Annotated in this window: 47 protein-coding genes, 1 tRNA gene and 3 pseudogenes (1 of these 51 only partly in view); 29 read left to right on the top strand and 22 right to left on the bottom strand. The window is 68.8% G+C overall.

The genetic code is table 11. The features are described 5' to 3' along the window. Positions 1-161 precede the first annotated feature (161 nt). Genes ACFYPC_RS12050 through ACFYPC_RS12060 form a run of 3 tightly spaced genes read left to right on the top strand, consistent with a single transcriptional unit; the run spans position 162 to position 3,542 of the window. On the top strand, positions 162-1,706 hold the full coding sequence (locus ACFYPC_RS12050) for a circularly permuted type 2 ATP-grasp protein (protein ID WP_388674033.1): 1,545 nt from the start codon (positions 162-164) through the stop codon (positions 1,704-1,706). A 37-nt stretch (positions 1,707-1,743) separates the two neighbouring features. Continuing rightward, positions 1,744-2,676 (top strand): alpha-E domain-containing protein, encoded by a 933-nt coding sequence (locus tag ACFYPC_RS12055; protein ID WP_388674035.1) that lies wholly within the window; start codon positions 1,744-1,746, stop codon positions 2,674-2,676. Positions 2,677-2,678: 2 nt separating this feature from the next. After that, positions 2,679-3,542, top strand: a complete 864-nt coding sequence (locus tag ACFYPC_RS12060) for a transglutaminase N-terminal domain-containing protein (RefSeq protein WP_388674037.1) — start codon at positions 2,679-2,681, stop codon at positions 3,540-3,542. A 2-nt stretch (positions 3,543-3,544) separates the two neighbouring features. Here the strand turns inward: ACFYPC_RS12060 and ACFYPC_RS12065 are convergent, their stop codons facing one another. Further along, a complete protein-coding gene (locus ACFYPC_RS12065; protein ID WP_388674039.1) occupies positions 3,545-4,216 on the bottom strand; it encodes a M15 family metallopeptidase in 672 nt (223 codons plus the stop codon). A 94-nt stretch (positions 4,217-4,310) separates the two neighbouring features. Continuing rightward, complete coding sequence (locus ACFYPC_RS12070; RefSeq protein WP_388674041.1) at positions 4,311-5,045, bottom strand: translation initiation factor IF-2; 735 nt, start codon at positions 5,043-5,045, stop codon at positions 4,311-4,313. Between the two features lie 61 nt (positions 5,046-5,106). On the opposite strand from ACFYPC_RS12070, the gene ACFYPC_RS12075 reads away from it, so the two are divergent. After that, on the top strand, positions 5,107-5,328 hold the full coding sequence (locus ACFYPC_RS12075) for a hypothetical protein (RefSeq protein WP_388674043.1): 222 nt from the start codon (positions 5,107-5,109) through the stop codon (positions 5,326-5,328). Between the two features lie 76 nt (positions 5,329-5,404). On the opposite strand, the gene ACFYPC_RS12080 is transcribed toward ACFYPC_RS12075, so the two are convergent. From ACFYPC_RS12080 to ACFYPC_RS12090, 3 genes are all read right to left on the bottom strand, one after another. After that, positions 5,405-6,532 carry a sugar ABC transporter substrate-binding protein gene (locus ACFYPC_RS12080; protein WP_388674045.1) on the bottom strand — a complete coding sequence of 376 codons (1,128 nt, stop codon included), beginning with the start codon at positions 6,530-6,532 and terminating at the stop codon, positions 5,405-5,407. Positions 6,533-6,813: 281 nt separating this feature from the next. Beyond that, positions 6,814-7,488 carry a Uma2 family endonuclease gene (locus tag ACFYPC_RS12085; RefSeq protein ID WP_388674047.1) on the bottom strand — a complete coding sequence of 225 codons (675 nt, stop codon included), beginning with the start codon at positions 7,486-7,488 and terminating at the stop codon, positions 6,814-6,816. 132 nt (positions 7,489-7,620) lie between these two features. Beyond that, on the bottom strand, positions 7,621-8,052 hold the full coding sequence (locus tag ACFYPC_RS12090; RefSeq protein WP_388674049.1) for an ATP-binding protein: 432 nt from the start codon (positions 8,050-8,052) through the stop codon (positions 7,621-7,623). A gap of 270 nt (positions 8,053-8,322) precedes the next feature. Here ACFYPC_RS12090 and ACFYPC_RS12095 point away from each other — a divergent pair, with 270 nt between their 5' ends. The 4 genes from ACFYPC_RS12095 (at position 8,323) to ACFYPC_RS12110 (ending at position 13,365) form a co-directional block, all read left to right on the top strand. After that, positions 8,323-9,210 (top strand): helix-turn-helix domain-containing protein, encoded by an 888-nt coding sequence (locus ACFYPC_RS12095; protein WP_388674051.1) that lies wholly within the window; start codon positions 8,323-8,325, stop codon positions 9,208-9,210. A 10-nt stretch (positions 9,211-9,220) separates the two neighbouring features. Next, positions 9,221-9,421, top strand: a complete 201-nt coding sequence (locus tag ACFYPC_RS12100; RefSeq protein WP_388674053.1) for a DUF397 domain-containing protein — start codon at positions 9,221-9,223, stop codon at positions 9,419-9,421. Between the two features lie 162 nt (positions 9,422-9,583). Further along, positions 9,584-11,635: a fibronectin type III domain-containing protein gene (locus tag ACFYPC_RS12105; RefSeq protein ID WP_388674055.1), complete on the top strand. Its 2,052-nt coding sequence runs from the start codon at positions 9,584-9,586 to the stop codon at positions 11,633-11,635. Positions 11,636-11,640: 5 nt separating this feature from the next. Further along, positions 11,641-13,365, top strand: a complete 1,725-nt coding sequence (locus ACFYPC_RS12110) for a fibronectin type III domain-containing protein (RefSeq protein WP_388674057.1) — start codon at positions 11,641-11,643, stop codon at positions 13,363-13,365. Positions 13,366-13,486: 121 nt separating this feature from the next. Here the strand turns inward: ACFYPC_RS12110 and ACFYPC_RS12115 are convergent, their stop codons facing one another. The 5 genes from ACFYPC_RS12115 to ACFYPC_RS12135 all read right to left on the bottom strand — a co-directional run bounded on the left by ACFYPC_RS12115 (position 13,487) and on the right by ACFYPC_RS12135 (position 18,896). Continuing rightward, on the bottom strand, positions 13,487-13,939 hold the full coding sequence (locus ACFYPC_RS12115; RefSeq protein WP_388674059.1) for a heat shock protein transcriptional repressor HspR: 453 nt from the start codon (positions 13,937-13,939) through the stop codon (positions 13,487-13,489). 7 nt (positions 13,940-13,946) lie between these two features. Beyond that, positions 13,947-15,131, bottom strand: a complete 1,185-nt coding sequence (gene dnaJ / locus ACFYPC_RS12120; protein ID WP_388674061.1) for a molecular chaperone DnaJ — start codon at positions 15,129-15,131, stop codon at positions 13,947-13,949. Positions 15,132-15,164: 33 nt separating this feature from the next. Beyond that, entirely contained in the window at positions 15,165-15,833 is a 669-nt protein-coding gene (gene grpE, locus ACFYPC_RS12125; RefSeq protein ID WP_385730166.1) for a nucleotide exchange factor GrpE, read from the bottom strand. After that, complete coding sequence (gene dnaK, locus ACFYPC_RS12130) at positions 15,830-17,677, bottom strand: molecular chaperone DnaK (RefSeq protein ID WP_388674063.1); 1,848 nt, start codon at positions 17,675-17,677, stop codon at positions 15,830-15,832. Before dnaK ends, grpE begins: the two co-directional genes overlap by 4 nt. 106 nt (positions 17,678-17,783) lie before the next feature. Beyond that, complete coding sequence (locus ACFYPC_RS12135; protein ID WP_388674065.1) at positions 17,784-18,896, bottom strand: MraY family glycosyltransferase; 1,113 nt, start codon at positions 18,894-18,896, stop codon at positions 17,784-17,786. Positions 18,897-19,305: 409 nt separating this feature from the next. On the opposite strand from ACFYPC_RS12135, the gene ACFYPC_RS12140 reads away from it, so the two are divergent. Further along, positions 19,306-21,573, top strand: a complete 2,268-nt coding sequence (locus tag ACFYPC_RS12140; RefSeq protein WP_388674067.1) for a (Fe-S)-binding protein — start codon at positions 19,306-19,308, stop codon at positions 21,571-21,573. Between the two features lie 184 nt (positions 21,574-21,757). On the opposite strand, the gene ACFYPC_RS12145 is transcribed toward ACFYPC_RS12140, so the two are convergent. Further along, entirely contained in the window at positions 21,758-22,345 is a 588-nt protein-coding gene (locus tag ACFYPC_RS12145) for an SMI1/KNR4 family protein (protein WP_388674069.1), read from the bottom strand. Positions 22,346-22,388: 43 nt separating this feature from the next. Continuing rightward, a pseudogene (locus tag ACFYPC_RS12150) lies at positions 22,389-22,553 on the bottom strand (ISL3 family transposase); the annotation flags it as partial. Positions 22,554-22,890: 337 nt separating this feature from the next. Here ACFYPC_RS12150 and ACFYPC_RS12155 point away from each other — a divergent pair. The 3 genes from ACFYPC_RS12155 to ACFYPC_RS12165 all read left to right on the top strand — a co-directional run bounded on the left by ACFYPC_RS12155 (position 22,891) and on the right by ACFYPC_RS12165 (position 26,498). Then, complete coding sequence (locus tag ACFYPC_RS12155; protein WP_388674071.1) at positions 22,891-24,216, top strand: FG-GAP repeat domain-containing protein; 1,326 nt, start codon at positions 22,891-22,893, stop codon at positions 24,214-24,216. A 125-nt stretch (positions 24,217-24,341) separates the two neighbouring features. Next, positions 24,342-25,367: a Yip1 family protein gene (locus tag ACFYPC_RS12160; RefSeq protein ID WP_388674073.1), complete on the top strand. Its 1,026-nt coding sequence runs from the start codon at positions 24,342-24,344 to the stop codon at positions 25,365-25,367. A gap of 507 nt (positions 25,368-25,874) precedes the next feature. Then, on the top strand, positions 25,875-26,498 hold the full coding sequence (locus ACFYPC_RS12165) for a hypothetical protein (protein WP_388674075.1): 624 nt from the start codon (positions 25,875-25,877) through the stop codon (positions 26,496-26,498). Positions 26,499-26,963: 465 nt separating this feature from the next. Here the strand turns inward: ACFYPC_RS12165 and ACFYPC_RS12170 are convergent, their stop codons facing one another. Beyond that, the gene (locus ACFYPC_RS12170) at positions 26,964-27,473 is read right to left on the bottom strand and encodes a phosphoribosyltransferase (protein WP_388674329.1); all 510 of its coding nucleotides are present in this window, start codon (positions 27,471-27,473) and stop codon (positions 26,964-26,966) included. An 11-nt stretch (positions 27,474-27,484) separates the two neighbouring features. Next, positions 27,485-28,060 (bottom strand): dCTP deaminase, encoded by a 576-nt coding sequence (gene dcd / locus ACFYPC_RS12175; protein ID WP_365272465.1) that lies wholly within the window; start codon positions 28,058-28,060, stop codon positions 27,485-27,487. Positions 28,061-28,556: 496 nt separating this feature from the next. Between dcd and ACFYPC_RS12180 the strand changes: the two genes are divergently transcribed. Then, a tRNA-Gly gene (locus ACFYPC_RS12180) sits at positions 28,557-28,630 on the top strand. Between the two features lie 89 nt (positions 28,631-28,719). On the opposite strand, the gene ACFYPC_RS12185 is transcribed toward ACFYPC_RS12180, so the two are convergent. The 3 genes from ACFYPC_RS12185 to ACFYPC_RS12195 form a co-directional block, all read right to left on the bottom strand. Continuing rightward, positions 28,720-29,826 carry an HTTM domain-containing protein gene (locus ACFYPC_RS12185; RefSeq protein ID WP_388674077.1) on the bottom strand — a complete coding sequence of 369 codons (1,107 nt, stop codon included), beginning with the start codon at positions 29,824-29,826 and terminating at the stop codon, positions 28,720-28,722. Beyond that, entirely contained in the window at positions 29,816-30,415 is a 600-nt protein-coding gene (locus ACFYPC_RS12190) for a DUF5819 family protein (RefSeq protein WP_388674079.1), read from the bottom strand. The genes ACFYPC_RS12185 and ACFYPC_RS12190 overlap by 11 nt, the downstream gene beginning before the upstream one ends. Positions 30,416-30,681: 266 nt before the next feature. Continuing rightward, positions 30,682-31,941 (bottom strand): ice-binding family protein, encoded by a 1,260-nt coding sequence (locus ACFYPC_RS12195; RefSeq protein ID WP_388674081.1) that lies wholly within the window; start codon positions 31,939-31,941, stop codon positions 30,682-30,684. Positions 31,942-33,228: 1,287 nt separating this feature from the next. Between ACFYPC_RS12195 and ACFYPC_RS12200 the strand changes: the two genes are divergently transcribed. The 13 genes and pseudogenes from ACFYPC_RS12200 (at position 33,229) to ACFYPC_RS12260 (ending at position 47,196) form a co-directional block, all read left to right on the top strand. Continuing rightward, positions 33,229-33,462: a hypothetical protein gene (locus ACFYPC_RS12200; RefSeq protein ID WP_388674083.1), complete on the top strand. Its 234-nt coding sequence runs from the start codon at positions 33,229-33,231 to the stop codon at positions 33,460-33,462. Beyond that, positions 33,462-33,854 carry a type II toxin-antitoxin system VapC family toxin gene (locus ACFYPC_RS12205; RefSeq protein WP_388674085.1) on the top strand — a complete coding sequence of 131 codons (393 nt, stop codon included), beginning with the start codon at positions 33,462-33,464 and terminating at the stop codon, positions 33,852-33,854. Before ACFYPC_RS12200 ends, ACFYPC_RS12205 begins: the two co-directional genes overlap by 1 nt. 707 nt (positions 33,855-34,561) lie before the next feature. Further along, the gene (locus ACFYPC_RS12210) at positions 34,562-36,397 is read left to right on the top strand and encodes a glycoside hydrolase family 15 protein (protein WP_388674087.1); all 1,836 of its coding nucleotides are present in this window, start codon (positions 34,562-34,564) and stop codon (positions 36,395-36,397) included. Positions 36,398-36,428: 31 nt separating this feature from the next. Beyond that, positions 36,429-37,805, top strand: coding sequence for an MFS transporter (locus ACFYPC_RS12215; RefSeq protein WP_388674331.1), 1,377 nt, complete (start codon positions 36,429-36,431; stop codon positions 37,803-37,805). A gap of 111 nt (positions 37,806-37,916) precedes the next feature. Beyond that, positions 37,917-38,328 (top strand): annotated as a pseudogene (locus tag ACFYPC_RS12220) (hypothetical protein). 84 nt (positions 38,329-38,412) lie between these two features. Next, positions 38,413-39,849: a DUF2252 domain-containing protein gene (locus ACFYPC_RS12225; RefSeq protein ID WP_388674089.1), complete on the top strand. Its 1,437-nt coding sequence runs from the start codon at positions 38,413-38,415 to the stop codon at positions 39,847-39,849. Positions 39,850-39,916: 67 nt separating this feature from the next. After that, positions 39,917-42,604, top strand: coding sequence for a LuxR C-terminal-related transcriptional regulator (locus tag ACFYPC_RS12230; RefSeq protein WP_388674091.1), 2,688 nt, complete (start codon positions 39,917-39,919; stop codon positions 42,602-42,604). Positions 42,605-43,261: 657 nt separating this feature from the next. Continuing rightward, positions 43,262-43,789 (top strand): hypothetical protein, encoded by a 528-nt coding sequence (locus ACFYPC_RS12235; protein WP_388674093.1) that lies wholly within the window; start codon positions 43,262-43,264, stop codon positions 43,787-43,789. 137 nt (positions 43,790-43,926) lie between these two features. Continuing rightward, positions 43,927-44,124: a hypothetical protein gene (locus tag ACFYPC_RS12240; protein WP_388674333.1), complete on the top strand. Its 198-nt coding sequence runs from the start codon at positions 43,927-43,929 to the stop codon at positions 44,122-44,124. A 248-nt stretch (positions 44,125-44,372) separates the two neighbouring features. Next, complete coding sequence (locus ACFYPC_RS12245) at positions 44,373-45,035, top strand: HdeD family acid-resistance protein (protein WP_388674095.1); 663 nt, start codon at positions 44,373-44,375, stop codon at positions 45,033-45,035. Between the two features lie 245 nt (positions 45,036-45,280). Continuing rightward, the gene (locus tag ACFYPC_RS12250; RefSeq protein ID WP_388674097.1) at positions 45,281-46,096 is read left to right on the top strand and encodes a YhjD/YihY/BrkB family envelope integrity protein; all 816 of its coding nucleotides are present in this window, start codon (positions 45,281-45,283) and stop codon (positions 46,094-46,096) included. Positions 46,097-46,239: 143 nt separating this feature from the next. Then, on the top strand, positions 46,240-46,677 hold the full coding sequence (locus ACFYPC_RS12255; RefSeq protein ID WP_388674099.1) for an SHOCT domain-containing protein: 438 nt from the start codon (positions 46,240-46,242) through the stop codon (positions 46,675-46,677). Positions 46,678-46,707: 30 nt separating this feature from the next. After that, complete coding sequence (locus ACFYPC_RS12260; protein WP_388674101.1) at positions 46,708-47,196, top strand: hypothetical protein; 489 nt, start codon at positions 46,708-46,710, stop codon at positions 47,194-47,196. A 79-nt stretch (positions 47,197-47,275) separates the two neighbouring features. Here the strand turns inward: ACFYPC_RS12260 and ACFYPC_RS12265 are convergent, their stop codons facing one another. The 3 genes from ACFYPC_RS12265 to ACFYPC_RS12275 all read right to left on the bottom strand — a co-directional run bounded on the left by ACFYPC_RS12265 (position 47,276) and on the right by ACFYPC_RS12275 (position 50,471). Then, entirely contained in the window at positions 47,276-48,613 is a 1,338-nt protein-coding gene (locus ACFYPC_RS12265) for a hypothetical protein (protein ID WP_388674103.1), read from the bottom strand. Between the two features lie 656 nt (positions 48,614-49,269). Continuing rightward, positions 49,270-49,644 (bottom strand): winged helix-turn-helix domain-containing protein, encoded by a 375-nt coding sequence (locus tag ACFYPC_RS12270; RefSeq protein ID WP_388674105.1) that lies wholly within the window; start codon positions 49,642-49,644, stop codon positions 49,270-49,272. Next, positions 49,641-50,471 carry a hypothetical protein gene (locus ACFYPC_RS12275; RefSeq protein ID WP_388674107.1) on the bottom strand — a complete coding sequence of 277 codons (831 nt, stop codon included), beginning with the start codon at positions 50,469-50,471 and terminating at the stop codon, positions 49,641-49,643. The genes ACFYPC_RS12270 and ACFYPC_RS12275 overlap by 4 nt, the downstream gene beginning before the upstream one ends. A 596-nt stretch (positions 50,472-51,067) precedes the next feature. Between ACFYPC_RS12275 and ACFYPC_RS12280 the strand changes: the two are divergent. After that, positions 51,068-51,958 (top strand): annotated as a pseudogene (locus ACFYPC_RS12280) (cation:proton antiporter); the annotation flags it as partial. A 166-nt stretch (positions 51,959-52,124) separates the two neighbouring features. Continuing rightward, the gene (locus tag ACFYPC_RS12285; protein ID WP_388674109.1) at positions 52,125-53,423 is read left to right on the top strand and encodes an SLC13 family permease; all 1,299 of its coding nucleotides are present in this window, start codon (positions 52,125-52,127) and stop codon (positions 53,421-53,423) included. Positions 53,424-53,543: 120 nt separating this feature from the next. Here the strand turns inward: ACFYPC_RS12285 and ACFYPC_RS12290 are convergent, their stop codons facing one another. Next, positions 53,544-54,125, bottom strand: coding sequence for a hypothetical protein (locus tag ACFYPC_RS12290; protein WP_388674110.1), 582 nt, complete (start codon positions 54,123-54,125; stop codon positions 53,544-53,546). Between the two features lie 152 nt (positions 54,126-54,277). Between ACFYPC_RS12290 and ACFYPC_RS12295 the strand changes: the two genes are divergently transcribed. Beyond that, positions 54,278-54,754 carry a CBS domain-containing protein gene (locus ACFYPC_RS12295; RefSeq protein ID WP_388674112.1) on the top strand — a complete coding sequence of 159 codons (477 nt, stop codon included), beginning with the start codon at positions 54,278-54,280 and terminating at the stop codon, positions 54,752-54,754. A 91-nt stretch (positions 54,755-54,845) separates the two neighbouring features. On the opposite strand, the gene ACFYPC_RS12300 is transcribed toward ACFYPC_RS12295, so the two are convergent. After that, positions 54,846-57,671: the 3' portion of a DNA repair ATPase gene (locus ACFYPC_RS12300; protein WP_388674114.1), read on the bottom strand. It continues 2,109 nt past the right edge of the window; 2,826 of the gene's 4,935 nt are visible here — the last part of the coding sequence; its start codon lies off the right edge, out of view; the stop codon is at positions 54,846-54,848.

A 57,671-nucleotide genomic window follows, 5' to 3' on the forward strand; every position in this document is an offset into this window, starting at 1 on the left:
CCCGACGTCCCCGACGCCCCCGACACCTCTGGTGTCCCTGGCCGGATTCCCACCATTCGGCCGGGGGCGGGCGCCCGTCCCGAAGCCGAACGGCACACCACGTGAACTGCCGGAAATAACCGAGTGATCAGCGTGTTACGTACCGCACTTAACGTCAGTCCATGGCGGACATATTTGACGCGTACGCGTTGGCCGATGCATGGGACGAGATGTTCGAGCGGCCTGGTGAGGTCAGGACCGCCTATGAGCCGGTGCTGGCCGCGTTGCAGCCCATCGAGCCGGTTGAACTGCGGTTCAGAGCCGACCAGATGGCGCGGGCGTTCACCGACCGGGGTGTCACCTACGCCTTCGCGGGCGAGGAGCGGCCCTGGCCGCTCGACCTGGTGCCGCGCATCCTCGACGCGCTCGAATGGGACCTCATCCAGCGCGGAGTGACCCAGCGGGTCAGGGCTCTCGAGGCCTATCTCAGCGACGCCTACGGGCCCTGCAACGCCTTCGAGGACGGGGTCGTACCCTGGCGGCTCCTGCTCAATTCACCGCATTTCCACCGAGCCGCGCACGGGATCGAGCCACCGGGCGGGGTACGGATCCACGTCGCCGGGATCGACCTCGTGCGGGACGAGGCGGGAGAGTTCCGGGTACTCGAAGACAACGTTCGCGTACCGTCCGGCGTCTCGTACGTCATCGAGAACCGGCGCGCGATGACCAGGATCTTCCCCTCCCTCTTCGCCGAGCAGCATGTGGTGCCGGTGGACGGCTACGCGCAGAAGCTGCTGGCCGCGCTGCGGGCGGCGGCTCCGGACGGGGTGGCCGACCCCCGGGTCGTCGTCCTCACCCCCGGGCCCAGCAATGCCGCCTACTTCGAACACGCCCTGCTGGCACGCCTGATGGGCGTACAGCTGGTCGAGGGGCACGACCTCGTCTGCCGCAACAACCGTGTGTGGATGCGGACCACGCGGGGCGAGATGCCCGTCCATGTCGTATACCGGCGGCTCGACGACGACTTCCTCGATCCGCTGCAGTTCCGGCCCGACTCGGTGATCGGCTGCCCGGGGATCATGAACGCCGCGCAGGCGGGCACGGTGACCCTCGCGAACGCCGTCGGCAACGGCATCGCCGACGACAAGCTGCTCTACACGTACGTCCCCGACCTGATCCGTTACTACCTCTCCGAAGAACCGATTCTCCCCAACGTCGAGTCCTTCCGGCCCGACGAGCCGGGCCAGCTGGAAGCCGTCCTCGACCAGATCGACCAGCTGGTCATCAAGCCCGTGGACGGCGCCGGCGGCATGGGCATCGTCATCGGGCCGAAGGCCGACCGGGAGACCCTGGAGCGTACGCGCGCGGCCGTCGCCGCCGATCCGCGCGGCTGGATCGCCCAGCGGCCGGTCGCCCTGTCCACCTCTCCCACCCTGGCGGGTGACCGGATGGCACCGCGCCACATCGACCTGCGTCCGTTCGCCGTCAACGACGGCAGCGATGTGTGGGTGCTGCCCGGCGGGCTCACCCGGGTCGCGCTCCAGGAGGGCAACCTCATCGTCAACTCCAGCCAGGGCGGCGGCTCCAAAGACACCTGGGTACTGGCCGAAGGGCCCGCCGACCGGCCCGCACCTGAGATCAACAGCTCCGTGCCGGACGTCGTCCCCCGCCAGCTCGGCCCCGACGGCGACCGCATCGCCGTACAGGAAGGGGCGCAGCAGCAGTGACCGCTTCGCTGGTTCCCGAGGCACAGGAGGTACGACCGTGAACGACGTGATCCTCTCCCGGATAGCCGAAGCCCTGATCTGGACCGGACGGTACGTGGAGCGGGCGGACGCCACCGGCCGCATCCTCGACGCCTATCTGCACCGGCTCCTGGAGGACCCCTGGCGCGACGAGGACGTCGCCTGCCGGTCGCTGTACGCCATCCTCGGCGTCGACGCGGGCGACGAACGCGTCGACATGCAGCAGGTGTTGGACCAGCTCGCCTTCGACGCCCGTTCGACGTGCGCCATCGAGGGCGCGATCGGCGCCGCCCGGCTGAACGCTCGCAGTGCCCGCGAGGCGGTCTCCTCCGAGATGTGGGAGTGCCTCAACTCCACCTGGCACGCGCTCGCCGACCAACGGCTGGCCTCGCGGCGCACGGGCCCGTACGCCTATCTGGAGCTCGTACGCCGCCGGGCCGCCCTCTTCTTCGGGCTGGCCGACTCGACGATGAGCCGGGACGACAGCTGGCGGTTCGTGGTCCTCGGCCGGAGCCTGGAGCGGGTCGACATGACCGTACGGCTGCTGTCCGTACGGGTGTTGGACGCCGCCCATGCTCCCGACTGGCCGACACTGCTCAGTGCGAGCGGCGCCGACGAGGCGTATGCCCGTGTCTACGGCGGGTTCGGCGACACCCCGCGGGTGGCTGAATTCCTCCTCATGGACCGGGACTTCCCGCGCTCGGCGCTGCACGCGCTCACCACGGCGGAGGAGTGCCTGGCGGCGCTGGGACGGCCCCGGCAGGACCCGGCGCGCCGACCGATAGGACGTATGCGGACCAGACTGGAATACCTGGACCTGTCCGCGCTTGAGGAGCAACTCCCGCTGCTGCTGAAGGACTTGCAGCAGGCCTGCATGGCGTCCGCCGAAGCGGTGGCGGAGAAGTTCTTCCCGAACCAGGGGCCCGTCGAGTGGGCTCAGGAAGGAGCGTGACCATGACCGGGAACACGCAGGCGCCGACCCGTCGGCTCCGGATCCGGCACATCACCCATGTCTCGTACGCGCAGGCCGTGGTCTCCTCGCACAACGAGGTCCGGATGACACCGCTGACGCTCCCCGGCCAGACCACCCTGGACGCGCGGGTGACGGTGAACCCCGCCACCGCCACCTGGTCGTACTGGGACTACTGGGGAACCCAGGTCACCGGCTTCGACCTCACGGAACCCCACGCGAACCTGACCATCACGGCGTCGAGCCTGGTGGAGACGGCACCGCCGGACCCGCAGGCAACCGCGCCCACCTGGGCGGAGATCGCCGAACTCACCACAAACTCCCGCCTGTTGGAGTACGCGGCACCGACCGGCCGTACGGTCGTCTCGCCCGAACTGGTGGAACGGGCGCGCGCCGTCGCCGCGGGCCTCGACCCGCACGAGACCGCCGTCGCCGTCTCGTCCCTGGTCACCGGGCAGGTCTCGTACATCCCCGGCGCCACGGGGGTGAACACCAGCGCCATGGAGGCCTGGGAACAGGGCGCGGGCGTCTGCCAGGACATCACCCACCTGACGACCGCTCTGCTGCGCGGCCTCGGACTGCCCACCCGCTATGTCTCCGGCTATCTCCACCCCGAGCGCGACGCCGAGTTGCACCGTCCCGTCGCGGGCCAGAGCCACGCCTGGATCGAGTACTGGGCGGGCGACTGGAACGGCTACGACCCCACCAACAGCACCCGCGCCGCCGAGTCCCACGTGGTGGTGGGCCGCGGACGCGACTACGACGACGTGACGCCGCACAAGGGGGTGTACCGGGGCGTCGCCGGAGGTCCGCCCGAAGTGACGGTGGAGTTCACACGGGTGGCCTGACCTCATCGGTGGAGGTCGGCACCCTGCTCCTGAGACCCGTAGATCGCGTGGGCGGCTCCGGTGACGAGCGCCCAGTAGCGGTCGCCGTAGGACCAGTGCCACCACTCCGTGGGGTAGTTGACCAGCCCGGCCGCGGTCAGCGCGTCGCCGAGCAGCCGGCGGTTGGCGCGTGCCCGCGGGCCGATGCCGCTCGCGTCCGTGTAGCAGGCGCCGTCGCTCTCCTCCGGGTTCGCGTTCACCGGCGTTCCCATGTCGAGCTCATGTCCGTCGGCGTCGACGAGGGTGAGGTCCACGGCGGCGCCCGCGCTGTGCGGGGCGATCTCCGGAGGGGACACGTACCGGCTGGCCGCGTTCCGGAGGCGCTCGGCATCCCAGCCGGGGTTGCCGGCCCTCAGCTCGTCGGCGTACTGCTGGAAGTACTCCCGCTGCAGGGCCGGCGGCCGGTAACCCTCGACGAACAACAGCCGTACACCGTCCGGGAGGAGTGCCCCGGCCGCCACGAGCCGCGCCAGGACTCCCTCCCGCAGCTGCGCGAAGGCCCCCGATTCATCCCACCTGCGGGCGTCGACGGTCAACGCCCCTCCCCCCGACCGCACGTCGAACAGCGGCTCCCCACAGTCCACAACAGGTATCGCGGCGATCTTCGGATCTGACATCAACACGATCTCGGTCATGAACTGATCATGCCGCAGGACGGTCGTGGCAATGGGCGGCATCGCGGAGGCGCGGGGAGGATGCGGGCGGTTTTCCGCCAGAGCCAGGCCCCGTTCAGTGCGGTGCCGGTTGCGGGTCCAGGGCGAAGCCGACGGTGCAGCCGCCCTCTCCGGGCATCCGCTGTATCCGGGGCGGCACCCACACCTCGGTGGCGCCGGGGCCCACGCGGGCAAGGAGGCAGTCCTGCGGGTCGAAGTGGTTGCCCTGCACCGTCAGGAGGACGCCGACCCGGCCGCCGTCCGCCTTCACCTCGGTACGGATCGCCGGATCGAGGTCCAGGTCGGCGAGCGTACGGCGCACCTCGGCCTCGTCCACCCGGCCGCCCTCCGGCACCCGGGGAAGTTTCGCGTCGAGCTCCTCGTACGGCAGCCGGGGCGGTTCGGGTGGCGGGGCGAAGGTCAGCGGGCGGCCGTCCGGGCAGTCCACGTCACGGGGAACCTCGCGCCACTCCGACTCGGGCGACACCCGCACCGCGAAACAGCGCCGCACGGCGACCTCGTCGGGGTCGAGCCATTCGTTGTACGCCGAGCCGTACGTGCGGACGACCAGGTCGATGCCGTCTCCGTCGTGTGTCGAGGTGCCCGTCACCCGCAGTACCTCCACCCCGTCGATACCGGAGGCAGAGCGCCCGACCTCTTCCGCCGTGCGCGGACGCTGGCTGTAGAGCCGCTCGCCCACTTTCCTGGCCGCCTCCCGTGCGGCGTCCGTCGCCTCGTCCTCGGAGGACTGCACCACCCCGCATCCGGCGGTGAACAGCAACAGCGGGGCGAGCAGCAGTAGTCGGCGCATGCATCCACACTTCCGGCGCCGCGCGCGGCGGACAATCGCTCGCGTACTCAGACCGACGTAGGTGATCGTACTCAGCGGGTGCGGCGACCCGAGCAGACCTGGGCGTACCCGTGAGGTTCCGGAGGCGGGCGTACACCTCGGTCTCGATCCTCATCCGGGGTCGGCGAGGCCGCAGACCATCATCGTGGTGACGGGCCGCGGCCCGCAGGCCGAGCACCTCTTCGTCGCCGCCGCCCCGACGGAACGGCCCGCCTACGCGAAAGCGACGAGCCCCGTACGGTGATCGTCACCGGCCCGGAGGGGCTCGCCGCTCTGCTGGGTCACATCAAGAGACCAGGGGGACCGAGAGGACCCGCGGGCTACTTGAGGTCGATCGCCTCGCACGCGGACTTGTAGTCGGCCGTGCAGATGTCCTTGACCTTGTAGATGCCGTCCGAGATGACCGTGTCCTCGATGTTGTCCTTGGTGAGGGCGACCACCGGGACGAGCGCGGCCAGGATGTTCTTGTCCGTGGGGCTGTCGACCTTGTCGCTGGCCAGGGCGTCGAACTCGATCGTGCGGCCCTGGACCCTCGCCACGGCCATCTCGGCGGCGACGCTGGCCTCCTGGGGGTAGGACTTGTAGACGCTCATGAACTGGTCGCCCTTGACGATGCGCTGCACCGCGGTGAGCTCCGCGTCCTGCCCGGTGACCGGCGGAACGGTGCTGACGCCCATGGTCTTCATGACGTCGATGACCGCGCCCGCGATGCCGTCGTTGGCGGCGTACACGCCGGCGATGTTGTCGATGCCGACGGCGGCGACGGCCTTCTCCATGTTCTTCCCGGCCTCGACCGGGTCCCAGTCCTTGGTGTCGTACGTCTTGACGATGTCCACCTTGTTCTGGAGTTCGAGCATGGCGCCCGCCTTGAACTGCGCCGCGTTCGGGTCGGTCAACGAACCGTTCATCATGATGATCTTCTTGCTGGCGGACTTGCTCTCCAGCTCGCCGACAAGAGCCTTGCCCTGCACTTCGCCGACGAGCTCGTTGTCGAAGGAGACATACGCGTCGATCGGTCCCTGGGCCAGCCTGTCGTACGCGATGACAGGGATACCCGCGTCCTTGGCCTTCTGCACGCCGGGGGCGATGGCCTTGGAGTCCACGGCGTCCAAGAGGAGCACGTCGACCTTGTCGTCCACCATCTTCTGGAGCTGGGTGGCCTGCTTGTTCGCGTCCGACCCGGCGTTGGCGTAGTCCACCGTGCCCTTGTTGTTGGTGAGCTTCGCCACCTCGGACTTGATGATGGGGTAGTCGAATTTCTCGTAACGCGTGTTCTCTGTCTCCGGGAGGAGCAGACCCACGGTGATGTCGTCGCCCTTCGTGGGGCTGGCCGAGGTGCCGCCGCCGCCGATCCCGTCCACGACCCCGCAGCCGACGAGGGAGGCGGCCATCGCGGACGAACTCACGGCTATGACGGCCCGACGCCGACGGGTGTTACGAGTGTTCACATCAGATGCCTTTCGGGCGAGGTTGCAGCATTGCGACCCAAGTGGCTGAAAGCCAACGCGGCGATGACCTCAGCGTCAAGGACTAACCACTTAACGAGATGGCAACAGCATGCTGTGTTCCCCAAGTGAACACGATGGGAAGAGGGCGCGCCTCCACTTCCAGGAATCCCCACTGATTCACACGCTTCACTCATTTCACAGGCTCCCCGGCCCGCGCGTACGACCCCTGCCCCCGGACCCGGTGTCTTGAAGTCGACCCCAGGGACCGATGGCCTCGCTCGCTACTTCCCCGGCCTCGCAGGCCCCGTGATCGCTTCCGTGATCGCGAAGCCCTTGGCGGGCCCCTCGGGGATGGTGACCTCGGTGCCGTACGACACTCGGTGCACGCCCACCCAGTCGGCCTTTTCAGGGCGGGGTTCGGTGAGGACGGTTACCGTGCCCCGGTCGTCGTAGTCGTCGATGATGACGTAGACGGGGATGCTCGCGCGGGCGTACTCCCGGCGCTTCTTCACACGGTCGCGGTCCTGGTTGCGCTTGCCGGGGGAGACGACCTCGACGACCAGACGGACGGCGGCGGCGGAGATCCCCAAGCCGTCGGCTGTGACGTACCGCTCGGTGTCCCTGGGGACGACGAAGAGGTCGGGAATCCAGGCGCTTCCCTTGTGGATGACGTTGAAGTCACTCCGCGCGGCGAAGTCACCGTCCTTCAGGAAAAGCACCAGGTCGTCCCGGAGCAGATTGATGATCTGGCCGTGCGAATAGCGGCCGGTGGGTGACACCTCGATGGCTCCCTCGATGATCTCAGCGCGGTAGCCCTCGGGGAGTTCCATGGCCTTCCATGCCTGCAACAGGACCTCGTCCAACTCGGGGACGGACGGGGTGGGCGACGGGGTGGGCTCGGACTCGGTCCTGGTCTCAGGCATGGTCTCGGGCCTCTCGTGCGCAAGAGCGGTCATGGTGCGGCACCTCCTCCTCAAGTGTGGGCTTGGCGTCGTTGAGGCACAAGCAACGCCGTCACGGTAGGCAGCCATATGGGCCCACCTGCGAAAACGTCCTCGGTTCACTCGAACTGGCGAAGCAGAAACGACTCAGCCCGCCAACCCAAGTTCGAACCACACCCCCTTCGCGTACCGCCCCGCGCGCTCACCCGCGACACCCCACAGGTCAGCCATCTCCTCCACCAGAGCGAGCCCACGCCCCCAGCATGCGACGACACCCGCCACGGGGTGTGCCACCACCGGTGGATCGGGGCTCTCGTCGAAGACGCTCACGTGGAGGCGGGCAGGGGTCAGGCGGATACGGACCATGGCGGTGCCCTTCGTGTGCAGGTGGACGTTCGTGACCAGTTCCGACGTGCACAGGGTGGCGGGCAGGACCAGGGGTTCTCGGTCGTGAATGAACAGGACGGCGCGTACGAAGTCCCGGCACACGCGGGGCGCGGTGGCGTCCGCCGGGGCGAACAGGCTGTACTCGTGCGTGAGTTGGGCAGGGCGGTGGGCGGCACGGCGGTCTAGGTCCATGGGGGGTCGGCTTCCGTCGTGGGGGTGGGTGGGGGTGGGGGTGGAGGTGAGCTGGGCCGTGCCCTGCGATGGCTCTGTCCGCGCGCTCCTGGAGGGAGGGACGGGTGCACTGTCGGCTTGCGGGCAGGGGGAGTTGGTTGATTCCGGTGAGTTATCGGCTCGACACCCACCGTAGGGCTATCGGTTTACATTGTTCAAGCTATTCACTCGGATCAGTGGACGAAGTCCCTAGATCCAGGGAGACTTTGGGCGACCAGCGAGGAGTGAATCGTGGGACTGCGCACCACCATCAGCGAACGCCAGCGGCGGCTCGGCTATGAGCTCAAACAACTGCGCGAACAGGCGGGGTTCAGCGCAGGTGAGGCCGCCGAGCGGATCGGCATGGGCAGGGCCCAGCTCAGCCAGATCGAGACGGCGAAAACGACCATCCTGACGGAGCGGCTCCATGAGCTGTGCCGCCTCTACGGATGCACGGATGAGACCTACATCGAGTCCCTGGTCGCCATGTCCGAGGCGACGGGCAAGGGATGGTGGACCGCCTACAAGAAGCCCATGGAACAAGGGCCCTTGAACATGGCGGAGCTGGAAGCGGATGCCGTTGAGCTGCGGATGCACCAGTCACTCTTCATTCCGGGCCTCTTCCAGACGGCCGACTACGCCCGGGCCATCTTCACCACCCCACAACTGGATTTCGAGAACGAGGACATCGAGGACACCCTGAGGTTCCGGTTGGAACGGCAACGGATCCTGACCCGCGAGGACCCCCCGTCCGTACGCGCCGTGATCCACGAGTCCGCGCTGCACATGCGGTTCGGCGGTACAGAAGTGGTACGCCAACAGCTCCTCCACCTGATCGAGTTGGCCCGCCTCCCCCAGGTGACCGTCCAGATCTATCCGTTCAGCTCCCAGGCACACGCCGCCATCAGCGGAAACTTTGTGCACGTAGTCCCCCGCGTGCCGCGGCTGGGCACTGCGGTACTCGAATACCCCACTGGCATCCGGTACTTGGGCGAGCCTGACGCTCTGCACCAGTACGGGATGCTCTTCGAGCGTCTCACCGAGTACGCCTTGCCGCCGATCGACGTATCGTTGGCCCCGGAAGCACACTCGGTGAAGGATTCGCTGGCCCTCATCCAGCACGTCCTCTATACCCTTTGAGGAGGCCCGGATGGCTGAACTGACCTGGCAGAAGTCGACGTTCAGCGGCGGCCCGCAAGGCGAGTGCCTCTACATAGCCACCGCCCCCGACGGAACCCTCCGCCTCCGCGAGAGCGACACCCCGGACATCGTCCTGGCCACCGCCCCGGAGGGACTCGCAGGGCTCCTGCATCACGTCAGGCTGACCGGCACCCCGAGCACAAACCCGTAGCTCCTCAGTGGCGCGGTGTCAGCGCTGTCCCTGAGGTGTCGGCGACCCCCGCGGCCTGACGGACAAGGACGCGCCAAGATCCGTACAACCAAGCCGCGTCCTCACAGGTCTTGATCGTCAACGGCTTTGCCTGCCGTTGACGATCAGGACTTGAAGGACGGAATGAACCCAGCCAGACGCGCGACCACGGCCGCAGCCACCGCCGTCGTGCTCGCCGCCGCGGGCGGAACGCTCACCGCCGCACCCGCCTCCGCCGCCACGACCTGCACTTCTCCGGTCTACAAGCGCCAGTTCTTCGCGAACACGACCTTCTCCGGTACCCCGAAGAAGACCAACTGCGACTCCGCCATCAGCGAGAACTGGGGCACCGCCGCCCCCACCTCCGGACTCCCCAAGGACAACTTCGGCGTCCGCTGGACCGTCACCCGCGACTTCGGCTCCGGCGGACCCTTCGCCCTCCCCGTCGCCGCACAGGACGGCATCCGCGTATACGTGGACGGCACCCGCAAGGTCGACATCTGGAAGAACGTCTCCACAACGGTCACAAAGACCGTCAACATCACGATCCCCAAGGGCAAACACACCCTCCGCATCGACTACGCCAACTGGACCGGCAAGGCCAACGTCAAGTTCGACTACACACCACGCACCTCAGCGAGCGTCGACAAGGTCAAGCCCCTCACCCCGACCGACGCCTGGTTCGACGAGTTCACGGATGCGGAGAACCGTCCCCTGGTGGAGCTCACCTGGTCCGCGAACAAGGAGATGGACCTCGCCGGGTACCGCGTCTACCGGCGGGTGAAGAACAGCGGCAGCTGGACGAAGGTGGCCACCACCGCCAAGCGCAGTTACACGAACGCCCCGCCGACCACCGGCCAGACCTACTACTACGAGGTCCGTGCCTACGACAAGGCGGGCAACGAGTCGGCGGGCACCGCGGACCAGGGACCGGTCGAGACGTACGACGACACCGCACCCGCCGCTCCGGTCCTCACCGTCACCGCCACGGAGGCGTCCAACAATCTCTCCTGGACCGGCTCGTCGGCCGACACGGTCACCTACCGGATCTTCCGCAAGCGGGACACCGCGACCACGTACACCGCGCTCGCCGACACCACTTCCACCACGTACGCCGACACAACGGCGTCCTACGGCAAGGCGTACGACTACAAGGTCAGCGCCGTCGACGCCGCCGGGAACGCCGGTGCCTCCACCGTCGTACGCAGCGCGCGCACCATCACCCCGCCCTCGAACGTGGTGGCGACCACGCCCAGTTGGGGTGCGGTCTTCACCTGGACGGAGCCCGCGGGCGGCGACACCGCCGACTACGAGGTGTACCGCTCCGAGACGTCCCCGGTGAGCACCTCGGGCGTGTACCCCATCGACTGCCGCAGCCGGAAGATCCGCACCGACGCGGCCGGCAACACCATCCGCAGCTGCACCGACTACGACGGCGACCAGGGCCGCACGTACCACTACGTGATGGTCCGCAAGAACACCGCCGGTCTCTGGTCCACCGGATCCCAGGAGTTGACCGTCACCCGGCCCGGCGACGAGATCCCGCCGCCGAACGTGACCGGCCTGACCGCCGAGCCACGGGAGTACGGCATCAAGCTGGACTGGGACGACAGCACGGCCGCGGACCTGGCCAAGTACCTCGTCTACGAGCAGCAGACGCAGTGGAGCACTCCCGAATACGTCGACGTCGTGGACGGCGGCACCTCCGAGTACGTCGTCGGCCCCGAGCGGGCGGACGGCGAGGCCACCCACTACGTCGTCGTCGCCTACGACATCTACGGCAACTCCCGCACATACGAGGGCTCGAACGACCCGGACGTCGCCCCCTGGAGCCAGGAGCTCTCCAAGGTCTCCGTCACAGAGCTCGACCTCACCCCGGCGACCGTGCCCGAGGACACCGCTCCCTGCTCCCTGAACACCTATACGGCCGTCGGCCACCACGGCGGCATGTACATCGACTGCGCCGACTCGGTGGCCACAGAGGCCACCGGCATCAACGTGTACCGCTGGGACCCCACGACGAGCACCTACGCCCGTGTGACGGACACGCCGCTCCCGCCAACGGCCACCAACTACACCGACACCACCATCCCCACCGGTACGACCGTCTTCTACGTGCTCTCGGTCGTCGCGGCCGACGGCTCGGAGACGTTCAGCAACGTGGACTCCAGCGTCTCTCTGCCGAGTGGAGCCTGAACCCGATGCGAACCTCCCTGCGCCGCGCCGGCGTCCCCGCGACCGCCGTCGTGCTCGCCACGGCCGGCGGCCTCCTCACGGCCGTCGCCACCCCGGCGTCGGCGGCCGTGAGCTGCACTTCTCCGGTCTACAAGCGGCAGTTCTTCGCGAACACGACCTTCTCCGGTACGCCGAAGAAGACCAACTGCGACGCCACCATCAGCGAGAACTGGGGCACCGCCGCCCCCACCTCCGGACTCCCCAAGGACAACTTCGGCGTCCGCTGGACCGTCACCCGCGACTTCGGCTCCGGCGGACCCTTCGCCCTCCCCGTCGCCGCACAGGACGGCATCCGCGTATACGTGGACGGCACCCGCAAGGTCGACATCTGGAAGAACGTCTCCACAACGGTCACAAAGACCGTCAACATCACGATCCCCAAGGGCAAACACACCCTCCGCATCGACTACGCCAACTGGACCGGCAAGGCCAACGTCAAGTTCGACTACACACCGCGCACCTCAGCGAGCGTCGACAAGGTCAAGCCCCTCACCCCGACGGGCACCTCCGTCTCGTACGACCCAGCCACCGGCAAGGCAAAGCTCACCTGGTCGAAGAACCAGGAGCTGGACCTCGCGGGCTACCGCGCCTACCGCCGGCTCCAGGGCAGCACCACCTGGACGAAACTCGCCACGTCGACCGCCCCCTCGTACACCGACTCGCCTCCGGCGACCGGGGAGACGTACTACTACGAGGTCCGCGCCAACGACAAGGCGGGCAACGAGTCCGCCGGTACCGCGGACCAGGGCGTGACCACCGTCGACCGGACGGCACCTGGCGCACCCGCCGGGCTGATCGCCACCTCCATGCGGACCGGGCTGCAGCTCGACTGGAACGGGGTCACGGGGGCGGCGTCCTACCGCGTCTACCGGGCGGCGAGCGAGAACGGTACGTACACCCGGGTGGGCAGTACAGATCGGCTCTCGTACCTGGACACCTCGGCCGCCGAAAGCGTCACGTACTACTACCGCGTGACCGTTCTCGACGCGGCGGGCAACGAGTCCGCGCGTTCGGGCGCCGCCGCGGGCGAGCGCGAGGACCTCACCGCTCCGCCCGCAGTCACCGGGCTGACGGTCACTCCGACCGAGTACGGCTTCGAGCTGGAGTGGGACGCGAATCCGGCCGCCGACCTCGCGAGGTACACCGTCTACTGGGGTGAGATCCTGGGCGACGAGGGCGATCAGCAGGTCTGCTACGGAACCCTGACGGAGTATCTGGGGGCCGACACCACCTCGTACTCGTACACCACTCTGCCGGACGGCGACCGCGTCTGCTTCTTCATCGACGCCATCGACGCGTCCGGGAACTCTTCCTTCAGGTCGACCCGGACGGCCGAGGCCGTCGCCGCGACCGAGCTCGACATGACGCCGAGCGTGCAGACGCCCGAGGGCTCGCCGCTGAGCCTCAGCGCGAGCGGGGCTGAGGGCGACGAGGGGAACCTGCTCCAGTGGTACGGGCTGGGCGGCGAGGACAACCCGGCGCCGGAGGCCGCCGCCGGATACCGCGTCTACCGTTGGAACCCCGCCATCGGGGCGTACGAGAAGATCGCCGACCTCGGTGTCGGTGCCTTCATGTACTTCGACACCGGCGCGAAGCGCGGCACCACGTCGTACTACTGGGTGACCGGCGTGGCCGCCGACGGCACCGAGACGCTGCCCGCGGGCGACTGGACGGTCACCGAGCCGGCGTAGTGACCGCAGGCATCCGGCAGACGTCAAAAGGGGCCGGGAGACGGATCGTCTCCCGGCCCCTTCCGACTCGTTCAAGGTTCCGACGCGTTCAAGGTTCCGACGCGTTCAAGGCGTCCTGGAACTAGTCCGTCGGCCGCTTCGGCCGCCACACCACCAACGCACTCGTCTGCTGTACCTCCTGGTACGGCACGAGATCACGGCGGTACGACGCATGCACCGCCGCCTCCCGCTGCTGCATCGCCGCTGCCGCGCCGTCCACCGCCGCCTGGAGTTCGGCGGCGCGCTGCTGGAGTGCGGCGACCTGGTTCTCCAGCTCGATGATGCGCTTGATGCCGGCGAGGTTGATGCCCTCGTCCTGGGACAACTGCTGGACGGTACGCAGCAGTTCGATGTCGCGGGCCGAGTAGCGCCGGCCCCGGCCGGCGGTGCGGTCGGGGGAGACGAGGCCGAGGCGGTCGTACTGACGCAGGGTCTGCGGGTGCAGGCCGGAGAGCTGGGCCGCCACCGAGATGACGTAGACCGGCGTCTCCTCGGTCAGTTCGTACGGGTTGCGTCGACGGCCGGGTACGTCCATGGCGTCCTCATGCTCCCTTCGCGGCCTGGAACAGCTCCGCCCGCGGGTCCTCACCCGCGGTCGCCTCGCGATACGCCTCCAGCGCGTCACGAGCCTTGCCCGACATCTCCGTGGGGACCGCCACCTCGACGGTGACCAGCAGGTCGCCGCGGGTGCCGTCCTTGCGGACCGCGCCCTTGCCGCGGGCACGCATGGTGCGGCCGTTCGGCGTGCCCGGCGGCAGCTTCAGGGTCACCGCCGGCCCGCTCAGCGTGGGCACCTTGACCTCGCCGCCGAGGGCCGCCTCCGCGAAGGTGACGGGGACGGTGACGGTGAGGTTGTCGCCCTTGCGGCCGAAGACCGGGTGGGTGTCGACGTGAACGGTGACGTACAAGTCGCCCGCCGGGCCGCCCCGTTCACCCGGGGCGCCCTTGCCGCGCAGCCGGATGCGCTGGTTGTCGCTGACGCCGGCCGGGATACGGACCTGCATCGTGCGCGAGGACTTGGCGCGGCCACTGCCGCTGCAGACCTCGCACGGGGTCTCCGCGATCAGGCCGCGGCCCTTGCAGTCGGGGCAGGGGTCGGTGAGGGAGAACCCGCCGCCGGAGCCGCGGGCGACCTGGCCGGTGCCGACGCACGTCGGGCACACACGGGGTGTGCCGTTCGCGTCGCCGGTGCCCGAACAGGCCTTGCAGGGCGCCTGGGAGGTCATCCGCAGCGGAACCGTCGCGCCGTCCACCGCCTCGGTGAAGCTGAGCGTCACCTCGGTGTCGATGTCCTGGCCGCGCCGGGGCTGCGTACGGGTACCGGTGGTCGTGCCGCCGCGGTTGAACAGCCCGCCGAACACGTCACCGATCCCGCCGCCGAAGCCGCCGCCCTGTGCTCCGCCGCCCTGGGGGCCGCCTCCGAAGAGGTCGCCCAGGTCGAAGTTGAAGTTGCCGCCTCCGGCGCCGGGGCCCGGACGGAAGCCGCCGTTGCCGAAGAGGGCGCGTGCCTCGTCGTACTCCTTGCGCTTCTTGGGGTCCCCGAGGATGTCGTTCGCCTCGGAGATCTCCTTGAAGCGGTCCTCCGCCTTGGCGTTGCCCTTGTTGGCGTCCGGGTGGAACTCGCGGGCGAGCTTCCGGTACGCCTTCTTGATCTCGGCCTCGGTGGCGTCCTTGGGGACGCCGAGGACCTTGTAGTAGTCCTTCTCGATGAAGTCCTTGGTGCTCATCCTCGACGTCCCTCCTCTCTCACGCGTTCAACGTCAGCCCTCGTCCGGGCCACCGCTCTCCTTGTCGTCCGCCGCCTCGGCCGTCGCGTCCTCGGACTTGACGGCCTGCGCACCGGGCTGGGGCTCGGCGACGGCCACCCGCGCGGGGCGGATGGTGCGCTCGCCGAAGCGATACCCCGGCTGCAGAATCGCCACGCACGTCGTCTCGGTGACATCCGGCGCGTACGAGTGCATCAGGGCCTCGTGGATCATCGGGTCGAAGGGCTCGCCCTCCTTGCCGAAGGTCTGCAGACCCAGCTTCGCCGCCACGGTCTCCAGCGACTCACCCACCGACTTGAAGCCGCCGACCAGTTCACCGTGGTCCCGCGCGCGGCCGATGTCGTCGAGCACGGGCAGGAGCTCGGTCAGGAGGTTCGCGATGGCGACCTCCTTGACCGCGATCCGGTCGCGCTCGACCCGGCGGCGGTAGTTCTGGTACTCGGCCTGCAGCCGCTGGAGGTCCGCCGTGCGCTCACCGAGCGCCGTGCGCACCTGGTCCAGCTGTGCTGTCAGACCGGCCAGTTGGGCCTGTGCCTGTGCTGCTGCTGATTCGTCCCCGGCCGCAGCCGCCCCCTCGGGGGCGGCTGTCGGCTCGGCGTCGTCAGGGGTGGCGCCGGAAGGGACGTCAGGCTTCTCTTCGAAGCCCGGGGTCTCCTCCGTCACGCGGCACCGTCCTTGCGGTCACGGTCCTCGTCGACGATCTCCGCGTCGACCACGTCGTCGTCGGCCCTCGGCGCCTCGGCGCCGGGAGCGTCACCCGCGGCCTGGGCGGCGTTGGCATCGGCGTACATGGCCTGGCCGAGCTTCTGCGAGACCGCGGCGACCTTCTCGGTGGCGGTGCGGATCTCGGCGGTGTCCTCGCCCTTGAGCGCGGCCTTCAGCTCCTCGATGGAAGCCTCGACCTCGGTCTTGACCTCGCCGGGGACCTTGTCCTCGTTGTCCTTGAGGAACTTCTCCGTCTGGTAGACGAGCTGCTCGCCCTGGTTGCGGGACTCGGCGGCCTCGCGGCGGGCGTGGTCCTCCTCCGCGTACTTCTCGGCCTCTTCGCGCATCCGGTTGACCTCGTCCTTCGGCAGCGAGGAGCCACCGGTGACGGTCATCTTCTGTTCCTTGCCGGTGCCGAGGTCCTTGGCCGTGACGTGCATGATGCCGTTGGCGTCGATGTCGAAGGCGACCTCGATCTGCGGGACACCACGCGGGGCCGGCGGCAGACCGGTCAGCTCGAACATCCCGAGCTTCTTGTTGTACGCCGCGATCTCGCGCTCGCCCTGGTAGACCTGGATCTGCACGGAGGGCTGGTTGTCCTCGGCGGTGGTGAAGATCTCGGACCGCTTGGTCGGGATCGTCGTGTTCCGCTCGATGAGCTTGGTCATGATGCCGCCCTTGGTCTCGATACCCAGGGACAGCGGGGTCACGTCGAGGAGCAGGACGTCCTTGACCTCACCCTTGAGGACACCGGCCTGGAGGGCGGCGCCGATGGCGACGACCTCGTCCGGGTTCACACCCTTGTTGGCCTCGTTGCCACCGGTCAGCTCCTTGACGAGCTCGGCGACGGCGGGCATACGGGTGGAGCCACCGACGAGAACGACGTGGTCGATCTCGGAGAGGTTGATCCCGGCGTCCTTGATGACGTTGTGGAACGGCGTCTTGCAGCGCTCCAGAAGGTCAGCGGTGAGCTGCTGGAACTGGGCGCGCGTGAGCTTCTCGTCCAGGTGCAGCGGGCCCTCGGCGGAAGCCGTGATGTAGGGCAGGTTGATCGAGGTCTCGGTGGACGAGGACAGCTCGATCTTGGCCTTCTCGGCGGCCTCGCGGAGGCGCTGGAGGGCCATCTTGTCCTTGCCCAGGTCCACGCCGTGGCCGGAGCGGAACTGCTGCACCAGGTAGTCGACGACACGCTGGTCCCAGTCGTCACCACCGAGGTGGTTGTCGCCGTTCGTGGCCTTCACCTCGACGACGCCGTCGCCGATCTCGAGCAGCGAGACGTCGAAGGTGCCGCCACCGAGGTCGAAGACGAGGATCGTCTGGTCGTCCTTGTCGAGGCCGTACGCAAGGGCGGCGGCCGTCGGCTCGTTGACGATACGAAGGACGTTCAGGCCCGCGATCTCGCCTGCCTCCTTCGTCGCCTGACGCTCGGAATCGTTGAAGTACGCCGGGACGGTGATGACCGCGTCGGCCACCTTCTCGCCCAGGTAAGCCTCGGCGTCACGCTTCAGCTTCTGCAGGATGAAGGCGCTCATCTGCTGCGGATTGAAGCTCTTGCCGTCGAGCTCGATCTTCCAGTCCGTGCCCATGTGACGCTTCACGGACCGAATGGTCCGGTCCACGTTCGTGACCGCCTGGCGCTTGGCGACCTCGCCGACGAGAACCTCACCGTTCTTCGCGAAGGCGACGACGGACGGCGTGGTCCTGGCACCCTCGGCGTTGGTGATGACGGTGGGCTCGCCGCCCTCCAGAACGCTGACGACGGAGTTAGTCGTGCCCAGGTCGATGCCGACCGCACGTGCCATTTCAATTCCTCCAGCAATGACTTGAGTGGAACGGACTCAAGTGTGCACGACTCCCGCCACATCGTCAACGGAGCTGAGTCGAGGAGGCTCAACTCTTATCTGTTTCTTAGACGCATCTTGCGTCTGACCTGGGGGTTTTCAGTCGGTCCGGCGCTTGAGTCTTCAGCCCGGCCTGCACTTGCGGATGACGGCCCCTCCGGGCGACCGGAGGTCTGGGGGCCCTGCGTCCATCAGCGGCTCCGCCGCGGGCCCCAGGGGACGGGAACGGGTAGGGGCGACGGGGGCGGGAAACGGGGCCCGCGCCTGCCACGAGCACCACCACCGCGACGCCCCCCGCCACCCACCACGCCGCCCCCGCACCGACCCACCCCAGATCGATGAGCAAACCGACCAGTGCCGCGCCGAACGCCGCCGTACCGATCACCACCACGGCACCCCGCGACGTCAGCCCGACCCGCCGAAGCCGCTGAGCGAGATGCCCGCCCGGCCCCCGCGCCGCGAGAGCGAGATCGGCGAGCCCGACCGCGGTCAGCGAGAACAGCGCCGCGACCCCGGACCCCGTCTCCCGCCCCCCGTGCACCAGCACCGCCGCCGAGGCGAGCACGAACCCGGCGAAGAGCGCCCCGCACCGCCCCGGCACGATCCGCGCCGGGGGCCTGCCCTGCATCAGGAACCCGGCGAGCGCCGCGGCCAGCACGCTCAGCAGCACCGTCGTACCGTCCATGACCTCGGCCGCCGCACACCCGCTCAGCGCGAAGGCGGTGACGACCCCGACGGTCCCCATCACTCCGTCGGCGTGATCGAGCGAGACGAAGGCGAAGGTGACCAGGACGGTCCAGACGATGCCCAACACCGCGCCGAGCACGCCGAGTTGACCGTAGGGAACGGTCAGCACGGCGGCCAGTCCCACGCCTGTCACCTGGACCCCGAGCGGCACGGCCCGCAGGTCGGCGACCAGCCCGAGCAGTCCTACCCCGGCCCCGACCACCAGCAGCCGCCCGGCGTCCGCCCCCAGCGGAGCGACCTCCGTCCACTCCCCCACGCCGGCCACCAGCACCGTCCCGCCGAGCACCGCCACCCCGCCCAACAAGGGAACCGCGCGCGAGCGCCGCGGCCGTCGCTGGACCACCCCGAAGCGCAGGGCGAACATCCGCAGCAGGGCGGCGAGGACGGCGGCGAGGAGCAGGGCGGCGAGGGCGGCGACGATTCCGTACAACACCTCGCCAATTTAGGCGTAAATGTCACAATACTGTGCGAATAACACGATCGGGTTTACGCGGCGACGCACGGCAGCCACATGGGCGTCTCGGACGGCCGCCGCATGGGTGTCCGTACGGCCGCCACACGAGCACCTCGCACGGCAGCCACATGAGCACCTCGTACAGCCGCCACACGGATGTCTCGTACGGCCGCCACATGGGCGTCTCGTACGGCCGTTGTGTGGGGCACCCCCGCTCAGGCAACCCTCAGCGACACAGATCACCGCGCCCCTGGCTACAGTGCGGCAGAAGATATGGGTACTCTCAGACCGACTACATAAGTTACCGCTTAGTAATCGTTCGCAATCACCGCAATCACCTCCGAAGTACCTCTCGGAGCAACACCTCGCAGGCCCGAGGAGCCCCCAAATGCAACTCGCCGCGATCATTGTGTCGCTGGTACTCGCCGTGGTCGGCGCGGCCCTGTTCAGCAGGGCCATCGCGCAGATCTACCGGTTCGTACGGCTCGGCCAGGACGTCCCCGCGGGCACCCGCACCGACGGCTGGGCCGCGCGCACCGTCACGGTGGTCAGGGAGTTCCTCGGCCACACCCGGATGAACCGCTGGGGCGTGGTCGGCGTCGCGCACTGGTTCGTCGCCGTCGGCTTCTTCTCACTGGTCGCGACCCTGGTCAACGCCTTCGGGCAGCTCTTCCAGGCCGACTGGGTGCTGCCGGTCATCGGCCACTGGCTGCCGTACGAGATCTTCGTCGAGTTCATCGGCCTGATGACGACCCTCGGCATCCTCACGCTGATCGTCATCCGTCAGCTCTCCAAGGCGGACAGGCCGGGCCGCAAGTCCCGCTTCGCCGGGTCCAACACCGGCCAGGCCTACTTCGTCGAGTCGGTCATCCTGATCATCGGGCTCGCGATCATGACCCTGCGCGGCCTGGAGGGCGCCCTCGCCGACGTGCACGGCTACGAGGCCGCGTACTTCGCCTCGTACCCGATCGTCGCCGCCTTCAGGGGGACGGACGTCGGCACGCTCCAGAACCTGATCTATCTCACCGCGATGATCAAGATCGGGACCTCGTTCATCTGGATGATCGTGGTCTCGCTGAAGACCGACATGGGCGTGGCCTGGCACCGTTTCCTGGCCTTCCCCAACATCTGGTTCAAGCGCAACGCCAAGGGTTCGGTCGCGCTCGGCGGGCTGCTGCCGATGACGTCGGGCGGCAAGGACATCGACTTCACCGATCCCGGTGAGGACGACGTGTTCGGTGTGTCCCAGGTGGAGCAGTTCTCCTGGAAGGGCCTGCTGGACTTCTCCACCTGCACCGAGTGCGGGCGCTGCCAGTCGCAGTGCCCGGCCTGGAACACCGGCAAGCCGCTCTCCCCGAAGCTGCTGATCATGTCGCTGCGGGACCACGCCCACGCCAAGGCCCCCTACCTGCTGGCCGGCGGTGGCAAGGACGCCGAGGGCACGGAGAAGGCCACCGAGGAGCAGCTCGCGGACGTACCCGCCGCCGCCCTCGCGGAGGCCGAACGCCCCCTCATCGGCACCCTCGAAGAGAACGGCGTCATCGACCCGGACGTCCTGTGGTCCTGCACCACCTGCGGTGCCTGCGTCGAGCAGTGCCCGGTCGACATCGAGCACATCGACCACATCGTCGACATGCGCCGCTACCAGGTGATGATCGAGTCCGCGTTCCCGTCCGAGGCGGGCACGATGCTCAAGAACCTGGAGAAGAAGGGCAACCCCTGGGGGCTGGCCAAGAAGCAGCGCCTGGAGTGGACCAAGGAGGTCGACTTCGAGATCCCGGTCGTCGGCCGCGACATCGAGGACCTGTCCGAGGTCGACTACCTGTACTGGGTCGGCTGCGCCGGCGCACTGGAGGACCGAGCCAAGAAGACCACCAAGGCCTTCGCGGAACTCCTGCACATGGCGGGCGTCTCCTTCGCCATCATGGGCGGCGACGAGAAGTGCACCGGTGACTCGGCCCGCCGTCTGGGCAACGAGCCGCTGTTCCAGGAACTCGGCATGGAGAACGTGGCCGCGCTGAACATGGCGTACGGCGAGGATGACGAGGACCCGGCGACGAAGAAGCCGAAGTCCGCGAAGAGGATCGTCGCGACCTGCCCGCACTGCCTCAACACCCTCGGCAACGAGTACCCGCAGCTCGGCGGCGACTACGAGGTCATCCACCACACCCAGCTGCTCCAGCACCTCATCGACGAGGGCAAACTCGTCCCGGTCACCCCGGTGGAAGGCCTGATCACCTACCACGACCCGTGCTACCTGGGCCGCCACAACAAGATCTACACGCCCCCGCGCGAGATCATGTCCGCCGTCCCCGGCCTGCGCCAACAGGAGATGCACCGCCACAAGGAACGCGGCTTCTGCTGCGGCGCCGGCGGGGCGCGCATGTGGATGGAGGAGCGCATCGGCAAGCGCATCAACAACGAGCGTGTGGACGAGGCCCTTTCGCTGAACCCGGACATCGTGTCGACGGCCTGCCCGTTCTGCCTCGTCATGCTGACCGACTCGGTCAACGGCAAGAAGAACGATGGCCAGGCCAAGGAGTCCGTCCAGGTCGTCGACGTCGCCCAGCTGCTCCTCGACTCCGTCAGGACCCCGGCCGACCCGGCGGGCTCGGCGGAAGCGGAGAGCGTGCCGGAGCCGGAGCCGGTGAAGTGACGCAGTAGACAGGCACGTGGGTTGACGCTGCAGGGGCCGGGATTCCTCGGCCCCTGCAGCGTTTCCTGTGCCTCCCCACGGGAGTCCCTGGGGGCGTACTCAGCGCCTGCGCGTCCCCAACGCCCCCATAAGCGCCGTCGGTTCGGCGGTTATGGCGCTTTTTCCGTGAAGTAGTCACGGCGAGTCAGACCTTCGGGGCCATGCGATAACGGTCTGGATGGGCACGGAGTCGAGGTGAAGTGAGTTCGAGGGCCCGATTGTCACGTCCGGCGCTCATGTGGTTGAGCCAACGTTCATACCAGTCGAGGAAGTCGATGGCGGAGGAGACGTTGGGGCCCCAAAACCCGTCGCTGTTGCCAGTCAGGACGCGGCCGGTGAGGGGACCGGTCACTGCGATGAGGCATACGTCGGTGCAGCCCATCTCAATGACGTGGAGGAAGAGATCGCCTTCGTGGTCCCCGGGTCCTGCGCCTTCGAAGCCGCGGGGTGACCCTGGTTCTCCGCGCGGATTCATGACCAGCAGGGAACACCGCTCCAGCGGCAGGAGGCCGTAGAACGGCGACGCGCCTGAGCCTCCGATGTGTGTGAGGAACTGCCGATAGGCGTCGGGCAGGGCGATGTCGTGCTCGGCTTCAAACTCAGTGACGCGTGCTTCCGCCAGCTTCGGACCGAGGCAGAACTGGTGCTGCTCTTCCCCGAAGGAGTGGCTGCGAAGTGGTTGGAACGGAGTCGCTGCCAGCTTGCGACGCAGGCGGGGTATGCGGGGATCCACGGTGTATCTTCTCTCGTCCCCGTCAACCTATGGGTGACTGTAGTCAACTGACCAGGAGGACCACCCTCTTCCGCAGGAGAGCAAAGCCGGCCCGGCCGAACATCTGGCGCTTGAGCACCTTGATTCGGTTGACGTGTCCTTCAACGACGCCGGAGCTCCAGGGCAAGGTGAGGCCGGCGATGACGGCGTCGCGGTCACGGTCGATGCCTGCGGCGAGGGTGTGGAGGCTGGGGACTGCGCGCGCCAGCCGTCACTCACCGTGTGCGCTTCACGGAAGGGGAGCCAGAACCGGTTCGCCACCGCGACCGACCTGAACGGCCACGCCGGCACGCAGACCGTCGGACAGGGCACCGAGATCATCGTCCGCACGGCCCAGGTCGGGAGGGACCCACCGGGGCTACTGCGACATCCACGGCCCGATCCCCTGGTGAGCCCAAGTCCACAGATGAACCCGACGTGACCCACCCCGCATGTCGCGCCCCTTAACTCCCCGCCGCAACAGGGCCATCATGTGACGGTCGTTGTCGCCGGTGTGTTCGAGATGGATGGTGCACGTGCGAGGAAACGGGAGCGGGATTCGTACGGCGGCTGCCGTCACGGGGCTCGGATGTGCCCTGCTCCTGACGGGATGCGCGGGGGGAAGCGCCGACGACTCCGCGCCCGCCACCCACGACCCCATCGCCGTCGCCAACGCCCCCGCCCAGCTCCCCGTCCCGTCCGGCAAGGGCAGCGAGGCGGCCGACGACTTCAACGGCGACGGCCACCCCGACCTCGTACTGAACGACCTCGTCAAGGGCCCGGACGACACCCACGGCGACGACGCGGGCATCGGCATCGTGTACGGATCGGCACGCGGCCTCACTCCCGGCGCGCGTCAACTCCTCAGCCCCAGCCGCCAGGCCGCCCCCACCGACGGCCGGCTCCCCGCCGTCTTCGACGCGGAGGCGAGCGGCGACCTGGACGGGGACGGCTTCACCGACCTCGTCGTCTCCACGGACCCGCCGTACAACGGACAGGGCATGCCCCCCGTACCCCTCCAGATCCTCTTCGGCTCCCCGTCGGGCCTGACGGGCAAGGCCGTGAAGCTCGCCATCCCCGCGCAGGCACGCTTCGGCAACGACTGGCCGGACCAGCCGGTCCCCGGCGACTTCGACGGAGACGGCGCGACGGACCTCGTCGTGCACGCCTCGAACGGTCAACTCAGCTATCTGCGCGGCCCGTTCACCCGCAAGGGCGCGCCACGCGCGGCGGGCGCTCCGCTCGCCTCCCCGGGCAACGTGCCCACCGGTCCCGCCGCCGACGTGAACGACGACGGCTACGACGACCTCCTCGTCCGTACGGCGGAAGGCACTGCCGAGTCCGCGATCGTCCTCGGCGGCCCGGCGGGCCCCACCCGCACCGGCGCCACCCTGCCCACCGGCATCGACGTCGCCCTCGGCAACTTCGGCAAGGGCAAGGCCCTGGACGCGGCGGTCGGTGCGATGGGCGGCACCTCGCTGCGCTACGACCTGCCCGGCACCGCCCGCTCCAGCCTCACCACCGCGGGCTCGGTGCTCGACGCCGGCGACTTCGACGCGGACGGCCTGAGCGAACTCGTCGCCAGCGGCTCGGAACTACGGCTGCTCCGAGGCCGTACGACCGGACCGTCCACGGCGGGCATGGTCACCGTCCAGCCGCCCGCCCAGGGCACCACCCGCGTCCTCACCGTCGCCGACTTCACCGGGGACGGGCTGGCGGACCTGGTGGTACGGACGTACCCGGGAGAGACGAAGGACACGGTCGCGCTGTACCCGGGCGCGAAGGCGGGCCTGGTGGCGAAGAAGCCGACGGTCACTTTCTCCACGTCGGAATTCCTGCAGACGGACTCCTGATTCCCCGGGTGGACTTCCGCCCCTTCCCCCACTTGGCGGCAGGGGCGCTCGCGTTTCCCTACCCCCTGATCCCTCGGCGATCCCCTCGGCGATCCCCTCGGTGTCCCTTCGGTGTCCCTTAGGGGATGTCACAGCTCAGCCGCAAAGCCGGGCCGGGAAGGCCGGGCCCGGCACATCACTCTCCGGGACCAGGTACGTTCGATAACGTGGCTGGATTCAGGATCGGACGCGGCCGGGACAACCGCGCCCCGCAAGGGCGACCGCAACAGCAGCAACCGCCGTACGGGCAGCAGGCCCCGCAGCCTCCCCAGGGAGGCCGGCCGCCGTACGGCTACCCACCCGCGCCGCCGCAGCAGTACGGCGGCGGGCAGCAACCGTACGGCGGGCAGCAGGGCGGCTGGCCCCAGCCCAACGTCGGTGGCGGTAGTAGCGGTAGTGGCGGCATGGGCTACGGCGAGCCGGAGTACTTCGGTGACGGGCACCCGCAGCAGGGCCCGGACCCGTACGCGGCGAACCAGCCCGGACACACCCAGGCCTTCTCGGTCGGCGAGGACCCGTACGTCCAGGGCGACACGTACCGCGCCGGCCAGGCCCCGGCCCCGCCGGTGGGCCCGCGCCTGCACTGGAAGGACCTGCTGAAGGGCATCATCGCCCGCCCCAACCAGACCTTCCTCCAGATGCGCGACTACACGATGTGGGCCCCGGCCCTCATCGTCACCTTCCTCTACGGCCTGCTCGCCGTCTTCGGCTTCGACGGAGCCCGCGAGGACGCGATAAACGCCACCCTGTCGAACGCGATCCCGATCGTCCTGACGACGGCCGTCGCGATCGTGCTCAGCACGTTCGTCCTCGGCGTGGTCACCCACACGCTGGCCCGCCAGCTCGGCGGCGACGGCGCCTGGCAGCCCACGGTCGGCCTCTCCATGCTGATCATGTCCCTCACGGACGCCCCGCGCCTGGTCGTCGCCATGTTCTTCGGCGGCGACGCCTCCTTCGTGCAGCTCCTGGGCTGGGCGACCTGGGTGGCCGCGGGCGCCCTCCTGACCCTCATGGTCAGCAAGTCCCACGACCTCCCCTGGCCGAAGGCGCTCGCCGCCTCGGCAATCCAGCTGATCGCCATCCTGTCGATCATCAAGCTGGGCACGTTCTAGTACGTCCAGTACCTCTTCTACGTAGGAGAAGGCCCCCGGCGTTTGCACGCTGCCGAGGGCCTTCTTCATATGCAGACGAGGTCGGGCGTCCGCAGGCGGGTCAGGCATCGTCAGGCGTCAAGGACCTGCCCGTCCCTCTTCACCACGGGCGGTTCGACACTCCAGGCGTCGTTGAGCCTATGACGGGCGTTCGAGACAGGGCCAAGGATCTGCGGTCCACCAGCACATCGGCCAAAGAGGCCCCATGCCAGCAACTGATCGTGATAATCGGACGGGTTCACGTCTCAGCTACGCGGAACGCTCCAAAGGCTTGCTGTCCATCGGGTCGGCAACTTGGATCAGGGGGAGAACTTGCTGGCGAATGTGCTGCCGGGCCTTCGTGATGTCCGAGCGCCGCTCTCGACGGGATGCATCTGGCTCCTGACACTCTGGATGATCCTGGAGGACCGTGTCCCGACGCCACAGCAGGCTCAGGGTGTCTGGGCGTCCCTGTATCGCCTTGGCGGCTTGATAGGTCCCGCCGGCGTGCTCGCGTCCGTCGCCTTCCTCGCCTATCTCATCGGCGCCATGCTCGCCGTCCGAGTAGTCACCGTGAACGCGAGGGAAGCGCCGAAGGCCGCGAGGTTCTGGGGCGCCAGGACGGACCTCACGCCTCGCGTGTCGCAGCTTGCGTACGACGACCTGGTCAGCTTCCTGCAGGACCACGAACGGGTGCCCGCACCGGAGCCGGAGGTTCCCGCCGCGGGGAGGCTGGAGCGCGAGGAGGGCCGGCGCCTCGTGGTGAACCTGGCGGTACGAGACATCCTCGGTGAGACACGTCAGCTCCGGACCAAACTGCTGATCGCCAACTACGACTTGTTCAACGAGTACGACCGAGCGGTGGGTGAGGCAGAGTTCCGCAAGAACGTCGCCTACGCGCTCCTGGGTCTGACGGCCGCGCTGAGTTGGATGCAATCACCTTGGTGGGTCATCCTCCTGATCGTTCCCACCCGGCTATACGTTGCCGCCATGGGAAGCGAGCGAGCAGCCAACGATGTCATCGTCCAGGCTGTAGTGGCGGGCCTCATCACCCCCCTCGCCATGACAGGAGCCGCAGGTGTGCCAGCCATTCCTACGGGACGGAGCCAGTAGACGTGAGGGTTCTCGGGCGGCAGAGGGTGAAGGTGTAGGTGCGGCCGTCGATGACGAGGCCGCCCACGTGGTCGTGGGCAGTGGCGGCGCTGATGTCGTCCGTCAGTAGTTCGGCGGTCGCCCGGAGGGGCGGTGGGGTGTTGTCGCCGTCGGGTCCGTCGACGGCAGCGGTAGGAGGGACTGTAGAAACTCTCGGACTGCCCTGCGGCAGCACGCATACCGCTCAGCCCAGGTCAGAGGGCCTTCTCGGACGGCGTGCTCGGCTCCCCGAACTTGCGTGCCAGGGGGCGACACACTCCAGGCAGTCAGCCACCTGCGAACACGAACAGTCCGATGAGGATGAAGATCACCCACGCGCCGAATGCCGCACACACGATGAAAGTGATCAGGCTGTTCGCCGTGGCCAGCTTGGACCAAGCACCCTCGGACGAGCGCGCTCCCTCGGGACCCTGCTCTGAGCCCACGTCAGAGCGCTTCCGTGTTCTCCTTGGGCGCCTCGCCCGACCTAAGTACCGGAGGCAGCACACTCCACGGAAAGTTGATCCACTCCTCGGTCCGCTTCCACACGTACTCGCACTTCACCAGTGAGTGGGGCTTTTCGTAGATGACGGCGCTGCGGACCTCGGCGACGGCGTCGACGCAGAAGTCGTGGACCAGTTTGAGCGTCCTGCCGGTGTCGGCGACGTCGTCGGTGATCAGGACCTTTTTGTCGGAGAAGTCGATGGTGTTGGGGACGGGGGCGAGCATGACGGGCATTTCCAGGGTGGTTCCGACGCCCGTGTAGAACTCCACGTTCACGAGGTGGATGTTCTTGCAGTCGAGGGCGTAGGCGAGCCCGCCCGCGACGAAGACGCCCCCGCGGGCGATGGACAGCACGATGTCGGGCTCGAACCCGTCGTCGGCGATGGTCTGGGCGAGCTCGCGGACGGCGGTGCCGAAGCGCTCGTAGGTGAGGTTCTCGCGCACGCCGCTCATGCTGTTGTCGCTCACACCTGGGTCCGATGGAAGTTGAGGAAGGAGCGGGACGCGGTCGGTCCACGCTGTCCCTGGTAGCGCGACCCGTAACGCTCACTGCCGTACGGGAACTCGGCCGGCGAGCTGAGGCGGAACAAGCACAGCTGCCCGATCTTCATCCCCGGCCAGAGCTTGATGGGCAGGGTCGCGAGGTTCGACAGTTCGAGGGTGACGTGCCCGGAGAACCCGGGGTCGATGAACCCCGCGGTGGAGTGCGTCACGAGCCCGAGCCGCCCGAGCGAGCTCTTGCCCTCGAGCCGCGAAGCGAGATCATCGGGCAACGAGATGACCTCGTACGTACTGGCGAGGACGAACTCCCCGGGATGCAGGATGAACGGCTCGTCACCCTCGGGCTCGACGAGCCGGGTCAGATCCGCCTGCTCGACGGACGGATCAATGTGTGGATAGCGGTGATTCTCGAACACCCGGAAATAGCGGTCGAGCCGCACGTCGACGCTCGACGGCTGCACCATGGATTCGTCGTACGGATCGATCCGCACCCGTCCGGCATCGATCTCGGCCCGGATGTCCTTGTCAGAGAGAAGCACGCCCCGAGGATACGCGGGGACTGTCTGCAATTGCGCACAGTCCCCCGCGCCCTCACACAAGGCCTGCCGTTCCCTACCGCTTCTCGAGCGTGACCGGTACGACGTTCCGGAGCCGCGCACAGCGCGGACACCGGATGAGCCGACCAGGACCGAGCCGCTCGGCCTGCTGCATCGGGAACGAAGCGGTACTGAACACGTGCCCCTCGGCACAACGGACGACGGTGCGCTCCATCAAGTCCTCAGAGTCCCTTCCCCAAGAGCCGCGTCTGACTGACGCCGAAAGCCCACATTACGGGACGTAAGGGATGACCCTCCATGCGGCACTCCGGTCACGCACAGACCCTCTTCCGCGCCCCCACCGTACGCCCCAACTCCGGCCCCCCGCAGCCGCATCCCCTCCCCCGAGACGCACCCTGGCCCCACGGCTTCAGCGCCGGGGGCCAGGCATGAGGTAGAGTGAGCGGGCATTCGACACCGGCCCGAACCGGCGTCTTACGCGGGTGTAGTTTAGTGGTAGAACATCAGCTTCCCAAGCTGAGAGTGCGAGTTCGATTCTCGTCACCCGCTCCAATGTGAACCCCCAGGTCATGGACCCGGGGGTTGTTTGTTGTCCAGCCCGATGTGCGTGCACGCCACGGAAGTAGTCCTGAATTGCCGGATCACCCCGCCGAGGAGCCCTGGCTTGCCGGTGCGGACTGTGGGGGCACGAGCGCCTTTTCCCCGCGAGACGGAGCCCCGGTCTCTCTGGCGTGTGTCCATCGGCCGACGCGCTGCCAAAGTCGTCCCAGTGACCGGTAGAAACGGTCCGGCAGGAACACGGCGTCCGCGATGATCATCGCGCCGGAGAAGAGCGGCAGCCCCATGAGGACGGCGATGCCCAGGTGCATGCCCAGCAGCATGGTCAGGACCGGGTACTTGAGCCGTCCGAACAGGACGAACGGGAACGCGACCTGCAACAGCACTGTCAGGTAGCAGGCGACGGCGATCAGCATGTCGTGCCCGTCCGCCATGAGGGAGAGCTCGGGCCATGGGCGGAACAGGTCGAGGTTCAGGACGTAGTGCAGGGCGGTTCCGTTGCCCCAGGAGCCGCCCTGCACCTTGTAGAGGCCCGCGGACCCGTAGAGGAAACAGACCTGGGCCGCGATGACGAACATGCCGCAGTTGTGCAGCACGGCCGTCAAGGTCCGGCGGGACGAGCCGAGTTGGTGCCGGAGTCCGTCGACATCGGGGGCCGATGAACTGCTTGCCGCCTTCCCCATGGAGCCCTGGAGCCGGGTTCTGCGCGCGTCCAGGGACCAGCGCCGGCCGCACGCGGTGAGGACGAGGTAGACGGCCATCAGGAGGATGAGGTTGTCTCCTCCGTCGGTCATGAAGATCGCCCTGGCGTGGAACGACGCCACCACGACCGCGAACAGCACGGACACCGCTCTCGTCCGCCAGCCCAGCATGAACAGTGCGGACGTGACGAGGGCCAGCGCGTAGCAGGTCTCGAAGTAGGGCCGGCTGTCGGACAGGGTGAGGATGCTCAACCACCCGGTCTGGTCGAACAGCTGCCTGGCCAGCTCGGGCGTCCACGGTGACCCGGGCCCCCAGATCTCGTCGCGGTGCGGGAACTCCCGCAGGAGGAAGACGAGGTAGAGGAGTCCGTAGCCGATGCGCAGAACGGCCGCGGCGTACAGGGAGATCGGGCGCTCGGTCAGGACGGTGAGAAACGCATCGATCTTCTCCGGTACGCGGCGCGGAGCGAGTGTCTGCTCAGTTTCCACGGGAGGTCACCTTCCACCAGGGCAGATACCGGGTTTCGACAGCTTTCGGCGCGGCTGCGGACGAGCCGGGGCCGGGCCCCTCGGCCGGCGCGGCGATGGGCACGGTGATCACCCGCAGCTGGACGGACTCGAAAGTGCCGCCGCGACGGTCGGTGATGCGGTCCGCCGCGATGTCGGTCAGGTACTTCTGCATCATCAGCGCCCGCTCCGAGCGAGGCCGGTCGTCACCACCATGGGTTTCGAGGTACGAACTCCAGGCCCGCCGCAGCATGTTCTGCGCGGTGTGACTCGGGAAGACGTCGTGCCTCACCGCCGCGTTGTCGACGCCGCTCAGATCGAACCAGCCGCTCACCCGCACCCGGCCGTCCGGAGTGGTGTGCATAGTCCTGGCCGAGATCTGCCGGTTGACCGACTCCGGATCCGGGGCGAAGAGCCGCCAGTTCTGTTCGAACAGGGGGAAGACCCAGGCGTTGACCTGCCGGCTGTACTGCCGGGAGAGGGGGTTCGGGGGTGCCACGTGCAGAAACACCAGGAGAACGTGGACCAGGGCTGTCGCCAGGCACAGGGCCACAGCTGCGCTCGTTCCCACCTTCAGGAGAATGGGCGGAGGCTTCGAAAGCCCTTGGCGCGGATGGGTTGTCCGGCCCCCTCTCCGGTCGTCACCCCGGTCGTCACCCCGATCCCGGCTCTGGTCCGGTTCGTCGACGTCCGCCGTTTCGATGCCGCCGAGCACGTCCCCGTCTGGGCTTTCCATTCTGGCTTCTCTCACTGTTTCTCCTGAGATTTCGCCAACGGCGCGCGACGGAATCGACAACGATCCGTCGCGCGCCGCTCGTCCTGCCGGCTCAAGGGGAGCTAGGCAGCTTTCTTGGAGTGGCCTTCGTGATCGTTGCCGTAGCCCTCGGGTTTGTGGGGCTTGTCGGGCTTGCCTTGATGCCCGCCATTGCCGCCATAACCGCCGTGCTCATCGGGCTTCCCGCCGTGATCGTGGTCGCCGGGCTTCCCGCCGTGGCCGTGGCCGCCGGGCTTGTGGCCGTGATCGTGATGGCCGTTTCCACCGGTCGAGCCGCCTGTCGCACCACCGTTCGTACCACCCGTGGTGCCGCTCGTACCGCCCGTGGTGCCGCTCGTACCGCCCGTCGTACCGCTTGTGGTAGCGCCCGCGATGACACCACCCAGCACGCCGCCGGTGGTTCCACCCGACGTCAGGACACCGCCAAGAAGACCGCCCGTTCCGCCACCCGTCGGCACACCGCCGATGACGCCGACCGTGGTGCTCCCCGTCGTGCCCGCCGTGGCGCCGCCCGACGTGGCACCGGCCACCACACCACCCGTGATCAGACCACCGGTGGTTCCGCCGGCGGCACACGTACCGCGGTTGATCGTGTTGTTGTCCAGCGTCACCGCGCCGGTACGGGCCAGCGCCCGGCCGGCGATGGTTGTTCCCGTCGTGACGGTGATCGACTCCTGGGCCATGATGGTGCCCACGAACGTGGAGTTGGTGCCGAGCGTGGCCGAACTGCCGATCTGCCAGTACACGTTGCACGGTGAGGCGCCGTTGACGAGCGACACGTTGCTGCCGGACGCCGTCGTCAGGGTCGAACCGATCTGGAAGACCCATACGGCATTGGGATCGCCGTGTGCGTCGAGGGTGAGCGTGCCGGTGATACCCGCGGAGATGGGTGCCTTGTAGACGCCCGGATCCAGCGTCCTGCCGCCGAGCTCCACGGGGTCGGGAGCGGTGGGGTAGGTGACGTCCGGCGCTTGTCCGGCGGCGTTGTTGTACCCCGTGACCAGGTCGCTCTTGGCCTGGAGCGCCACCGCGTCCGCGGAGTGCTGGGCACCGTTCACCGTGCCGGGCGGGAATCCGGTGATGGCCGTACCCGGCGACACTCCGAGATCACCGGTGATCGACGAGGGCCCGGTGTTGGTGACCTGGGAACCGGCCAGTACGGCAAAGCTGGTCGCCGTACCCAGCGGCACAGGTGTGGCAACGGCGCTTGCGCTTGTCGGCGTCATCGCGAGGACGACAGCGGCGATCACCACGGCCGTTACCGCCGCGAGCCACACCGACATGGTGCGCCGTAGGGGCGCTTCAGGGATATTCAGCGTCATCGAGGGGCCAACTCCTTTAAAGCGGATGGTCTTGGCGGTTCCCGGTCGCACAGAATCGCCCGTTTCTGACGCTGGCATATTACTCAGGAGTGTGCCGACGGATTCTTTCCGCGAGGAGTACTGAAAAATGCATAGAAAAGCTTAATGGGCCGCGTGGTTGTAAATCCATAATCCTCGCCAGGTGCGACCGCCCGGCATGGTCGGCGAGACGGAAGGCCACTGCGAGAAGATCACTCATGCCCCCACAGAAGGCAGCCGTTTCGGTGGGTGTCGGTGGAGTCCGGTCCACTTCGTGATCTTGTGGACCTGTGCGAGGATCCGGCCACCGCCTGCACTTATCTGATGCACGAGGGCCTGATCGCGAAAGACCGGCCGCGCGTGACCCACCCGGCACGGACGAGTCGCCGCATCCGATATTCCGTGCCTGGCGGACCGAAGGAAAGTACGCGGTCGACGCATCGCTCGGAATATCCCCGAGCTGTGCTATCCGCAGTATTATTGTCTGCGGGTTGGTTCACTCTCACGTGCAACCGCCCGGAAGGGTGGCTCCGGCGTGTTCGCGCCGGAGCCATTGCCGTCACCGCCTGCGTTACAGCCTGCGTTACAGCCAATTGGCGCGTGGCATCCCCGACGAGTTAATCCGCCGACGGGAGTCCTTCCAGGCCACCTCCGCCCAGAGTTTGCCCGGCCGTCGCCAAACCCTCCACCGTGTGCTTGTGCAATGGCGCCCTTCCGGCCGGCGCCCGCTTCCAGGGCTCGGCCGCTCGCCGGCCACCCAGAGTGGCCCGTCACGCCTCCGAGACGACGGCGTGCCCATAGCGTGCCCTTCAGACCGGTGAACCACGGTCGACAGAGGTGCGATCCCGCGCTCCTGGGCGCCGCATCAGAGCACATATGCCGAGGTCAGAAGCTATCCAGCTCGGCAGGCGCCGTCGCTTCCCAAGCTGAGAGTGCGAGTTCGATTCTCGCCACCCGCTCTTTTTGAAGCCCCAGGTGAGTGGCCTGGGGCTTTTGCGTGACGCGCCCTTTCTCGCGCTTTCCGGCGCACAAGGCACCCCGAGATCGGGCACACGGAGGGCACGAGGTCTCGCCGAGTACCACGCACTCGCCACTTCCGTTGCAGAAGTGCGCCGCTGACCTGCTGTTTCGTTGCGCACATCGCGGCGGTCGCCGTTGAAAGCCCTCAGCCTGCCGTCCCCCGACGGGTCGAATGGCACTGCCCCGCGCTACAGAGGGGACGACAGGCCCCGACTTGCCACGTAAGACGCATCGTCTTACAGTGGTTGCATGGCTGACACCATCACGATTCGCAGCGACTCGGACACCGAGCACGCTCTGGACGTTCTCACCAATGACGGCAGCTCACGCTCGGCGGCCATCCGCCGAGCTGTGCTCGAAGCCGCCCTGCGCAAAGAGCGGGCTTCCGCGATGCGTCGCGCCGTCCTGCGGATGCCACTTGGCGAACCGGACGGCATCGACATCGCTGCGGAGATCGCCCGCGGCCGCGAGGACGAGCGCTGATGATCTATCTCGACTCGGCCGCCGTCGTGAAACTTGTCCACGCCGAGTCCGAGTCGCAGGCATTGCGCAACTGGCTCGACGAACGGGTGGAGACCGGATGGACGAGTTCGGTGCTGGTGGAGATCGAGTCATCGCGGGCCCTCGCTCGCTACGCCCCGGAAGCCGTCGCCCGGCTCCACCCGGTCCTCGACCTGATCGAGTTGGTGGAGCTGGACTCCGGAGTTCGCATCTTGGCCCAGACCGTAAAACCAGCGACCGTGCGAAGCCTGGACGCCATCCACCTGGCTACGGCTCTTCGCATTCGCTCCCAGATCACCTCCTTCGTCACGTACGACAAACGACTGGCCGATGCCGCCCAAGCAGCTGGACTGACGGTCGACATGCCTGCCTGAGACATCGCCCAAGCCAAGCAGGACACCACCACTCAACTTGCCCTCAGTGGATCGACAGTCGACGTCCCTGAAGGCGCCTGCACCCATCTCGTTTCCACCGCGTGCCCCACCCGTGCCCTTCAGGCGGGCAACAGCGGTCATCAAAGGTGCAATCCCGACCCGACCGCGGCACCTGGCACCGCGTTACCGCAGGTCGGCGCGGCATTCGGCGACGGAGCGCCATCGCTTCCCAAGCTGAGAGTGCGAGTTCGATTCTCGTCACCCGCTCCAGAGTTTGCCCCCAGGTCAGCGGCCTGGGGGTTGTTGTTTTCCAGGCCAATTCATGTGTGCCGTGCCCGACATCACGATGTCTGCGCCCGATGCTTTCGAGCTGTTGCTGGAGCGGCGGACCGTGGCCTCGGCCGAGCCGGAGCCGGACCTGGGGCCGGAGCCGGAGCTGGAGCCGGAGCCGGAGCCGGAAGTCGAGGAGCCGGTGTCGTCGGCTGCCTGTCGCTGCTCGGAAGTGTGCTGCCCGACGCTTCTCCAACGGCCTGCCTGCTCGGAGTGCGGTGAGCTCAGCTGCGGCGCACGCTTGAGACAGAGGGACCACAGTGGCAGCCGGGAACCCGCGGGCACCCAGGCACTCATGGGCTGTTGCGGGCGAAGACCGGAACAGGGGTCGGCAAGCCGCTGAACGAGCTGGCCCTCATCGCGCGAGGGAGCCTTCCATGAACGCTTACCCGCCCATAGCCGATCACGGGATGGTCGGCGACCTTCAGACTGCCGCGCTGGTCTCGTCCGAGGGGACGATCGACTGGTGGTGTACGCCTCGGTTCGACTCGCCCAGCGTGTTCGCGTCCCTCCTCGACAGTGAGCGAGGGGGCTACTGCCGGCTTTCCGCAGATCTCGCTCCGAAGGACGGGGCCGCGGTACGTCAGCTCTACCTGACGGACACGGCCGTCCTGGTCACCCGGTTCATGGGGCCCGAGGGCGTCGGTGAGGTCGCCGACTTCATGTCCCCCCTGGACACCACATCGACTGACCGGCATCGCCTGGTGAGGGTGGTGCGTGTGGTGCGGGGCAGCCTCGACTTCGACCTGGTCTGCCGCCCGCGGTTCGACTACGGGCGCGCTCCGCACACCCTTGAGCGGGTCGACGACAAGTCGGTGACCTTCCATGGTCCGGACACGAAGCTGTATCTGCAGACCATGGGCCCCTTCGTCATCCAGCCCGACGCCGAAGACATCACCGCCCGCTGCACCCTCGCCGCCGGAGACATCGCCGCCGTGGTGTTGACCAACGCGAACGACGGGCCGCTTCCGCCCCTGCCGTCGTTGGACGAGATCACCGAAGAACTGGAGTCCTGTCGCACCTTCTGGCACACATGGCTCCGCACCAGCTCCTACCGAGGCCGCTGGCGCGACATCGTCAACCGTTCGGCGATCACCCTCAAGCTGCTCACCTACGCACCCACGGGCGCGCCGATCGCCGCACTGACCATGGGGCTGCCGGAGCAGATCGGCGGTGAGCGCAACTGGGACTACCGGTTCACATGGATACGCGACGCCTCCCTTTCGGTCAGGGCCATGACGGACCTCGGGTTCGTCGACGAGGCCGCTGCCTTCCGCCGCTGGCTGCGCGAACGCGTCGCCGCCGGCGGCACCGCCTCGGGCGAGCCGCTGCAGATCATGTACCGGATCGACGGCGATCCCTACCTGACCGAGGAGCTCCTGGACCACCTTGAGGGCTACGCAGGATCCGCGCCCGTGCGAGCGGGCAACGCGGCGGCCGACCAGATCCAGCTCGACATCTACGGTGAGATGGCGGACGCCCTGGCCCAGACGCGGGACATGGGCGACATCAGGGGCTGGAAGGCGTTCGCCGACGTCCTGGACTGGCTCGCCGACCACTGGGACCGGCCCGACGAAGGCATCTGGGAGACCCGTGGAGGCCAGCAGGAGTTCACCTACAGCCGTCTCATGACGTGGGTCGCCTTCGACCGGGGCATCCGTCTGGCCACTGCCTTCTCCCGCCCGGCCGACGTCGGCCGCTGGACGGAGGTCCGCGACACGGTCTTCAAACAGGTCGTCGAACGCGGCTGGAGTGCGAAGCGGCAGGCGTTCGTCCAGCACTACGCGACCGACGTCCTGGACGCCTCGCTCCTGCTCATTCCCAAGGTCGGCTTCCTCTCCCCGACCGACCCGTCCTGGCTCAGCACCCTCGAAGCGATGGACCAGGAACTGGTCAGCGACAGCCTGGTCTACCGCTACAACCCCGAAGCCTCCCCGGACGGGCTGCGCGGCTCCGAGGGAACCTTCAACCTGTGCAGCTTCCTCTACATCGAGGCACTGGCCCGCGCCGGCAGGCTGCAGGAGGCGAGATACGCCTTCGACAAGATGCTGACCTACGCCAACCACGTCGGCCTGTTCGCCGAGGAGATCGGCCCGTCGGGTGAACAACTGGGCAACTTCCCCCAGGCGTTCACGCACCTCGCGTTGCTCGCCGCGGCCATCGCCCTCGACGAGCAGCTCGACAAGGCAGAAGGGAACGGCGCCGGTGGCTGAAGCCGATACCTCCGCATACCCGCCGGGTGCTATGCGCGCCGTGCTGGCCCCACTCGCCCTGGCCCAGTTCATCTGCAGCTTCGCCGGTTCGAACATGAACGTGATGATCAACGACATCAGCGAGGACCTGGACACGACCGTGCAAGGAGTGCAGGTCGCGATCACGATCTTTCTCCTGGTCATGGCGGCGCTGATGATTCCCGGCGGCAAGCTGACCGACCGCTACGGCCGCAAGCGGTGCTTCCTGGCCGGTCTCGCCGTGTACGGCGTCGGCGCCTTGCTGAGCGCCGCCGCCCCGGGCCTGGGCGTCCTCATCCTCGGCAACTCGATCCTCGAAGGCGTCGGCACGGCGCTGCTCATCCCGCCCGTCTACATCCTCACGACGCTCCTCTTCACGGAAGTGACCTCCCGTGCCCGCGCGTTCGGGGCCGTCATGGCGCTGGGAGGCATCGGCGCCGCCGCAGGGCCGCTGATCGGGGGACTCATCACGTCCGCCATCAACTGGCGGGCAGCCTTCGTGTTCCAGGCCCTGGTGATCGCATTGATCATCATCCTGAGCCGCCGGATCAAGGACCCCCTGCCACCGGATCCCGCACGACCCTTCGACACCGCCGGAGCGATCCTCTCGGCCGTCGGTCTCATCCTCGTCGTCACGGGGATCCTGGCGGCCGACAACAACATCTGGCTGATGACCGGCCTGATCGCCCTCGGTGCACTCGTGCTGCTCTGGTTCTTCCGGTCGGTACGCGCCAAGGAGCGGACCGGCGGAGAGCCACTCCTGTCGACGAGCCTGTTCCGCAACCGCACCTCCAATCTCGGTCTCGTCACGCAGAACATCCAGTGGCTCCTGCTGATGGGGACGTCGTTCGTCGTCGCGACCTATCTCCAGGTCGTCCGCGGATACGACGCGATCCAGACCGGCGTGATCTTCACGGCCGCCACGCTCGGCCTGCTCGTGTCGTCACTGGCCGCCGCACGCCTGGCGAGGCGGTGGGCACAGCGCACCCTCATCGTGACGGGCTTCGTCGTGGCGATAGCCGGAGTCGGCGTCCTGCTGGCCCTGGCAAGCGGCTCTCCGAGTGCCTGGGCCTTCGCGCCCGGACTGCTGCTGATCGGCCTGGGCCTCGGCCTGAGTCTGACCCCATCGGTCAACGTGGTGCAGTCGAGCTTCCCCGACGAGCAGCAGGGCGAGATCTCCGGGCTGTCACGCAGCGTCTCCAACCTCGGTTCCTCACTGGGCACCGCGGTCGCCGGCACCATCCTCGTCGCCGGCCTCACCTCCCATGCCTACGGAGCCGCGATGATCACACTGGCGGTCCTCGGTCTCGTCGGCCTCGCCACCGCGGTGTTCCTCCCCCGGAGCCTGGTTTCGAGCAGCACTCCTTCTCTGTCGCACGAACCCACGTGAGCTGTCCTGGCCGTCCGATCCGTGCCCGCATGCGATGCGCGGCGAGGGAGGCGAAAATGGGATGGTGGGATCGTTTCCCGCGGGTGCAGGTAGGAACACAGGTGATCGCTCATGTGCCGATGGCTCGCTTGCTCGGGAACACCCCTGCTGCTCGACACCATCCTCTACAAACCGGCCCACTCGCTGATCGATCAGAGCCTCCACTCAAGACTGGGAGTCGAGACGACGAATGGCGAAAAGGGCGTCGACCGGCACGGCGGTGCGACAGACGAACTGCCACCCGTTCCGGCGCGGCCGCTGGATGTGTATGCACAACGGTGCCATCGCCGGCTTCCACTCCATGCGCCGCGAGCTGCATCCCGACATGGCGTTCCTGCCGGGGGTGTCCGACGAGACCCGCCTCATCGTGTCCGAGCCCCTCGGTGATCTGCCGGGTGCCTGGAACGAGGTGCCCGAGAGCAGCTACGGCGTCGTACAGGCCGGAGCCGACGAGTTGCATCCCTTCGTCCCAGAACCGGCGTGACGCGTCAGCAGACAGTGCAGACAGCGGGCGGGGAAAGTCACATCGGCAGCGGTCCCTCGCACGGCTCAGACAGGAGGGTCTGTGATGACCCAGAACGCGACCACGGCGATGCGCGCGGCACCCCACACCACGCCCGGGGAACGCATGGCTCTCGGCAAGGAGGCGCGGCGCCGCTCACCACGCTCGGGCCACGCCCAGTACCGGCCGCCTCCCGACCGGCCGGACCCGCTGGCGATCCTGGAGGCGCAGTCCGCGGCACGGGTGCCCGAACTCGTCCCGATCCGCTACGGCCGGATGATGGAGGCCCCGTTCCGCTTCTACCGAGGCGCCGCCGCGATCATGGCGTACGATCTGGCCGGCAGCCCGACCTCGGGGATCACGGCCCAACTGTGCGGGGACGCACACATGTTGAACTTCCGTCTGCTCGCCTCGCCGGAACGGCAGTTGGTGTTCGACATCAACGACTTCGACGAGACACTGCCGGGCCCCTGGGAGTGGGACGTCAAGCGGCTCACGGCGAGTCTTGTCATCGCGGGCCGGGCGAACGGGTTCGACGACGCGGAGCGCGCCCGCATCGTGAGCTCCACGGTCCGTTCGTACCGCGAGGCGATGATCCGCTTCGCGGGCATGAGCAACCTCGACGTCTGGTACGCGAAGATCGACGCGGACCGCCTTGAGTCCCTGGCCGCAGGCCGACTCCACGGAACGAAGAGCGGTCGCAAGAGGCTGACCCGTGCCATGGCGAAGGCCCGCACCCGCGACAGTCTGCAGGCTTTCGACAGGCTCACGGAGACGGTCGACGGCCGGCCCAGGATCGCGGCGGATCCCCCACTGCTCACGCCTGCCGGCGACCTGCTGCCGGACGTCGAGCGCAGCGCCCTGGAGCGCCGGTTCCGCGGCCTGCTCGAACGGTACGGCGGCACGTTGGCTTCCGACCGCCGTACGCTCCTGACGGACTACCGACTGGCGGACGTGGCCCGCAAGGTGGTCGGCGTCGGCAGCGTGGGCACCCGATGCTGGATCTTCCTGCTGCTCGGCCGGGACGGCCAGGACCCGCTCTTCCTCCAGGCCAAGGAGGCCGACACCTCCGTACTCGCCGCACACGTCGGCGCCAGCCGCTACCCCAACCAGGGCGAGCGGGTGGTCTCGGGCCAGCGGCTGATGCAGGCCACGAGCGACATCTTCCTCGGCTGGGAACGGGTGGACGGAATCGACGGCAGGCAACGCGACTTCTACGTCCGCCAGTTGCGCGACTGGAAGGGCATCGCCATGCCGGAGAGGATGCAGCCGAAGGACATGCAGACGTTCGGCGAACTGTGCGGACTCACGCTGGCTCGTGCGCACGCGCGGTCCGGCGACCGCATCGCGATCGCCGCATACCTGGGCAGCGGCGACTCGTTCGACCGCGCACTCGCCACCTTCGCGGAGGCATACGCCGACCAGAACGAGCGTGACCACCAAGCCCTGGTCGACGCGGTGCGCGCGGGCCGGCTACCCGCGGAGGAGCTGCCGACAGCCTGACACATGCCCGTGACGTGACCCTGGCGGACAGGGGTCGTGACCCTGACGGACAGGGGTAGTGAGCGCCGTGGCCGAGACCTACGAGAACGCCCAAGGAACGACCGTTCCGATCATTCCGGCCGTGCCGTGGGCGGATCCCCAGGGAGACCCCTTCCTGCGCACCCGGTTCGCCCTCCCCGCGCGGCCCGCCACGTTCCTGCGGCGGCAGCGGCTCGTCCAGCACCTCGACCAGGCTCTCGGGACGCCGTTGGCCCTGGTCAACGGCCCGGCCGGAGCCGGCAAAACCCTGCTGGCCGCCGACTGGGCCGCCGGACTGCGGCAGCCTGTCGCCTGGCTCACCGTCGAAGCGGGGGACCGGCGTCCCGGGGTGTTCTGGGCGTACGTCCTTCAGGCACTGCGCGCCGGCGGTGCGTCGGCATCCGACGCGGTCGGGGTCCCCGCGGACGCGTCCGGAGTGGACCGCAAGCTGCTGGCAGCACTCGCCGCCGAGCTGAACGATCGCGACCGGCCCGTGGTCCTCGTGCTCGACGAGTACGACCGCGTGACGGATCCGGAGGTCACCGAGCAGCTGGAGTTCGTCCTGCACCACGCCGGGCGTGGCCTGCGCCTCGTCCTCGTCACCCGCACCGAACCGCTGCTGCCGCTGCACCGTTACCGGGCGGCCGGCGAGCTGACGGAGATCCGCGCCGCCGAACTGGCGTTCACCCCCGAGGAGGCCGTCACACTGCTGGAGCTGCACGGTCTGAGCCTTCCGGTTCCCGCCGCGGGCGCCCTGGTGGACCGCACCCGGGGCTGGGCCGCCGGTTTGCGCCTGTCCGCCCTGGCCGCTCTGGACAGCGCCGACCCGGAGCTCTACCTGAAGGAGTTCGAGGCGGACCGCAGTACGGTCGCGGACTTCCTGCTGGCCGAGGTCCTCAGGCAACAGCCGGAGGAGACGCAGGGCCTCCTGCTGCGGGTCAGCGTCCTGGAGCGTTTCTCTCCCGATCTGGTCAACGCGCTGACCCTGCGGACCGATGCCGAGCCCATTCTCGCCGGGCTGCACCGCGACAACGCGTTCGTCGAGCATCTCGGGCACTCCTCGTACCAGCTCCACCCGCTGTTCCGGGAGATACTCCGGGCCCATCTGCGCGTGCGTCTGCCCGGCCTGGAGCCCGAACTCCACCGGCGGGCCGCGCGGTGGCTGGGTCGTTACGGATTCCTGCCGGAGACACTCGCCCACGGCGCCGCCGCGGGCGACTGGGATTTCGCCGCCGGTGCCCTCATCGACGACCTGGCGATCGGGCAGCTCTTCACCGGCCTGCGCTCGGACGACCTGACCGGGTTGTTCTCCCACATGGGGTCCGACGCCCGAAGCCCCGCGACGGACGTCGTACGCGCCGCCCGTGACCTGTCCCGGCACGACCTCGATCATGGTCTGGCACGTCTGCGCCTCGCCGAGGAGCGTCTGGCCGAGGACGCGCCCGACCTGGCAGCCGCCCAATTGAGCTGTGCTCTGCTGGAGGCACTGGCCGCCCGGCTGACCGGCTGTCCCCCACAGGCCGAAAGGGCCGCCGAAGCGGCCGACGACCTACGGCAGGAGGTCCCGGCGCACCTCCTGGAGAAGCATCCTGAACTCACCGCTCTCCTGCTGACCCATCTGGGCTCGGCCCGCCTGTGGGCCGGGCGTTTCGAGGACGCGCGCGATGCCCTGACCGCGGCGGCCGCCGCTCCCGGCGGAGCCTCCACCGTGCTGCCCCGAGAGGACTCCATGGAGCACCTGGCCCTGCTCGACTATCTGAACGGCTGGCCGGGCCGAGCGGAGCGCAAGGCCCTGGCGGCGGGGTCCGAGATGGAGCGGGTCGGCCTTCCCCAGCCGTCCGGCTCCGGCATCGGACGGATGGTCCTCGCCGCCGTGGCCGTCGACCGCCATGAGCTGGGCCGGGCCCAAGCCCTCCTCGACGAGGCGGCCCAGCTGCCGCCAGGGACACATGACCCGGTGTCGGCGGCGGGACGGGCCCTGGCCACAGCTCGCCTGCTGTTGGCCGGCGGCAAGCCACGAGCCGCCGTGGAGGCGGCTGACCCGGACGTCTCCGCCGCCGTGGCCTCACCCTGGGCGACCAGCCATGAAGCCCTCGTCGCCTCCGCCGCCCACCTGGCCGAAGGGCGGCCGGAGACAGCGGCCGAGGTGCTCCAGGGTGTGTCCGCCGACCAGCCGGCGTGTGCCGTGGAGGCCGCGGCGATCCAGCTCGCCGCGGGCCGTACCGGGGCGGCCATCGACCTGCTCGACAACATCCACGGCGGGGTCCGCGCCGGGCCGGCGGTGACCGTGCGGGCAGCGCTGGTGAGGGCTCAGGTCGCGGAGGGGGCGGGAGACACCGCCACGGCCCGCAGGCTGGTGGCACACGCGCTCCTCGACGCTCGGCGGGAGCGGCTGCGGCGTCCGTTCCTCGATGCGGGAGCGTGGCTGCGGCCTCTCCTGGCCACGGCTCCGCTCCACGAGCTGGCGGCGGGCTGGCTCACGCCCGGCACGCCGCGACACGGTGGGCGACCCCGGCCGGAGGCGCTGCCCCCGCCGCTCGTCGCGGTGGAGCTGAGCGGACGCGAGCGCGACGTCCTGGAGCGGCTGGCCCGGATGATGTCGACGGAGGAGGTCGCAGCCGACCTCTACGTGTCGGTGAACACGGTGAAGACCCACCTCAAGAGCGTCTACCGGAAGCTGGCGGTGAACCGGCGAGGCGACGCGGTGCGCCGCGCGCGCGACCTCCGGCTGCTGTGAACGCGCGTCGGTGAGAGCAGGGGGTTGCTCAGGCGCCCGCGCTCCGGCTCGCACAAGGACACACGTCACAGGCGCCGGTGACGGCGCCGGTACCAGAGTGCGCCGACCGCGGCGGACGCCGTGGCCAGTGTGATGCCGAGGACCGGCCGGCGGCTCCCGGCGATGCGCGCCGTGCAGAACGCGACGGGAACGAGGACGAGGAACGGGCCGCCCCACGAAAGATCCCTCCGATACGACGGTCCGACGGCCCGACGGCCCGACGGCCGCGAACGATCACCCGGACCCGGAGCTCGGCCTCAGTGGCGGTGGGGTGGTTCCGCCGAAGCGAGGCGACCGCTTCGGGCACGGCCGGACCGATACGGCGGACGGCGAAGTCGGCGAGGAGTTCGGGGAGGGCGCCCCGGATCGGTGACGGCCGACGCCAGCAGCGACCGTTCAGGGGAGGGCTCCTTGCGGGAACCCGCGGTTTCCGGATTCTCCCGGTGCGGCACAGATCGTATCTACCGTAAATCTCCGTAATCGGGACAGATGATCGGCTCTCTCTCCTTTCGTGCCGCCCTTCCCCCGTGACGGGTGAGGCACGGGGGACGTGCTTCGGATGCGATGGGAGGAGCGGCGAGGCATGCGCCGCCGCGCCGAGTCCGGAGGGAGTCACCGTTGTCCAGAACCAGGACCGGCCCGGCCACGGCCCGCGGGGAGCGCCGTGCCGAGCGCCGCACCCACGCGAACTACACGGGCGGTGTCTACGGATCCATGCTCGCGGCCTCCGTGGTGATCGGCGCCGGTTCCCTGGGCTCCTTCCCGCGCACCGAGCTGGTGCTGCTCCTGTTGCTCACCGGCCTGGTGTTCTGGATCGCGCACGTGCACGCCCAGCTGTTCGGGGCCCGCCTGGCGCAACAGGCTCTGGACCGCCGGGTCGTACTGGACGTCTGCCGTGACGAGTGGCCGATCGTCAAGGCCGCCGTCCCGCCGGCCGTCGCGGTGGCCGTCAGCCCGCTCCTGGGCCTCGACGTGCGAGGTGCCGTCTGGCTGGCTGTCTCCGTCGCCGTGGCCGGACAGGTGGGCTGGTCCGTGGCCGCGGCGCGCCGCGCCGGTGCTTCGCGGCGGCTTCTGGCCACCACTGCATCGGTCAACCTGCTGCTGGGCCTGCTGATCATCTCCTTCAAGATCGTTCTGACGCATTGAGTAGGGGGCTCATCCGTCCCGTTCGTGGCCGGCGGACGGTCACCTGTACCGGGTGAGGCCCGAAGGAGCACGGAGGCGCACGATCGCAGGGAAGAGCGCCGTCCGCCTGTCCCAGGCGGTCCATGGGAGGACAGCTCGTGCGCTACGAGATCCGAGTCGAGGGACACCTGTCGGAAACGCTGGCCAAAGCGTTCCCGGAGCTGGGCCACGTGGTGATGTCCGGACAGACCGTCCTGTTCGGTCCTGTCGTGGACGAAGCGCACCTGTACGGGCTCCTGACACGCTGCCAGTCCCTGGGACTGCGTGTCGTGGAGATGAGGCAGCTGCCGGAGTAAGAGGACCGGGCGGTGTGGGTGCCGGGTCGAAGAGCGCCAGGAACAGCGCCGGTTCATCGCAAGGCCGTGGGACAGGCGCCCGGAGATTCCCGCCTCACCGCCACGGCGGCGCCGGCGGATCACCCGTAGTAGGTGAGCCCGGCACCCGGTGACCGGCGTGACCCTGGAGCGGTCAGGCACACCGTTCCCCCAGACGCCGCCCTGTCGGCGGTTCGGGAGCGACCCACTCGATCACGCGAGGAGGAGCCATGACCACGTCGCGTGATCGGGCGCCGTCCACCGGACCAGAACCCCCTGCCGCCGGGGCGGCCCCCCGCCCGGTGAGTGATCCTTCGGACGTGCTGGCGCAACTGGGCCGGTCGTGGACCTGGATCCTGGGCTCGGCGGTCGCGACGGTGGTGCCGGGCGTCCTGGCGCTGGTCTGGCCGGACGAAACCCTGCACGTCCTGGCAGTCCTCATCGGGCTGTACCTGCTGGCGACCGGGGTGTTCCGGTTCGTGGCCGTCTTCGGCCGGGAGGAGCACGGTGAACGGCTCCCGGGGCTGCTCCTGGCCGTGCTGTACGTCCTGGCCGGGGTCCTGTGCCTGCGGAACCCGCTGCAGACCATCGCCTCACTCTCGCTGATCGTCGGCGTCGTCTGGCTCGTTTCCGGCATCCTCACCCTCTACACGGCCATCGCCGCCAAGGACCTGCCGCACCGCGGTGTCGTCCTGGGCGCCGCGGTGCTCGGCATCGTCGCGGGAATCGTGGTGCTCGCCCTGCCGGCGGAGTCGGCCCGCGCCCTGGCCCGGCTGCTCGGCCTGTGGCTCGTCCTGCTCGGTCTGGCCGAGGCGGCGGTCGCCCTCGCGTGGCGGGCCGCGCTGCGAAGGACGCGCCCCACGGGGCCGGACGCCCCCGTCGGGAGAGTCTGACACCGCACCGCCACTCCGACGGGCGCACCGGACCGTGCGGCCGCCTCCGTACCCGGCCGACCCGGCCGACCCGGCCGACCCGGGCGGCGACCGGCGCAGCCGGGGCGGTCCACCCACGGAAAGGAGCATTCATGAACCCGGCCGACGTCGTGCTGTTCATGGTCCGAAGGGTCTGTCTGGACTCGGTCCCGTGAGCCATGGCCAGGACACCCAACCCCGCCCCCGCGCCCCTCAGACACAGGGTGGTGGAGCGGGCCCTGGCGGGCCTGCGGTCCGGTCCGGTGGCCCGGCTGCTTACCCGCCTGTCGGCGCTCAACGTCGTGGAGGGCTCTGTGCGGCTGGCCGCGCAAGCCTTCCTCACCGCGCTCCCGCTGCTGATGACCGTCGCGGCGTTCGCCCCCGAAGGGGTGCAGGAGCTGCTGGCCGACTCCGTCCGTGCCGTTCTGGGGGTGCGGGGCGACACGCTCGACGAGGTACGCCGTACCTTCTCGGCCACCGGCACACCACGAGACGCCGCCGGAACCGTGGGCGTAGTGGTGACACTGGTGTCCGCCACGGCGTTCAGCCGGGCGCTTCAGGCGGTCTGCGAGCGGTGCTGGCACCTGCCCCGCTCACCGGTGCGGGCCGCGGTCTGGCGCTGGCTGCTCTGGCTGCTCGTCTGGCTGGGCGTCCTCCTGGTCCAGGCGCCGCTGCGCGACGGACCGGGAGTCGGCGCGGTGACCGGACGGGTGCTGGCACTCCTGTCCTCGACGCTGCTGTGGTGGTGGACCCAGCATCTGCTGCTGGGCGGCAGGATCGGCTGGCGGAACCTGCTCCCGGGAGCGCTGCTGGCGGGCGTGGGCACGGTCGTACTGAGCTGGGCCGCCGGTCTTTTCGTGCCTACGGCCATGGAGCGCAGCCTCCAGGAGTTCGGACCGCTGGGGCCGGTCTTCACTTTCCTGTCCTGGTTGATCGCCGTGTTCCTGGTGGCGGTCTCGGGCCTCGCTTTCGGCGAGTACGTCGCCTCCTCCGACTGGTACCGGACAGCCGCCGCACCCCGCCGTACGCGGGCCGAACCCTGATCCTGCCGCTGGAGCGCGTCCCTCGAGTGCCGGGGCCGCCCGCAGGATCACCCGCGTCGGGTGAGGCCGGCCGGCCCCGGCCGCGCCCACGCTGAGACTGCACGCAACGGCGGCCGGGCGAGCGCCCGGAACGGAGGAGAGACATGAGTGCGCAGACGTACCTCGCGTATGACTATCCCCTGCTGAGCGTCTTCTGGAGCATGCTCTTGTTCTTCCTGTGGATCATGTGGTTCGTCCTGCTCTTCCGCGTCATTGTCGACATCTTCCGTGACGACGACATGAGCGGCTGGGCGAAGGCCGGCTGGCTGGCGTTCACCATCCTGCTGCCGTTCCTGGGCATCTTCGTCTACGTGATCGCACGCGGCAAGAACATGGGCCGCCGGGAAATATCCCAGGCGCGAGCACAGCAGGAAGCCTTCGACGCCCACATCAGGGAAGCGGCAGGCGCCCAGGAGAGGCCCAGCAGCATCGACGAGCTCGCCAAGCTGTCCGACATCCGTGCCCGCGGCGACATCACGGACGAGGAGTTCCGCAGGGCCAAGGAACTGGTCCTGACCGACTACGGCACGCCCAGTCGCTGAGCACATGGACACCACGAATCGAGGCACAAGATGACCGCGACATACACCCAGCCGGCAAACACGGCGAAGCAGGAATGGGCAACCGGCCTGACCGCCTTCGCGGCCGTGATGCTCTTCCTCGTCGGCCTGCTCGACATCTTCCGGGGCATCATGGGCATCGCCGAGGACGACGTCTTCGTGACGACGCGCAATTACGTGTTCCAGTGGGACCTGACCGGCTGGGGCTGGATGCACCTCGCGCTGGGCGCGCTCGCCGTGATCGTCAGCATCGGGCTGCTCCGGACCGCGACCTGGGCGCGCGTTGTCGGCGTGGCCGTCGCCGCACTCGTCATCATCGCCAACTTCCTCTCCCTGCCGTACTACCCGGTGTGGTCGGTCGTGATGATCACGATCTCGGGCTTCATCATCTGGGCGCTGTGCACGGTCCAGCGCGACAACCTCTTCGACCTGTCCGAGGAAGGGCCAAGGTACGAGGAGCGCCAGCCGCCCAGGACCTCGTATCCGCACGGGCCCGCATGAGCACACAGCGATCAGGATGTGAAGCGGCGGCCGACCAGCCCTGTAGGTGCCGGCCGTCGCGACGGCGCGTGGCGATACCTCAGCGAGCAGCCGCGCCGGCCGCCGAGTCAGGGGGCGGGGCGGAGCCGGTGTCCAGGAATTCGCGGATCGCGAAGCCCACCAGCACGATCACCGTGATCCACACCACGACCATCGTGGTCGGGTAACTCCAGGTGAACAGGACGATCGCGGCGACCACCAGGATCGCGGCCCCGATCCACCGCTTGAAGCGGTGCACGAACCGCCCGAGCGCACCCAGGCGAAGCCCTCCCGACTCCGCCACGTCGCGCAGCGCGCCGATGCTCCCGCGGCAGCCCTTGCGGACGAACACGGCGACCCGCGACGGCCCGCTGAGAAAGGCGCCGAGCGCGGTGATGAGGGCGACGGCACCCAGCGCACGCACACCGGCGCGCAGGAACCTGACCAGCGCGTCGTACACCGCTCCGGCGGCGGCCGGGGACGCGCCGGAGGGTAGATGGTCGAGGTAGACGTCACGGAAGACGGTGAGTGTGATCCCCAGGAACAGCATGGCCGCGAACACCGCCAACGCAGCCCCGATCAGCGCGTACCGGCGGTTGAACGCCGTGTACACCCCAGCCGCGGCCACCAGCAGGGCGATGACGGGCAGCCAGCTGCCCATGATCTCCAGGACCCTCATATAGGTCTTGATCTTGCCGATGTCCTTCGACTGGACCACCACGAAGTCCGTGTGGACATCGGGGATCTTCGCAGCCACTCCCAGGCCGGCACTGACCAGCCGCTCCTTGACCTGGGCCACCAGCGGTGCCACGTCGATGGCCACCTGGTCGTTCTTCAGCGAGACCGCACCGCCGCCCTCGCCCGTCAGCGCCTTGTCGACGGCCGAGTGCACCTTGCGGTTGCCCTCCACCCAGACCGTCTCGAAGGCACTCGTGCTCACCACCCGCTCCACGGTGCCGCTGACCAGCTGCTTCAGACCGCTCGTGATCGGCCCGTTCAGGCTGTCGACCAGCTGGGCCGCCCTCGGCGGCACGCCCTTCTCCGACACGGTGTCCTGCAGCTGCTTGACCAGCGCGTCCACGTCGATCTGTGCCAGCACCACGTTGGTGACCCGGTTGGTGACCGCCTTCTGCACATCCGGATCGGACGCCAGCGGCCCCACCGTGGCGACGTAGCGGTCGGTGTCCCGCACAATGCTGTTCGCCCACACCGCGACCACGGACAGCAACGACAGCAGGGCCGCGAAGAGGATCAGCAGGACCGAGCCCGTGAACCGTAGTCGGTGATGCCGCGCCGCCTCCGGGCGAGCAGCGCTCTCCAGGGCACCTACGCGGTGCCGCAGTTCATCCAGTTCGCTGCGCTCCCGGTTCGAGAGCGGCTCGTCGCCTGTGTGGGCCATGGACACCAGAAGATCCGTGCGATGCCGAATGCGCGACCAGTGTGCGCCCGACGGGTGAACCGCGCACGACGTGCGGCCGTCCCGGTGCGGTGAGGCAATGGCAGGGGGGAGCAGGCACGAACCCAGCAGGTGACGCCGTGAGCGACATATTCGCAGCGGTTTCACCAGACACCCACACCTGCCGTGACATAAGGAATTTGCGCAGGTCAGCGGCCATGCCAGCACCCAAGCGTGGTGGCTTCCCAAACTGAGAGTGCGAGTTCGATTCTCGTCACCCGCTCCATATGAGACCCCCAGGTCGACGACCCGGGGGTTCTTTGTTGTCTGGACCAGTGGGCGGGGCGCGCACCACAACCGCACCATAAGGGCGCTGCCGCTGCCGTGGGCTTCTCCCTGTGGTGCGCGCGGCTGCTGCTGTAGTGCTGGGTACGTACCGTCCTCGATGCGGCCCTGGAGCATCTGCGCCAGCCGCACATATTTGGGTGCAGCCACCTCGTACGCCATAGCTCCGCCCAGCCGTGCCACTCTCGTGCCAGAACAGACGGGAACTCACGGGGAATCAGGGTGGGCAGGGGTGCGCACGGCCAGACTCCGTCCAAGGCAGAGAATCCGCAGATCACACGCGTGGTCGCCCAACCTCGCTCCTAAAGCGGTGATCACGCGTCGGGTGTGCCGGGCACGGGACCGGGAGCATCAAGGCGTAGCACGAGTGCACGTAGGGCCCTGAGTTCGGCGTCCAGGGCCTGCGCACCTTCACGGGTGAGGGATACCCATGTTCGGGGGCGTCGACCGGCATAGCCCTTCTCCACCGTGATCATTCCGGACTCCTCCAGCACCTTCAGGTGCCGGGAGAGATTTCCGTCGGTGACGGCCAATTGCTTCTTCAGGAAGCTGAACTCGACCCGGTCAGCTTCGCGGGCAACAGTGAGGACACCGAGCCGCACGCGCTGGTGGACGGTGTCGTCCAGCGCCTGGGTGGGATGCAGTTCCTCTTGGTCGTGCTGCGTAGCGGTCGAGTCTTCGACGCTCATGAGGCGACCGTACCCGCAGCTCCGACACCGGGCGCGCCGCGGCGGCGGACCGCTGTCCACTCGCACAGACCGCCGAGAAGCAGTACGGCAGCGAGCAGAAAGGCCTTGACCTGCGGTCCGTCGGCCCAGCCGGGGTGGGTGGGGTGCTGCCAGGGAAGCCATCCACTACCCCAGGAGGCTCCTAGGTACCCCGTGAGCAGCAGGGCGTGAGCGATGCCGGCCGCCGCGGCGATCCAACTGCGTTCGGCAATGCCGAGGGCGAGAAGTCCGATGCCGACCAGATACCACGGGGAGGCGTAGCTGTTCTCCAGCAGCACGGCCTCCCACGGCTGATCCTTGCCGAACAGCAACGCCACCAGAGCTGCCGTGATCACAGTGGTCGCTGCGGCAGTCACGCGGACCCACATGCCACGCCGCGGGACGACGCCCCGGGCCTCGCCGCGCAGGCGGTACCAGCGGGCGAAGACGAACCATGCGAGGGGGAGGAGCGCGAACCACACGCCCCATGCCGCGAAGCGCAGGACGGCTCCGTCGAACTCGCCCTTCAGGCAGGGTGTTCCCGGTTCGTGGACGACGCACAGGCCGGTCAGCTCGGCGTAGGCAAAGGCCGGATAGGACCCGATGTAGCGCCCATGGGCTCCGAAGTTGAAGGCGTACCGGGCGACCGGAATGGCCGCCAGTGCAAGGAGCCCGAAGCCAAGGAGGGGAGTCCAGGCTCCGTTGGTCTGCGTGCGGGTCCTCGCTCGAAGGCCTTCCGTCGCAGCCAACAGGACGGCCGCGGCCGCCCTCGGTTCTGATCCCGCGCTGCTCGGTGCCGATGTCCCCATCTGTCCCCCTTGTAGTCGGCGCTCTGGCAGCGCTCGTGAGCGGATCGCCAGATGGCCGCCCGCCGAGAGTTAACTTTGCGATGCAAAGTACATGGCAGTCAAGAGTAAGCCGTGTACTGACAACAACAAGAGGGCCTTCCACGGAGCAACGCCGGGTCGTCGACGAGCACTCCGTGCCGTGGTGCGGCGGCGGCAGAAGGCAGCCTCACCCGGAAGGGCCTCCAGGCAGACGCCTCCCGCGCAGTCCCGGAAGCCACCAGGCCGGAGGCACACGGCGGGCGCTCTGCGCAACGCCGCCCTTCGCGCCGCACGGGCTCACGGAATCCTGCTGGTCGTCACGCATGCCAACGAGCAGGCACGGTCCGTCCTGCACCAGATCGGGCTCTCCCCGCGCCCTGTCGCAGGGGGACCGCACCGCCGGATATCCACGCCTCCACAGGGTGCTCCCTGCCGAGATCCGGCAATGTCGGTGCTGCCTGACTGCGCGCCAAGAACCTGTCAACGCAGCGTAAAGAACGTGTAGGGTTCCCGGCGGTGTGCCGGGAAGCCTGGTCGGCGGTTGAGGAGAACTCTCTTCGTCGATCGGGAGCTGAGGCATGGTGCTCGTCGTGGTCTTCGGGGTGGCGCTGCTGATCGCGGTGCTGCTGTCCGGGCTGGCCGCCCGGACCGTTCTGTCCACCTCTCTCCTCTTCCTTGTCGGCGGCGCCCTCGTCAGCGACGGCTTCCTCGGGCTGATCCACATCACACCGGACAGCGAGATCGTGTCCGTCACGGCCGATCTGGCCCTGTTCGCGGTGTTGTTCACCGACGGTATGCACGTCTCGTTCCCGAAGCTGCGGCAGAACTGGAAGAACCCGGCTCGCGCGCTCGCCCTCGGCATGCCGTTCGCGTTCGTCGGCATGGCTCTGATCACGCACTTCCTCGTGGGCCTGGACTGGACGACGTCCTTCCTGGTCGGTGCCGTCCTCGCACCCACCGACCCGGTTTTCGCCTCGGCGATCGTCGGGCGTAAGGAAGTCCCGGTGAAGCTACGGCAGTTGCTGAATGTGGAGAGCGGTATCAACGACGGGCTCGCCCTGCCGGTCGTCCTCATCCTGATCGCCGCGGCCGGCCCGAGCTCCGGCCACGCCGAGGCCGACCTCGGGAAGATCGCGCTGGAGCTGGTCCTCGGGCTGGTCTTCGGCGTCGTACTCCCCTTTACCGTAGTCGAGCTCGTACGGTTCCGGCTGCTGGGCGCCGAGCCGAAGCTCCAGCCTCTGCTGCCGCTGGCGATCGGCGTGATCCTGTACGCGATCTGTCACCTCACGCACGCCAACCCGTACCTCGCCGCGTTCTCGGCGGGCGCGGTGCTCACCGCGCGCTCGCTGGAGGCGAAGGAGTCGTTCGCGCCGCTCGGCGAGGCGCTGGCCGAACTCGCGAAGTTCGCGGCGCTGTTGGTGTTCGGCGCGCTGCTGACGCCGCGGCTGTTCGGTGACCTTGGTTCCGGCCGCCGACCGTCGGCCCGGAGGCGAGCGTCATGTACAGCGCGGCGCTCATGGACCGCACCCACGCCCCACCGTTCGCCGTCGTCGAACGCGACGGCAGCAGTGACCACGCCCGGCCGGCAGATGCCGTGAGGGCAGCCCGCCTGATGGAACGACTCGTCGGAGGACCGTGAACAGCTGGCAGAGCTGGGCGGCGCTCGTGGTCTTCGTGGCCACGTACAGCCTGATCATCAGCGAGAAGATCCACCGCGTCGGCGCGGCACTCGGAGGTGCCGCGCTGATGCTCGCGATCGGGGCGACCGACGACGAGTCGGCGTTCTTCTCCGAGCAGTCGGGCATCGACTGGAACGTCATCTTCCTGCTCCTGGGCATGATGATGATCGTCGGCGTGCTCAAGCGGACGGGCATGTTCGAGTACCTGGCCATCTGGTCGGTGAAGCGGGCCCAGGCACGCCCCTTCCGCGTGATGGTCATGCTCGTCGTCATCACCGCCGCGGCCTCGGCGCTCCTCGACAACGTCACCACCGTCCTGCTGATCGCCCCGGTCACCCTGCTGGTGTGCGAGCGGCTCGCGCTGCCCGCCGCCCCGTTCCTCATCGCCGAGGTGTTCGCCTCCAACATCGGCGGCACAGCGACCCTGGTCGGTGACCCTCCCAACATCATCATCGCCAGCCGCGCCGGCCTGACCTTCAACGACTTCCTGGTCCATCTCGCCCCGCTGAGCGCCTTCCTGACCGTGGTGCTCGTCGCCCTGTGCCGCTTCCTGTTCCGCAAGACCTTCGTCTACGACGAGTCGCGCGCTCTGGAGGTCATGGCGCTGGAGGAGCGCGAGGCGATCAGGGACCCCCGGCTGCTGATCCAGGGGCTGGTGGTCCTCGTCCTGGTCGTCGCCGGATTCGTGCTGCATCCGGTGCTGCACTACGAGCCCAGCGTCGTCGCCCTGCTCGGTGCCGGACTGCTGATCGCGATCTCCCGTGTGGAGACCGGTGAGGTGCTGGGCGAGGTCGAGTGGCCCACCCTGGCCTTCTTCGCGGGGCTGTTCATCATGATCGGCGGCCTGATCGAGACCGGGGTCATCGGCGAGATCTCCAAAGCCCTGGCGGATGCCATCGGCGACAACGAACTCGGCGGCTCCATGCTGCTGCTCGGCGCCTCGGCCGTACTGTCCGGCATCGTCGACAACATCCCCTACGTCGCCACCATGGCCCCGATCACCGCGGATCTGGTACAGAACATGGGCGGCGACCCCGACCACGTCATGTGGTGGGCGCTGGCCATCGGCGCGGACCTGGGCGGCAACGCCACCGCGATCGGCGCGAGCGCGAATGTCGTCGTTCTCGGCATCGCGGAACGCAACCGACAGCCCATCACCTTCTGGCAGTTCACCAAGTACGGCCTCGTCGTCACAGCCGTCACCGTGGCCTTGTCGGCGCTGTACGTGTGGCTGCGCTACTTCGCCTTGGCGTGAGGGGGAGGCGACGAGCGACATGACCGCGGTGGGCCGGGCGGGCTGCCGAGGACCATACGTCTCTCGCTTTCCCCGCGCAGTGCGGGCTGACGATGTGCGGGGCGGGTTCCACCGGGCGACTCAGCCCGTCTTCCGCCCCCATCGGGTGCTGATCCGCTCCCACTCCGCGGCCCACAGCGCCATACGGTGTCGCTCCAGCCCCAGACGCACCATCCACACCGCGCCCCACACCAGGCCGCCCGTGCCCGCTCCCGCCAGTACGCCGCCCCAGGTTGCGTGCAGCTGGGTCTCCCCCTCGGTCAGTGGCGCGGCAGTGATCTGCCCGTTCCCGTCCGTCCACACGGTGACCGTGGTCCCCGCGCGGCTCCGGGGCGTCACCCGGGCCTCGTCCGTGTGCGTCGAGCCGTCCGTCGAGGTCCAGCGCACCGTCGCCCACACCCGGTGATCGGTGCCGACCCGCGAGGGCAGCCGGTCCTCCGCGTCCTCGACGAGCACGGCCGGGACCTCGCGGCTCTCCGCTCGCTGCCGCTCGGCGGACCGCTCGACCGCGGCGGCCGCCACCAGCCCGGCGATCAGGCTCCCCACCAGGATGAGCACCCATCCGGCGAGCACGACCCACGCCTCGATGACATCGCTGGGCCGCTTGAGCGGATTGCGCCGCCACCGCCACAGTCGTACCCGTGCACACCGTGACCCAGCCATCGGCGGACACCCCCTCGCACACGCCGGGAGCACTCTTCAAGTGTGCCCCCGACGGCGTCCGCCGCGTATGTTCCGCGTCAATGTCCTCGCCCTCGCGCACCTGGTGTACGACCCTGGTCACAGGGACGCTTTCAGCAGATGAGGAGCCCGCCGTGCGCGCACGGGACCTGGCGGTCGGATACGAGACGGTGAGCGTCGACAGCGAGGCCCTGGACGCGGCACGGCTGATGGCCGAGCACCGGCTGCCGGGCCTGCTGGTGCTGGACGAGCACGGCGAGCCGAAGGCGATCCTGCCCGCCTCCCAGATGGTCAAGGTGCTGGTGCCCGCCTACGTGATCGAGGACCCGACCCTCGCCGCGGTCGTCGACGAGCAGCACGCCGACAAGCTGTGCCGGGCGCTGGCCGGCCGTCGCGTCGGGGACTGCCTGTCCAGCAAGGCCGAGCCACCGCCGATCGCCGACCCCGACGACACCGCGCTGGAGGTGGCCGCGCTGATGGCGCGGGTACGCAGCCCCCTGGTCGCGGTCGCGTCCAAGGACAAGGCCGGGACGCATCTGCTCGGTGTCATCACCGCCTCCCACCTGCTTCATGAGCTGCTCGGGGCCGCCGGGCCGTCAGCCTCCGCGTGACCGTCCCCGCCCCCTCATGACTGGTCAAGACCGGAAGCCCGGAGGGTCCCCAGAGGTACGGCCACCAGGGTCCGGGATTGCGTGTGGCCTCTCAGTGCTCCTCGTGACCAAGGGTGGGGCGAGTCGCGTGGCGGGCCGTCGGGTTGGCGATGAGGTGGCGTGGGTCCGTGGCTCGAATGATCGCGGTCTCGACGGCGGCGATCCGGTCGGCGAGCAGGCCGAGCGTGGCCACCGCGCGGGCGAGCGCAGCGAGATGGGGGTCCCCCCGGCCGAAGGTTGGGTGAGGGTCGTGGTCCGGGCCGCCGAGGGTCTGTGTGCGGGCGTACGCCGCCTTCACCTCGGCCCAGCGCAGGGCCTGTTCGTCGGTCAGCGTGCCGCGCAGTTCCGCCAGCTTGAGCAGGTTGGCCTCGGCGCCGGTGGTCAGGGTCTGGGCCTCGGCCCTGTAGTGGTCGTCGATCACGGCCGCCAGTTCGGCGTCGTTCATGACCGGCTGGATGCGCTGGGCGAGTCTGTTCATGGTGCGGTAGGAGCCCTGGAGCTGGAACGGCGGCTCGGTGCGGGTGGCGTCGGACATGGCCGCGGAGGCGATGTAGGCGGCGTTCACCGCCAGGACGGTGTCGCGGGCCGTCAGCAAGTGGCCCAGGACGGCCAGGATCCGCTCCAGTTCGGCGGGGGTGTACGGATGTGCCGGCCGGTCGGCACGGGCCGTCGAATCGCCCTCGGCCAGACGCAGCAGCAGCTCCACGTCGGTGCGCTCGCGGCCGGCGAGCGGGGCGAGGACCGGGTTGGCGGTCAGCGCGTTCTCGATGAAGCTGAGGGCGAAGGCGTCCTCCTTGCCGGTCAGGACGTCGCCGAGGTTCCACACGTCGGCGCGGTTGGCGAGCATGTCGGGGACGCGGAAGCGGGTGCCGGACTCGGTGTAGGGGTTGCCGGCCATGCAGATGGCGAATCGCTTGCCGCGCAGGTCGTAGGTGCGTGGTTCGCCGTTCCGTACGCCCTCGATACGGCGGGTGGCGTCGCACAGCGGGATGAACTTCTGGAGCAGTTCGGGCGAGAGGTGCTGGATGTCGTCCAGGTAGAGCAGGGTGTTGTTGCCCGCCTCCAGCGCGAAATTGATCCTCTCGATCTCCTGGCGGGCCGTCGCGTTCGGTGCCTGCGCCGGGTCGAGGGAGGTCACCGACTGGCCCAGCGCCGGGCCGTTGACCTTCACGAGGACCAGGCCTAGCCGGTCGGCTACGTACTCCATGAGGGTCGTCTTGCCGTAGCCGGGCGGGGAGATGAGCAGGAGCAGGCCGCCGGTGTCGGTGCGTTTCGACCGGCCGGTGGTGCCGAGCTGCTTGGCGAGGCTGTCGCCGATCAGTGGGAGATACACCTCGTCGATGAGGCGGCTGCGGACGAAGGCCGACATCACCCGCGGCCGGTGCTCGTCCAGCCGGATCCGGGTGCGTTCGGCGGCTACCAGCACCGTACGGCGGCGCTGGTAGGCGCGGTGGGCGGGGACCTCGCGGGCACGGAACTCACCGGTACGGGCCAGGAGTTCGTCGACGCGGAGGGTGAGCCGACGGCCGGTGATGCGCGGGTGGGCGCCGAGCAGGCCCTCGACAGTCTCGGTCAGCGGCGCGTCGGACTCGTAGCGGGGCAGGTCGGGGCAGAGCTCGGCGGCCACAGCCTCCGCCAGGTCGCCGTGGGTGAGCTCCGTGCCGGTGGCGGCCGCGTACGACGTCAGCCACGCCTCGACCAGTTGGCGCCGGGCGGCCGGGTCGCCAAGGGCGGCGAGGTCGTCGTCGTAGGCCGAAGTGCCCACCGTGCGGCGGAACTTGTCGAGCAGCGTGCGGGTGCCGGCGCTGATGACGAAGCCGTCGGGGCCGCTGGTCAATTCCTCGAAGAGGTAGGCGGCCGCGGCTTGTGTGCCGACCGTCTGAGCCAGCTCGGCCCGTAGGTCGTTGACCGCGGGCGCGAGCCCGAAGGTGTCGCGGGCCCGGGCCATGGAAACCGCTCGCCGGGTCCAGCTGTCGCGCTCCTCGGCCGTGGTGCCGTGAGCCCAGAACAGCTGGGCGGCGGCGCGGGCGGCGGGCTCGTGGCGCAGCGGCCCCGCGCTCTCGTGCAGGCGCAGGAGTGCGGTGAGGATCAGGGTCGCGTCGTGGTCGTGGACGCCGCGTTCGTACCCCTCGTCGTACGCCGCCTCCGCCGCCTGCCGGACCAGGGCGGGCAGATCGGCCGCTGCCAGCGCCTCCGGGCCGTGCTCGTCCAGCAGCCGGGCGGCGAGGTGTTCGGCGCGGTAGACGTCCGGAGACTCCGAGGGCAGGGGGCGGTCCCAGTACGGGCGGGTGGCGGCGAAGTCCGGGTCGGTCACCGGGGAGCGGTAGTCCGTGCCGGTGAGCGCGAAGGCGAGGGTCTCGCCGTGCGGGACCAGGGTGAGGTCGAGGGGCTGGGTGTTGACGGCGAAGCGGTGGGTGCCGAGGCGGAGGGTGCGGCCGTCGTCGGAGTACAGGTCGGTGCGGTCTCGCAGGGCGCGCAGCGCCTCCTGGCCGGCGGACTTCAGGCGGCCGTCCACTTCCTCCGCCCTGACCTGGTCGCCGAGTTCGCGCAGTTCGTCGGCGATGCGGCGGACCTTGGCGGGCATCGGGTCGGAGGTGAAGTACGTGGCGACGGCGTCCGCGTCGGTGAGCGTGGCCGCCCTGCGGTTCACGGTCTGCAGAACGCGGGATGCGGAGTCGGCGAGGCGTTCGGCGCGGCGGGCTCGGGTGTCGGCGAGGGTCTGCTTGCGGGCGGAGAACGCCTCGTGGACCTCGTCGCGCTTGTCGGCCAGCGCGCTGAGGAGGTCGTCGGACTCGGCGAATCTCGACTCCAGGCTCTCCAACTGCACGAGTATGCGGGCTAGTTGCTCGTCACAGGCGTCCGGTCTTTCGGCGTCCGC

This window comes from Streptomyces sp. NPDC005808 (assembly GCF_042871385.1).
Classification (GTDB): Bacteria; Actinomycetota; Actinomycetes; order Streptomycetales; family Streptomycetaceae; genus Streptomyces.

Excerpts from the sequence above, each read along its gene's own strand:
- ACFYPC_RS12290 (WP_388674110.1), bottom strand. The coding sequence starts at position 54,125 with ATGGCTGGGTCACGGTGTGCACGGGTACGACTGTGGCGGTGGCGGCGC.
- ACFYPC_RS12255 (WP_388674099.1), top strand. The coding sequence starts at position 46,240 with ATGAGTGCGCAGACGTACCTCGCGTATGACTATCCCCTGCTGAGCGTC.
- ACFYPC_RS12225 (WP_388674089.1), top strand. The coding sequence starts at position 38,413 with ATGACCCAGAACGCGACCACGGCGATGCGCGCGGCACCCCACACCACG.
- ACFYPC_RS12205 (WP_388674085.1), top strand. The coding sequence starts at position 33,462 with ATGATCTATCTCGACTCGGCCGCCGTCGTGAAACTTGTCCACGCCGAG.
- dnaK (WP_388674063.1), bottom strand. The coding sequence starts at position 17,677 with ATGGCACGTGCGGTCGGCATCGACCTGGGCACGACTAACTCCGTCGTC.
- ACFYPC_RS12115 (WP_388674059.1), bottom strand. The coding sequence starts at position 13,939 with ATGGACGTACCCGGCCGTCGACGCAACCCGTACGAACTGACCGAGGAG.
- ACFYPC_RS12105 (WP_388674055.1), top strand. The coding sequence starts at position 9,584 with ATGAACCCAGCCAGACGCGCGACCACGGCCGCAGCCACCGCCGTCGTG.
- ACFYPC_RS12170 (WP_388674329.1), bottom strand. The coding sequence starts at position 27,473 with ATGAGCGGCGTGCGCGAGAACCTCACCTACGAGCGCTTCGGCACCGCC.
- ACFYPC_RS12215 (WP_388674331.1), top strand. The coding sequence starts at position 36,429 with ATGCGCGCCGTGCTGGCCCCACTCGCCCTGGCCCAGTTCATCTGCAGC.
- ACFYPC_RS12155 (WP_388674071.1), top strand. The coding sequence starts at position 22,891 with ATGGTGCACGTGCGAGGAAACGGGAGCGGGATTCGTACGGCGGCTGCC.
- ACFYPC_RS12275 (WP_388674107.1), bottom strand. The coding sequence starts at position 50,471 with ATGGGGACATCGGCACCGAGCAGCGCGGGATCAGAACCGAGGGCGGCC.
- ACFYPC_RS12265 (WP_388674103.1), bottom strand. The coding sequence starts at position 48,613 with ATGGCCCACACAGGCGACGAGCCGCTCTCGAACCGGGAGCGCAGCGAA.
- ACFYPC_RS12260 (WP_388674101.1), top strand. The coding sequence starts at position 46,708 with ATGACCGCGACATACACCCAGCCGGCAAACACGGCGAAGCAGGAATGG.
- ACFYPC_RS12245 (WP_388674095.1), top strand. The coding sequence starts at position 44,373 with ATGACCACGTCGCGTGATCGGGCGCCGTCCACCGGACCAGAACCCCCT.
- ACFYPC_RS12100 (WP_388674053.1), top strand. The coding sequence starts at position 9,221 with ATGGCTGAACTGACCTGGCAGAAGTCGACGTTCAGCGGCGGCCCGCAA.
- ACFYPC_RS12060 (WP_388674037.1), top strand. The coding sequence starts at position 2,679 with ATGACCGGGAACACGCAGGCGCCGACCCGTCGGCTCCGGATCCGGCAC.
- ACFYPC_RS12050 (WP_388674033.1), top strand. The coding sequence starts at position 162 with ATGGCGGACATATTTGACGCGTACGCGTTGGCCGATGCATGGGACGAG.
- ACFYPC_RS12110 (WP_388674057.1), top strand. The coding sequence starts at position 11,641 with ATGCGAACCTCCCTGCGCCGCGCCGGCGTCCCCGCGACCGCCGTCGTG.
- ACFYPC_RS12085 (WP_388674047.1), bottom strand. The coding sequence starts at position 7,488 with ATGACCGCTCTTGCGCACGAGAGGCCCGAGACCATGCCTGAGACCAGG.
- ACFYPC_RS12090 (WP_388674049.1), bottom strand. The coding sequence starts at position 8,052 with ATGGACCTAGACCGCCGTGCCGCCCACCGCCCTGCCCAACTCACGCAC.
- dnaJ (WP_388674061.1), bottom strand. The coding sequence starts at position 15,131 with ATGAGCACCAAGGACTTCATCGAGAAGGACTACTACAAGGTCCTCGGC.
- ACFYPC_RS12140 (WP_388674067.1), top strand. The coding sequence starts at position 19,306 with ATGCAACTCGCCGCGATCATTGTGTCGCTGGTACTCGCCGTGGTCGGC.
- ACFYPC_RS12195 (WP_388674081.1), bottom strand. The coding sequence starts at position 31,941 with ATGACGCTGAATATCCCTGAAGCGCCCCTACGGCGCACCATGTCGGTG.
- ACFYPC_RS12070 (WP_388674041.1), bottom strand. The coding sequence starts at position 5,045 with ATGCGCCGACTACTGCTGCTCGCCCCGCTGTTGCTGTTCACCGCCGGA.
- ACFYPC_RS12065 (WP_388674039.1), bottom strand. The coding sequence starts at position 4,216 with ATGACCGAGATCGTGTTGATGTCAGATCCGAAGATCGCCGCGATACCT.
- ACFYPC_RS12270 (WP_388674105.1), bottom strand. The coding sequence starts at position 49,644 with ATGAGCGTCGAAGACTCGACCGCTACGCAGCACGACCAAGAGGAACTG.
- ACFYPC_RS12200 (WP_388674083.1), top strand. The coding sequence starts at position 33,229 with ATGGCTGACACCATCACGATTCGCAGCGACTCGGACACCGAGCACGCT.
- ACFYPC_RS12210 (WP_388674087.1), top strand. The coding sequence starts at position 34,562 with ATGAACGCTTACCCGCCCATAGCCGATCACGGGATGGTCGGCGACCTT.
- ACFYPC_RS12160 (WP_388674073.1), top strand. The coding sequence starts at position 24,342 with ATGTCACAGCTCAGCCGCAAAGCCGGGCCGGGAAGGCCGGGCCCGGCA.